Source organism: Pararhizobium sp. PWRC1-1 (genome assembly GCF_049897905.1).
GTDB lineage: Bacteria > Pseudomonadota > Alphaproteobacteria > Rhizobiales > Rhizobiaceae > Pararhizobium.
Genome location: NZ_JAFCXE010000018.1, coordinates 55,637 through 113,090 on the forward strand (window position 1 = coordinate 55,637; position 57,454 = coordinate 113,090).

Genomic DNA, 57,454 nt, shown 5'->3' on the forward strand with positions numbered 1-57,454 from the left:
GATGCTGATCGCCCGCCAGACCTTCTCCGGCGATGCGTCCAGTTCGTATCTCTGCTCAAAACCGCTTTCCTGCACTTTCGTCTGCACCGCGGCTTTCACGTCGTTCATTGATCCATATCCTTTAGCAAGAGCTTGAGAGCGTCGATGCGAGCCGGCCAGTAGGCGCGGTATTTCGCCAGCCATTGCGCGATAAGGGCCAGCCCGTCCGGATCGACTTCATAGTTCACGAAGCGGCCCTCCTTTTGTTCACGCACCAGCCTTGCCGCTCGCAATACGGCGAGATGCTGGGACATCGCCGGCTGGCTGATATCCATGCCCTGGCGCAGCGTGCTGGCATTCATGCTGCCGTTCGCCAGCTTTTCGAAAATCGTGCGGCGGGTCGAATCCGCCAGAGCGCGAAAAATATCATGTTCGATCATGATGACACATAAGCACAGACTTATGTGATTCGCAAGTCTGCTTGGACCGGACCGGAATTTTGTGATGGCCGGATTGCGATACTGCAGTTGTGGAGCGCGACGCACAGCTTATCACCGAGCGCTTCCTAGAGTTTACGAACGAGACGTATGAGAACGACGCTGGGTCTGCAGGCAAATTTAGCCTGACGCGGAATTGCTGGAGACCATAATGTCCGTAACACTGCTTCTCGCCTATGTTGGGACGGCGTTGTTTCTGCCACTTATGCCGGGACCAGGCCTTCTCTACATCGCAGGACGTACCCTTGCTGCCGGACCAAGTGATGGTGTGGCGTCCTGTATTGGAACGGCAGTGGGTGGGTTCCTACACGTTGTTGCAGGCGCCATTGGTGTTTCCGCCTTGCTGACGACAAGTGCGGAAGCTTTTCTCCTCTTGAAATTCTTGGGAGGAGCGTACCTCATTTTCCTCGGCACGCAGGCATGGCGTTCTGCAGGTCCACCCGCGGCTCCCAAGTTTTCGCCAGACCGCAGGACATTGTCAAAAGCTTTCAGGCAGGGCGTCTTTGTTGAGGCCACGAATCCTAAAACCGCAGCCTTTTTCCTCGCCCTAATTCCCCAGTTTCTGGACCCGTCTAAGCCGACACGGCCAGCAGTCTTGAGGAAATGATCAACGATACATTGCCGGTGCTCCCTGAGCCAATTCACGACTGAACGAGCGACAACTGGTTGGCCATGCGATTTGCATTGCCAACCAGTCTCAAAATAGCGCGCCTTGCTTCAAGCCCAATCGCCTTACGTCTAAGTCACGATTTTTTTGATTTTTAAAGCCAAGAAAGGACGCAGGACCGTATCTCATCAAGGAGACGGAAATACACAGCGTTGAGGTTAAGTTTTCGCTGAACGTGGTCGACGCTGTTAATTCCGCCGGGCGCGGATAGGATGACGTTTCCGCACATTCGTCCAATTTCACGGTGAGTCTTTCATGTGAGGGATTTCGCGCAGATCAGTCGCCTAAAACTTGGCAGACGTCAAATCCTCCCTACGATCAGGCGTTCTTACCGCTCCGGGCGAGGTGAGATCCTTCACGAGTTCAGCGAGCTTCCGATCCGGAAACGCTTCGTCATGACACACATGCCGTCTTCGATGGTCCCATGGTCAACGCCCTGACTTGCCGCCTATCCGGTGATGAAAATGACGGGAAGCCCCGGACGTATTTCCCGGACCGCATCGGCCAGCTAGCGCCCATTCATGCCACCGGGCAGACCGACATCGATCAGCAAGAGATCGATAGGCTGGTCACGAGTGACAAGCTTCAGGGCGCTGGCGGCATCTCCAGCTTCGATGACGATGTAACCGAGATCTCCAATTGTTCGCAGACCAACCTGATCAGGACCTCATCGTCCACCAGAAGGATCGTCAAACTGCGCTCTGGCCTCACGGACCAAGGCCGTCTCAGTAGCTTCGGGCTTTACCAAGAGAACGCATCGCATAACCTTGCTGTCAACGCACGCGGTGCCATGCCCGACGGCTGCAACTTGAAGTTCAAAACCGCCAACGAATGTTTAGATCAAAGCCAGGCCGAGAGCCATCTGGCCGCTGACTAACGGAATTGGTGAGGCTTGCTACAACACAAGGACGAGAAGTGGCGATCCTTCGGAACATTCACCCGCGAGGAAGGTTAGCTGTTCAACGGCCTCGACGGGAAGCATCGTGGCGTTTTCAAAGTCATCCGTTCAAAGCTTCTCCAGGACTCACACATGACCCTCATTCAACGCCTACTTCTCGCCTCCGTATCCTCAATCGCAATGGCAGAGGCTGCCGGTGCCGCAGATCTTGCAACACAGGATCTGACTGCTCCCGTCAACCCGATCGTGGTCGACACAAATGGAGGTTTTTACCTTGGTTCCCTGAACAGTTTGACGTTCCTCGATAATACCCATTTTGCAACCGCCGGCGCACGTGTCAGTACGGACTATGATGTCGGTTACTACAGCGCTTTGCGCGCCGGCTACAGCTTCGGCGAAATGGGCTACGTGTCACCCCGTGTCGAACTTGAGGTGGGCTATGGCAACTCATCGGTCGATTATCATCGCGTCGGCGGTGTCAATATCGGCTCAACGGATTCGTTCGGCGACGCGACGACGATACAGGGATATGTGAACGGTTACCTTGATATCCCCTTAGGCACGTCAGATCAGGGCGGGTTATTTGGCGCGGTGACACCTTATATCGGCGGCGGCGTCGGGTTCATGAACCTTGAACTCAGCCGCCAGGGCGTCTCGGCGACCGGCGTGGTTATCGATGACGACGACACGAAGTTCGCCTACCATCTCGACGCGGGTGTCGGCATTAACCTGCAGGAACTGGGTCTCTTTTCTAATGTCGCACTATTTGACAACACTACGCTCGACATCGCGTACCGTTATACCGCTGCCAACGACTTCAGTCTGCAGGCCCGGGACGGAACCAGCCGAAATACGGACTTCAGCAGCCACGCCGTCCTGTTCGGTTTCCGCAAACAGTTCTGACGAACGTCAAACACAAATCACCCAAGGCAGTGGGCAACGGGGCGATCGCCATTCCCGTCGGCAACAACTCTCACTGACCCCCAGCGACCCATGGGCCGATGACGTTTGGTTGGTGCCCTGGTCACCCAGCAACGCCGACCTGCCCGGGTACACCCCTTGAACGACTATGATCAAAAGTGGATCAACTCTCTTCGGGGCTGTCTGGCAGCCTCTTACTCTTGCTTCACAGCACGCAACGCGTGCGCAAGCGGCTCATACACTTGCCGCTCTTTTCCCTCTGACCGCATCGACAGTAACCCATTGTCGCAGGGCCGCTCGTCGTCCCATCCTACATGGTTGACAATGGGATAGAGGCAAATGCCTTCGACCGGCACCCCGGTCTTCATGGCTGCGCGGACCTCGGCGTAGACGTAAGCAATCCAGCTGGGCCGCCTTTCTCCCTCGATGCCTGTTTCTGCGATAAAGATCGGCTTTCCATAGCGGGCGTAGGTCTCGATCAAGATCGAGCGCAGCGGCTTATAACGTGGGTGGTCCATATCGATGGGAGGTCCACCGTGGATCCACTGGTTATTGTGATAATAGTTGACGCCAACGATATCGAGATATTTTTCAGCGCCGCCGATCTGAGGCCACATCCGGCCGGCGATCAGATCCCAGCCTTGAAACTGTGACTGACGGTGACCTTCGGCAACTCGTCGCTCCCATGGACGAGCCGGATCGGTGACGACGTGGATTACCGGGTCGCAGTGAACGAACCGCGCCCTCGGATCGACAGAAACAATGGCGTCCATGGCTGCAATCGAGGCGCGCGCCAGCTGAACTTTCAGCTCGAAACCGCGTCCATTGGCAAAGGGATTGAGATATCCCGCATCGCCGCCGCCCCAGGAGAAGAAGGAGATTTCGTTGACGGGAGAATAGAACGGCACAGAGCCGCTCTCCCTGGCCACAATCCGTGCCACTGCTCCGGCGAAGCGCGCGAAACGAACGACGAAATCCTGTGACCAAATATCGATGCCATCAGGCCAGCCATAATGCAGCAGATCCCAGATAACCTGGGTGCCAGTCTCGTTTGATGCCCTGAGCATTGGGAGGAAACTAGACCACTCGTATTGCCCGGGGACTGCCTCAATCAGATGCCAGCGCAGTCCATCGCGCACGGTATGCATCGAATGCTGGGCGAGCTGGGAATAGTCGTTTGCTGCATGAACATCATGCCCGGTTTGAGCGATCACATCCAGGCGCCTTCCAACCGTTTCGCCAGCCCGTGCACGGATTCGGTGCGTAGAGCACTCGAAGCCACCCTGAAGAAATGATTGAAACAGCCCTGTGGGGTTCGAACTGGCCCGTTCGGACACGAGCTCCTGAATGAGCCTTTCCCATTGGGGTACGACGGCGGTAGCACTATAATGGGTTTCCACTTTCCACCGCAAAGCGTGTCCGAGCCGCCTGCGCAAGTCGGTGGATGAAATCAGCATCCTCATAGCACTGGCAACGGCGGCCGGATCGCCATAGGGCACAAATAGTCCTGACACGCCATCATCGATTTGCTGCAGGGCGCCATTGTCGGGAGTAGCGATGACAGGCAATCGGGCGGCACCCGCCTCCGCGATCACATGCGGCATGCCCTCGCCTTTCGACAGCCAAGTGAAGATATCAAAGGCGGAGAGGAGAGCTGGAATATCCGCGCGATCGCCGAGAAATGTCAGCGAACCGGTCAATCCGCGGGCGGCGGCCAGCGAGCGCAACTGCATGGCATAGTCCGGTATAAAGGCATCCGGTCCACCGACGATGACGAAACGCGCCGAGATGTTGTCCGCATGTACGATCGCTGCGGCCTCAATGAAGTCCTCGACATTTTTCTTGGGGTCGAGACGGCCCACCCAGCCGATCAGAACATCGCTTTCCGCTACGCCGAGCGACGCGCGCATAGCGGACCTGTCAAAAGGATCGAATTCCGAAAGATTCACCATCGAAGGTATCTCGATCGCATCGTTCTCGCGCCCCACCATAACGGACGCGGCGGCATCCCGAATGGATCGGCACACACCCACGTAGCGATTGGTAAAATGCTTGGGTCCTGCAAGGGCTTCCGACACAAGGCCTCCATGCTCGATCAACGCAGGACGCAAATGAATGCGCTCCAGCGCGGGATAAATATCGGCAACGTTTTGACAGGAGACCACAACGTCATATCCCGATATCTTGCTTGCCAGATAGGAAACCGTATCCTCAAAGGAAAGTTCGTAAGGCGTCGTATCCACATCGACGCCGAGTGCCACCAGTTGCTCATGTGTTTGAGCCGGCATGTTCGGTTTGCGAAAGCATGCGACAACGTCGAGTTTGAAGCGAGCGCGATCGAGGTTGCTGGCCAGAAGCCGGACTTCCGTTTCCTCGCCCCCGACTACCAGCCACGCGAAAACAAAGAGGATGCGGATCGGCGGTTCCAGCGGGATCATTCGTTTACCTTAAAAACGATCTGCACAAATTCAGGCCGGTTTTCCACTAAATCGGTGAGGAATTTAGGACCGTCGTCAAACGGGATCACATGCGTAATCATATGCTCTCGAATGAGAGAACCGTGACTTTTCAACAGTTGTACCGTTTCGCCAGCCAATCGGCGTCTGTCCCAAACGGATTCCAGTCCGCGCGGCACGCGGTTGATCTGGGCGCAGCGGATGTTGAGGCCGTTATGATGAAACTCCTCGCCCAGTCGCAATGCATCGGCGCCACCCTGATAGAAGGCGAGATCGATCACCGTACCCTGCGGACGCAGCGTTTTGAGCGCCACATGCAGGCTGCGGGAATGTGCGCGCGTTTGGAAAACGACATCGGCGCCGCGATCATTACCACCGTTGTGCCAGCGCGCTTTCGCATGCTGCCAGACTTCTTCTTCACTCATGGCCATCAGGCCCATGGCCCGGGCTTTGTCACGTCGAAACTCCGAAGGGTCAGCGATGATGACACCTGAAGCGCCCAGTTTCTCGGCAAAAAGAGCCGTCATCAAACCGACGGTGCCGGCACCGAGCACCACCACGTGACGTCCCGCGATACCCGCGCCAAAATTGGAGACGTTGCTCCCGAACGCATCCGCGTCGGCATGCAATACGCCGTTGGCAGCAATTGGTCCCATCTGTGCGACAAATACGCCGAGAACTGGATCGACATCGGCGGGCAACGGCACTAGCACATCGTGGAAAGGATCGGCCGTGTGGCCGCTTTTGTGCGCATAGGTCGAGGCAACGACATCGCCGATTGCAAAGCCCGGCGCTCTCGATTCTGAGACACGTGCCACTTCCATGTAACCCAGGAACGGGACCGGATAGCGCAGGTCGGGCTCATTTTCGATGAATACGCCACGGCCGCCGTCGAAACGGGAATGGAAGTAGGGGTTGGTATTTTTCATGAATGTCAATTCGGTACCGGCGGAAAAACCGGTGTAAAGCGTTTCCAACCGGACATGCCCATCGGCGGGTGGCCCTTCTTCATACTCTAGGAAGAATGCCTTTCCCGGGCTTTCGATCCCAAGCGAGCGGACACGACGATGGCCCGGAGGCAGGCCCTGTGGAGGTTCCATGCGCGGTGGATGCTGGAGCGGCGCGGCCGCATTGCGGTCCAGCACGGGTACGTGAAGCTTGATCGGTTCACCGCTGCGCGCTGACGTTTCGACGGCGAGCGCCAGCCGGTGGGTTGCCAGCGCATCCTTATAGGTGCACCGTATATGATTTTCACCGCCGCGCACCGCGTCAATGAAATCCCGGTCTTCGCGCCAGACTGGATCACCTTCGGCATGCCGCACGGGCCTACCGGCGCCGACATCGACCATGATATCATGGTCGGTCAATTCGATCGCCAGCCGGTCGGCGAAGATGTTCAGGCCAACCTTGTGACTCCAGCCGAGAAGGCATGTCGACGAAATGTTGGCGATAACGCCTGACTGGAAGGTGAGGTTCGCTGTCGTGACCGCCGGCACGTCGAGGCCCGGGAACTCCGGCCGCTCTTTGAAGCCGATACGTCCATATACTTCAGTCACCTCTCCGATCAAGTAACGGGCAAGATCAATAATATGCGTCGTCTGCTCAACCATCTGGCCACCTGAGCGATCGGTCTTCCACCACCATTGCGGCGGTGGCGTCTGGTCAAGCCAATAGCCAGAGAGGAGCTGAGCAGGATTGTCGGCAAGAACCCGGCGGGCCTCTTCGACAGTATCGAGGTAGCGCCAGTGGTATCCCACGGCTGTGATCAGTTTTGCCCTTTCGACCGCGGTCGACAGTTCTTCCGCCAACCCGATATCGAGCGTAATTGGTTTTTCGACAAAGAAAGGGATGCCGCGGGCAATCAGATCGCGCTCAGCTTGCCCATGGGCAAAGGGAGGAATGCATATGTAAACCGCGTCAAGGACCTCATCTTCCAGCATCCTACTATGGTTGTCGAAGGCCCGCGCGCCAAATCGAGATGCGGCCTGTATGGCACGATCGAAGTCGGGGTCGGCAAAGGCCACCAGTGTCACATCTTCGAAACCGGCCAGAATATCGAGGTGGCGTTGTGCTATGCCGCCAACGCCAATAAAGCCGATGCGTATCTTGTTCATGAAACGATGTCCTTGTGTCTCGTCTGTCTTTTCGGAAAGGAAACGCCGGTATACGGTGGCGGTTTCATCTGCCATGCGCTGTGCCGTAAATTCGGCACGAAACCGGTCTTGGCCGGCCTGTGCTACCGATTTGGCTCGTGCAGGCGATGCAAGAGCATCGAGTATCGCAAAGGCGAGAGCGGAGGGGTCTCCGCACTCCGCCAGGAAGGGATAATCCGTTCCGAGTGCCTCGACCGTGCCACCGATCCGGGTTGCTACAATGGGCAGTCGAAGTGACATCGCTTCGAGAACGGCCAGAGGAAGCCCCTCAAACAGCGAAGGCAGAACGAAAAGATCCGCGCTTGCCATAAGATCTGCGATATCGCTGCGACGGCCCAGGAGCCGGACATACGGACCAAGCGCCAAGTCTTCGACCAGCGCGCCGACAGCTTCTACTTCCTCGCCATTCCCGACAAGAAGGAGAATGGCTGATGGGTAAGCGGCAAGCACCGCCGGCATCGCCCTGATCAGGGTAGCGTGATCCTTCTGTTTGGAAAAACGCGCTACGGTAAGGAGAACGATTTTGCCGTCCAGCCCCAGGGCAGCATCGGCAGACCGGCCGTGTATGGCCTGTGCGACGAGCCCGTTCCGTACGACGGTAATGCGGTCGGAGCCGACACCGTTGCTTTCGAAACTCGACCGTGATGCCTCTGAAACAACAATATGATGCGAAAGAGCCGCGCTTTCCCGCGCATAGTGCTCTTTCTGCCCACTATCGGTCAGCAAATAGGGAAGATGTTCAGTTCGTATGACGGGGATGCCACAGGCTGCTCCGGCCCGTGCAATCTCGTGTCCCTCCCAACCGATGCCAGCATGCACATGAAGAATCGAGGCACCGTAAGAATGTAGCCATTGCTCGAACGCGTTAGGCTCATCAACGGCTTTGACCGCGAGTCCGCCGGCAGCGGCCCTTGCCAGCAGGTTTGCGTCAAGCCCATTAAGGGCGGCTATTGTCACGTCAAACTGAGCCTGAAGCGCTTGCCCCAGTGTCAACATATGCTCGCCCATGCCAGATGGGTCGAGACTGTCGGTCGCCAGTACTACGCGCAGCCGATTCTGGTTCACCATTATGCGCTGGCTTTTAAAGCATCTGGATTGGTTTTCACCATTCGCCGGTAAGTTGCCAGGGCCTGGCCCACGACCTGGTCCATATTGTAATATTTATATGTTCCAAGCCGACCGACGAAGGTTACGTCAGTGCGCTCTCTCGCCAAAGCTTCATACTGCTTGTAAAGCGCCTGATTTTCCGGCCGCGGAATTGGATAGTAGGGGTCTCCCTCGGCGCACGCGAATTCGTAGGAAATACTGGTTTTCGGGTGAATTTGGCCGGTTAGATGCTTGTACTCGGTGACCCGGGTGTGAGGCACGGACTCGGACGGATAGTTGACCACTCCAACTGGAAGTAGCCGTCTGGCATCATGCGTTTCATGCCGGAACTTCAAGCTGCGATAGGGTAATCGGCCGAAACGAAAATCAAAATATTCGTCGATAGGACCTGTGAAGATCGTATGTGCTGCTACTCTATTGCTTCGGATGGCCTCGTACTCTGTCCCAGTCATCACCGTGATGTTCTCATGGTCGAGCATTTTTTCGAACATGTGAGTATAACCGTGAAGGGGCATTGCCTGATAGGCATCAAGAAAATACCGGTCATCCGTATCTACCCGCGTCGGAACCCGCGCGGTCACCGATTTGTCGAGTTGCGAGGGATCAAGTCCCCACTGCTTTCGGGTGTAACCTTCAAAGAACGTCCGGTATAACTCGCTGCCTATCTGTGACAGCACCACGTCTTTCGATGTCACTATCGGATTGCACGGCTCGGCGCGGCTGGCTAGAAACTCTGCCGCTTGCTCATCATTGGCGAGATCAAGCCCGTACAGCCCGTTCAGCGTCGTTCTGTTGATCGGAACAGGAAGTTGCCGACCGCCAACATCAGCGAGCACCCGGTGCTCATAAGGCCTCCAGTCGGTAAACCGCGATAGGTAATTGAAAACCTCGTGGCTGTTGGTATGGAAGATGTGGGGCCCATATTGATGGACCAGAATGCCGTCGTCATTTTGGAAGTCATAGGCATTGCCGGCTATGTGCGGCCGCCGGTCGCAGAGCAGCACCCGCTTCCTGCCATCGGACGCTAGCCTCTCAGCCAAAACTGAGCCCGCAAATCCTGCACCGACAATCAGATAATCATATTCGGCCGATGTTTTAGCGCTTGAACGGTTATGGTTTCTTTCCGTAGGTTGGTCCGGCACGAGGCGCCGCGTTACCGCTTCATCTATCAAGGCGCTCATCGCCAAGAACGTCGCGTCCCAAGATGAGCTCCGGAGCATAGTATCGACCGATGCCAGCCATCCAGTGCCCGACTTTTTCAACGCGAGTGCCTCATCGCATGCTTCGGCAAAACCATCGGCATCGCGCGCTATAAAGACACCTTTTGAATCGCCGTAATGACGAATCACATCTTTAATCGGTGTACTTACGACCGGACGCGCAGCTGCCAAATACTCAGGTGTCTTGGTCGGGCTAATGTATTTTGTCGCGTCATTCAGCGCAAAAGGCATCAGGGCCGCCTCCCATCCAGACAAATAAGCAGGCAATTCCTTGTAGCTTTTTTGGCCGAGGTAAAAAATGTTGGACGCCTTGGGCAAATCTTCTGGAGCGATCTTGGCGACGGGTCCGATGAAGATGAAGGACACGTTTGGTCTGGCCTTGGCCACAGCGTCTATCAGGGCGAGATCGAGCCGCTCGTCGATCACACCGTAGTAACCAAGCTTCGGGCCGACGATGGCCTTCTGGTCGAACGGTTCTTCGGGGTTAACCCGCGCCGCTTGAAAATGAACGATGTCGACACTTGACGGGAAAGGATGCATGTTGTCGTGCAGGTGGCGTTTTGCGTCGTAGAGGCTATGTCCTCCCGTGAAAACCACATCGGCCCTGGCAATCAGCGCCATTTCCGCTTCCTTCAACCGGGCCGGCGCGAATTTGAAATTCGCCAATTCGTCCATACAGTCGTAAACAACTGCCGACGCCTCTATATGGCGGGCGAAACTGTACATGATCGGTGTGTAAAACCACAAAATCGGGCGCGTCGCGCTGTTAAGCCACAGAAGCTCCTCCAGGAGTTTACCCAACGCTTCTTCACGATCCCCCTCACTCCATCCTCGCGGAATGCGAGGTCGAACAGATTTGACGGCTGTGCCTTCGAAAGGATGTATTTCGAGGTAGGCAAGATGATGGTCTGTCGGAATAAACTCTTCAAAGAAGAAAACCTGCCGATCGCCTGCAAACCGCTGCATCAGATGTTGCGGTCGCTGCAGTACAAAATCCCAACGTAGATGAGAAAAACAAATCAGCGGCCCATTGCGATCAGGTGCTGCATGTGACGCTTGAAGAAACGAGCTGGAGAGATTCATTGCACATCCGCTATTAAGAGACGAATGCAAACTATGATTTCAAGGCTTTGTTCCGGGCCTTTCTTAAAACATTTCTAATGTGCTTCGAAAGCCATCGCCGCCTGTAACTTGCGCACTGAATGGTGCCAAGTCCAGTTGTCGATGACTGCCTGTCTTGGCGAAAACAAGGGAAGTGTGGCGAGCATATCTAAAATGGCTTCGTGAAAAGCGTCGGACGCTGCGACGCGCCCGGTCTGCGGCGTTATATATTGAAGCCCACACCTAAGCGCACTGTTTGCAAGAACTGGTAAACCGGCAAGCATATATTCTGTCAGGATTGCCGGAGCCCCGTCGTCGATACCACAAACCACGCCGATCTTGGCTGAATTCATCAACCGGTTGACATCAACAAACGAAACGCCTGGTGGGCCGACGAAGTCGACGTTTATCTCAAGGTCTTTGGCAAGGCCCCGCAAATCCTCGGCCATTTCCCCATATCCGAAGACGCACAGCGCTCGAATGAAACGCGGGAGTTTTGCCAAGGCTTGAAACAGGATGTCATGGCGCTTGTAGTCCTGCGCTGCCGCCACATAAATGATATCGTACGGCTTTGGCCCTGCAACAGGAAAAAACATGCTTTCCGACGCAAATTCTGGCCCAATCGGCAGAATAGCGGTTCTCATAAACGGATGTCGACTATTCACCTCGTCCGACTGCCACGCGGCGCCGGTGAGCACGAGATCGAAATGGCGGCTAACCTCAGGCGGAATTCGCAATGCCGGCGCATCGATAGAGTTATAGATTTTATAGCTGTCTTTGCACGCAATGACGAGGTCTTCAGCTATACCAAGTCCCCAGACGCAGAGGATGTCGGGAGCACCGAATGTCAGTATATGTGCCATCATGTCGTTAGACGAAAACGGTACCTCGGGACCGTTCATCTGGAACGAGCGCCTGACCAAACCCGGTGCGGCACGCAGATTCGCGAGTGGGGCCCCATCTCCGCTCCAGTGCGTCCATATCTCGACTGTATTGACAATTCCTGTTTTCAAGCAAGCCAGAGGCAAGCGCTCGATGTAGCTTCCTTCTACTATAAAATCGCGATCTCCATTTTCGGCGACAATGGGCTCGCCGCGTGCACCACTTTTCCATTGCTCGCAGAATTCGCCGATCGTAGGCACACTCGAATTGAATGTTCCGCCATCCTGAAAATCGCTGATGACGACAAGCCGCCTAAGTTTTGGATTTTGAATCACCATCTTGACCAGACCATTTTTCGTGCAGCTTTTTGAATTGATGAACATGCAAAGGCCTGGTCTGGCCGAGAGTTTGGCGCCTGTGCAACGTCAGATTCCCCTAGCCGCGAGCCGCGAGCCGCGAGCCGCTTGGCCTTAAGCCTTTTGCGACGATCGGCGGGGTGATGCTCACAGGCTGCTCGAATACACATGGTGAGTACCAGCCTTCTTGCCTGCGCTTTATCTTGTTCGTCGTCATATGCTTCCTAAGCCAGGCTGCGCTTAGGGATCGGCAAAACAATGTGATCGCACAATACTATTATGACATGTTACCAAGCCCAATTGGCCGAACACCTGAACCGGCGAGACTTCACCTTTCATAAAGTTGGAAACGGAGGACCTGGAGGGCGAGGTCGTGAAGCCAAGCAATCCTCGGCTTTTTAAGTCTCGCTCGTCAAGAAGCACATAAGACCTCTTTCCCACCTTACAACTTCGTGGCCTGTGTAGATAAGCTCTACACAAGAGTTTTGTCCTCTTCCATTCAAGGATCCACTGCGTGAGCAGTGGATCCTTGGAATTTATCGTTCAGCCTTCGGCTTTCTGGTTGACGACGGAAGTCGCAATGGACGTAAGCGCGAGATCTGTGGCCTGCTCTTCATCCAGCGTCGTCTGCAGCAGTCCGGCGGCATCGTTGAGGCCAAGCTCCAGTGCCCAGGTTCGCAACGTACCGTAGCGCGACATCTCATAATGCTCCACTGCCTGTGCCGCAGCGAGAAGCCCAGCATCTAGGGCAGGGGAGCCTTCGTATTCTTCCATAATTTCGGCACCTTCGTCGGTGATGCCAAGGATCGCGTCGCACGTCTTGGCCTCGGGCTCCTCGCCGATGATCTCAAACACCTGCTCGAGGCGCTCGACATGAACCTTCGTTTCAGCGAGATGCTTTGAAAAAGCGTCCTTGAGCTGCACGCTCATGGCAGCCTCTTCCATTTTGGGAAGCGTCTCGACGATCTTCTGTTCGGCGAAATAGACGTCTTTGAGGGTGTCCAGGAAAAGATCTTGGAGTTTTTTAGTTTCGGCCATGTGAATTTCCATTCTTTCGCTAAGAGGCTGCTGGCACCATGCCAGCGGTTGGTGATTTACGAGATGCGACGACCGGAAACATCGAATACAATCGCACGCTTGGTGCCATAGACACCGCCGAACCAGGCAGCGACTGCTCCAAGAACCAGAGCCAGGAAACCAAGGATCGCCCCGCCAGACACTGCGGCGGTTGCTGCCTGTGCCGCATCGATTGCTTTTTGCTTGGCAGCCTCCATGGTGTCGCGATAGGTTTTCTCATACTGATCGACCTGAGCACGCGCCTGATCGACAGGGATGCCTTGAGCCTTTGCGATGGCATCCGCGGCACGGTTGCGCGCCTCGTCAGCAGTCGCTTCGTCGCCCATTACTACAGCTTGCATTGCCGAGACTGCCGCATTCTGGAGACCTTGAGGATCGTTACCCGTTGTCGAGCGGATCTGCTGTTCTATGCCACCCATCGGGTTCGTGGAGTTGGCGATCGCCGGGGCGGCTGCAGTCACCGCAGTAGCGGCTGTGGAGCCAACGCCACTGACGATGGAGGAAAGACCACTGAACGCGCCGCCGACCAGTGCGCCCACGGACGTGGTCAGCAGGTAGAGAACAATGAGGGTCGTGACGGCCCATGAGGTTAAGCCCTGGTAACCTCCGGTCGAATTGCTGGGTCGGCCGGAAAGTCGGCTGGCGACGTACCCGCCTACGAAAGATGCAATGATACCTGCAACGACAAACCAGATGCCCCCTGCGATAGAAAAGGTGCTGGCTTCAGGATTATCGTACGTCGCCGGGTCAAGGACAGCCGCGCCGATGCCGACACCGAGAAGATTCAAAACAAACTGCGTGCTCAAGGCGATCGCGACACCTGCAAAGATCGCTCCCCATGAGAGCTTATTCAGGGCTGCAGCTGGGTCGATACCGTATGCTTTGTCCGTAGAGAGGTTGGTCGAGATGGGGGCGGTCATGTCCAGTTCCTTTTGTGGTCACACGTTTGTGATGTCTGCTGAACTCGAATTCACCACTTTAGTTCCGTCTGCGATAACCGCGCAGGTGGCGTCCATCGACCTTGGGCGAGCGAAGACGGTGAGATAGCTCCACCGGTTACTCCGTACTCGATCGAAAGTGCCCTTTCACCCACTCGCTGGCTTGTGGACCCAAGATGCTGCTCGGAAGTCCTCGGGAAGGTCGCTGGCGCTTGCGCCCGAGCAAAAGATGATGGGCACGCCTCGGGCCTGCAAAATCAACGCAATCTCACAGCCGTCGCCATCTTTCAAATACATATCCAGAATGGCGAGAGATGGTGTGTATGTAGAGAGCCAGTTCATGGCAACGGCCCGCGACGAGCGCGCCTCCTCGTCCTCCACCATGTGTGTAACGTCGGTCACGGACACAACAGTGCGAGACGGATCGAAAAGAGACATAGCTCTGCTCCATTGAAGTTGGGCAAGAGCAGATAGTCTCTCAAACAGTCGCAGCCGAGGAGAAGGGTGGGCGCAGTGGGACTGGTGGCCCTACTGTACGCCGACTTCACGGGCTGGCTATTAACTTTATTAATAACTTAATAATAATTCGGTTGCACGGCGGTACGGGGTGAATGGTTTCGTCCAGCTTCAAATGCGGTACAGTATCAGTAAGAATTTCTGCAAGCGCTTGTCTCACGCACCTAAAGCGCTGTCCGCGGATTTGACCGTTTTTTACTTGACGTGCGCAGTCGGAATTTCGAAAGTTGGTCATGGCCCTTTCGGTAACGGGAGGACACGTCTCGTACCAGTCCTTTGAACGGTTCCAGGTCCAGACGATCGACAGCATCATCGGACCTCGATGAGGACCCCGACGACGGTGGCAAGCGCCGCACTAGGCTGGAGGCCGACCCTGGATGAGGAAGGTTAGCAAAGCGATGATCTGCTCACCTTGTTATGGTTGGAGGGCTATTCGACGGAAGCACATGGGAGCCGGCCGGAGGGTGCAAAGCCTACAGGGGTTACGGTAGGCATACCCTGCTTTCACGCTCCACTTCCGGCTTGGATGGATGCCAGTGTTTCTTGGGCACGAGGTCGGTGCGCTCGTCACTGCTGCAGGAGCGCGCGAATCTCGACCATCCTTTCAGATGTGTTTTTGGCGGGGCGATGGGACCGTGGAGGTACACAGCTCCAACCGCCGCTGAACGCCAAGACCCGCACCACGTCGGATCGCGAACCAAATGCCCCTAATTTCTACCCCAGTGATGTACGCTCCAGGCACCTGGGGAACAAAAGCCGCCCCGGTAGGTTTAGACCAGCCTTGCACCGACGCAACGGTTTAATAGCCATTTGTTCACTGTTGAAGTTCAGGGATTGAAATGACCAACTATACCGCCGACGCCTCCGTTGTTTCCGAAATCGAAACGTTGCGAATTGCGCTCCCGACATGGATCGTCAGCACTGTTGAACTGGTTGAGCTCGCAGAAAACGCCGAACGCGCCGCAAAGGGAGTCAATCCGGAAACTGCGGACCGGTCCCGCAAGCTCATCGTCGAAGTTGCCGAGTGGCAACAGAAACTCAGCGGATGGCAAGAGTTAAAGTTGAGTCCCCGCCTTCTCGCAGAGCTTCGTATCCTCAAAGCTACGCTCGACGCCTCTATGGACGAGGCGAATGGGGCTGCGGCCCGGCTCAAACTGTTCGATTGACAAGAAAGAGTGCCTTTGGGGTAACGACGCTAAGCAAAGTCATGCCCAAGATGGTTCAGCATGGAAAAGATGATGAAGGCAGTTGGCATTGATGCCAGAGTACATTTTAGCACGTCGCCCATCACGGCGGATTGAAGGATTAATGGGTGCAGATCAAGCGCTGCCCAAACTGGGACCGTAGGCGTTAACGTGAATGTACGGGTCTGATGCTCTAGGCCCGCTGGGCAGTATAGACGTCAAGTGGCCTCAGCCGCAGTCCCTCAGCGTCAAAGAAGCGGAGGTCGTTTGCCTTCCAGCGAAAATGGCAAATCTCGCCTGCCTGAACGGGCACGGGCGAACGATGCTCGGCCGTCACAGTCTGGCCGTCCTCAAGCTGACAATACAGAAATTGCGTGCCTCCCAAGTACTCGTAGAAATCTACCTTGGCGCGCAGCGTTCCTTCCGCGTCTGCAACACTCATGTGCTCGGGGCGGATGCCAAGGGTGAGTCTGTCACCGGGCGTCATCTGCTTGCCATCTATCTGCGTCGCTATCCGGCTTTTGCCGATCCGGATCGATCCGTTGCCCTCCCATTCTGCACTCAACATATTCATCCGTGGCGATCCAATGAAGCCGGCAACGAATGTGTTGGCCGGGTTTTCGTAAATTTCGCGCGGACTGCCGGTCTGCTCGACCCGGCCGTCGCGAAGCACGACGATCATGTCGGCGAGCGTCATCGCCTCGGTTTGATCGTGGGTAACATAGATCATCGTATTGCCGAGTTCGCGGTGGAGCCTGGCGATCTCGATACGCATCGACACCCGTAGCTCGGCATCCAGATTGGAGAGCGGCTCGTCAAACAGGAATACGTCCGGTTTGCGCACAATCGCCCTGCCGATCGCGACGCGCTGCCGCTGGCCGCCGGAAAGCTGGCCTGGGCGGCGTTCGAGTAGCGGGTCGATCTTCAAGATTGCCGAGGCAGCCCTGACGCGGGCGTCGATCTCCGCCTCCGGCGTTCTCGCCATTTTCAGCCCGAATGCCAGGTTTTCCCGTACGCTCATATGCGGATAAAGGGCATAGGACTGGAAGACCATAGCAATGCCGCGATCGGAAGGATCGAGATCTGTGACATCGCGCCCCTTTATCTCGACCTCACCGTCGGTGACCTCTTCCAGACCGGCGATCATCCGCAGCAATGTCGATTTCCCACAGCCGGACGGGCCGACAAAGACCACGAACGAACCCTCCGTGATCGTCAGGTCGATGCCGTGGATCACTTCGAGATTGCCGAAGCTTTTGCGAATGTTGGTCAGCACCACGCCGCTATCGGTCATATTATTCACCGTTCCGTTTCGCCCGCTCTGACCCAGACCAGCATTTCGCCCGGCGCCCGGTTGTCCCAGAAAGGATAGGGCACGAAGCGCGCTGTGGTCTTTTCGGTTTTTGGCGGAGATGTCCGGTAAAGCGCATCACCCCAGTCGGCCTGGTCGCGTGTCACCGGCATGTCGAGCGCAACTGCGCCCCGCAGTTCCGGGATTTCAATCGTCGTGAAATCGGACAGATCATCCGACAACTGAATGCCGTTGAGGCCATCGCCATTATCCGTTGCCTCGACGCAATAGACCATCGGCCCACGCATGAGAGCCGTGCGCCCGGCGTCTTGCCGGACCTGCGGGTTGGCAAACAATGCGCGCGGCGCCAGAGGAATGTCGAGATCGATATGATCGCCACTCTTCCAGTCGCGCTCGATACGGGCGTAGCCGTCGACCATGGTTGCGTCGAGATCGGCCGTTTCGCTATTGACCTTCAGCGTCGAGCCGTCAGCCCATTCGGGGATACGCAGCGAGATTGCAAACCGTGCTGGCTTGTCCGTCTTGACATCAAGACGGATAGCACCATTCCACGGATAGCGGGTATTCTGGGCCAGTTCGATCCTGGACCCGCCAATGTCGAAACGGGCAGTGCTTTCGCCATAGAGATGCACGGCGATCTCATCTTCCGATACGGCATACATGTAGGAGCCGATGGAGGCGAGAAGGCGGGCGATGTTGGGCGGGCAACAGGGGCAATGGTGCCAGACCCAGCGATGATGCCTGCCGGCGCTTTCTAGCGGATTTTCATAAAAGAACGTCTTGCCGTCGAGTGACAGGCCAGACATGGCGCCGTTGTAGAGCGCCTGCTCCATGATGTCGGCATAGCGTCGGTTGGGGCCACGTCCGAGCATGCGATTGGCCCAGAAGACGAGGCCGACCGAAGCGCACGTCTCGGCATAGGCGCTTTCGTTGGGTAGGTCGTAATAGTCGGTAAAGCCCTCGTTAGAGGCGGCCGGGCCGATGCCGCCGGTCAGATACATCTGCTTGGTCGTCAGGTCGTCCCAAAGGGTTTCGAGTGCCGCAGTTAGGCTGTCGTCGTTATACTCGGTGGCGATGTCGGCCATGCCCGCATAGAGATACATGGCGCGGACCGCATGACCGACCACCTTTTTCTGGTCACGGACCGGTTGATGCGACTGGCTGTACTCATAGGTCTTCTGGATGAAGTTGGCAGGGTCGCGGCCGTCGCGGATCGCTTCCTCGGTAAAATAATGCGGTTCCGCGCCGCGCTCATCGACAAAGAATTTGGACAGATCCAGATATTTCTTCTGGCCCGCCACACGCGCCAGCTTCACCAACGCCAGTTCGATCTCTTCATGTCCGCAATAGCCGCGCAGCTGGCCCTCGCCACTGCCGAAAGTCTGGATCAGATAGTCAGAATAGCGGCACATGATATCCAGCAGCTTGCGCTTGCCGGTTGCCTGGAAATAGGCAACGGCACCTTCGATCAAATGGCCGGCGCAATAGAGTTCGTGATGGTCGCGCAGGTTGGTCCAGCGGCGATCCGACTGGACGCGCTGGAACCAGGCGTTGAGGTAGCCGTCCTCGTCCTGCATCTTTCCGTACAGGTCAATGATGTCATCGACACGGGCCTCTAGCTTCGGGTTTTTCCGCCGGTAGAGCGAGTAAGCCACCGTCTCGATCGACTTGCCGAGATCGCTATCCCAGAACATTTGCGTCGTACCGCCCCAGGGCTGGATGGGAATAACGATGCCGGGGCTTGGTTTGCTGGTGTCGATGGCGCTGATCATGCCGGCCTCGACACAGCGATCGAGCAGCGTCTCGGCTGTGGTGTCGCAGATCGCGTCTTGGCGGTCGCCGAACAGGCCATGGATATCCACGCTGGGCACGGGCAGGGGGCGGAATTGGCGGTCTCTTTTCATCGTGTTCATAGCTTCATCCGTTTCTTGAGATCATTTCACCGCACCGGCCATCAACCCGCGCATGTAGTAGCGTTGCAAAAGCAGGAAGACGATCAGGCAGGGGATCGTCATGACGGCGACGCCGGCTTGCACTGCGCCCCAGTTGACCGCGCCGAGACGCCCGGCACGTACCGCCATCATCAGGACGGGCAGCGTGTATTTCTCATTGCTGGACAACAGGATCAGTGCAGCCAGAAACTCGTTCCAGGCATTGAGGAAGGCGAAGATCGCGACGGTCGCAACGCCGGGCAGGACCAGCGGCAGAAGCACGCGGACAAGCAGCTTCAGATCGCGGGCGCCATCGATGCGGGCGGCTTCCTCGATCTCTTTCGGTACGGCATCGAAAGCGTTGCGCATCATGAAGACCGAGAAGGGCAGCTGCAGCGTTACATAGACCAGCATCAGCCCGAGCAGCGAATTGTTCAAGCCCAGCTTGGCGAGGATGATGAACAGCGGCGTGAGGATCGACTGAAACGGGATCATAAGCGTGGCAATGATCAGCACGAACAGCACATTTTTCAGCGGGAACCGGTAGCGCGAGAAGCCATAGCCGGCCAGCAGGCTGACGGCGACGGTCAGCACCACGGTTGCGACCGAGACGAGCAGCGAGTTGACCGCATGCTGCCAGATGCCTGCGCCGAACGTGTCGAGCGAAAGGTAGGAATCGATGCTGATCCCGTTTGTCGGCCACGGCGGTAGCGGCGGCAGGCGCGCCTCCGTTCCGTGGCGGAACGAGGCTAGAAAGGTGATGATGAAGGGCGCCAGGAAGAACAGGCAGATGGCGATGCCGGTCGCATGATAGGCGCTGTTGGCCCTGAAGGCTTTGCGGGTGCGGCGTTGCTTTGAAAGGCTCGTGCTTAAGGTGTTCATGGCCGTTCCTCCCCGACGCGCAGCAGCCAGAGCTGCACGATGCTGATCGCAACCAGAATTGCGAGAAGGGCGATTGACAGTGCGGCGCCATAGCCGAGATTGAAGGACACGAAGGACTGGTTGAAGATATAGTAGACCACCGAGATCATCCTGTTCTGCGGCCCGCCCGACGTCATGATGTAGAATTGATCGAAGGCGAGGATCGAGCCAGTGACGGAGATGATCAGCGCCAGTGCCATCGTCTTGCGCATCAGGGGAAGCGTCAGGTGCCGGAAACGCTGCCAGCGGCCGGCGCCATCGATACGGGCTGCCTCCTTCAGTTCGGCGGGTATGGCCTGGAGGCCGGTGAGCAGAATGATCATGGTGAAACCGGCGATCTTCCAGACGACCATGATGATGATGGTGAGAAAGGCGCTGTCGAAAGTACCAAGCAGGTTCGGGCTCTTATCCATCAGCCCAAGTGCCTTGAGCGCCGGACCAATGAAGCCGCTGTCGACATTGGCCAGCCACACCCAAAGCAATGAGGCCGTGGCGAGGCCAACGACGACAGGCAAGAAGATGATGGTGCGATAAGTGCTGACGAAGCGCCGTTGCTTCTCGACGAACATCGCCAGCGGAAAGGCAACGGCGAAGATCGCGATGGTGACAATCACGGTGTAATAGGCGGTAAATTGCAGCGCCGACAGGAAGCGCGCGTCGTGGAACATACGGACATAGTTCTTGACGCCGATCCAGCGCGTGCCGCCCATCAGCGGCCAGTTGTGGAGGCTCATCCAGCCGGTAAAGATCACTGGCATGACGAAGAACAGCATGACGAGCGCCATCGCCGGCGCGATATAGACAAGGCCGCGCCAACCCGATCTGCGCCGTCTCTTGCGCTGAGGCGACAGGGCCTTCGAACCGATACCGCTCATCTAGAATGCTCCGCATGGATTTTGGGAAATTGGCGGGCAGGCGGCTTTGCCTCCCCGCCACAGCAGCCGGGGAGATTATTGGCCGCTGTCGATGATGGATTGCATTTCGCTCTGGGCGTTGGAAAACGCGCCATCGACGTCATCGCCAAAGATGGCGGCGCTGGTAAAGGTTGCCCATGGGCCATTGGCGCTGTTGATCAGATCGTTGAACTGCAGTGTATATGGCGTCTTGGCCACAGAGATTGCCTGCATGCCGACCTGTAGCCGGGGATCGAGACCTTGCAGCACCTTGTCGGCGAGATCGCCGCGTGTCGGCAGGCTGCCATACTTCGCCATGATCTTCTGGCCGTCCTCGGAATAGATATATTCGAGGAACTCCTTGACGGCAGCCATTTTCGGCGTGCCCTTGGTGATGACGAAATTGTCGCCGCCGGCAAAGGATGACGTTCCGCCCGTAGCGCCAGGGATCAACGTTACGCCGAAATGGATATCCGGATGTTCGGTCACCAGTGATCCGATGGCAAAGGCGCCGAGGCTCTGTTGCCCAATCTTGCCATTGGTGAAGCTCAGGAAGTTCGCGCCGTTGTCGCTGGCGGCACCCGCCGGAACCAGATCCTTCTTGACCATGTTGCGGTAGATATCGACGGCCTTGCGCATTTCCGGCGTATCGAGCGTTGCCGTCTTGCTATCTGCAGACAGGATGTCGGTTCCTGAACCCCAAACGAGCGGAGTGAAGGTGAAGATCATGCAGCCGCCGCAACCGCCGCCCGAAAAGTAGAACCCATAGGTGTCGTCGCCCAATACCCGGATCTTCTCCGCATTGGCGGTGATTTCGTCCCAGCTCGCCGGCGCCTTTTCCGGGTCGAGACCGGCCTTCTTGTAGAGGTCCTTGTTCCACGCGAATACCGAGGTCTCGACCGACAATGGCAGGCCGTAGATGCGATCCTGGTAGGTGCCGAGCTTGACGTGGGACGGCGACAGTGAGTTGAAATAGGGCAGAGACTTTGCCCAGTCCGTCAGGTCCTCGAGTTGTCCGGCCGCCGCAAAGGCGGGGTTGTAGATGAGGTCCATCGAAAGGGCGTCGGGCGCCTGTCCACCGGCAATCGCAGTTGCATATTTCTGCACCAGTTCCGAGAACGGAACTTCGGTCATCGAGACCTGATTCTCGTGGCTCGAATTGTAGGTTTCGACGGTCTTCTTGAAGGCTTCGCCGATACCGGACCGGACCCACATTTCTACCTGCTCCGCAGCGGATGCACTGGCTGCCAGGCACAGGGTAGCGATGCTGGTTGCTGCCAATAGACGCTTGATCATGACACTCCTCCCAATATGGCGCCTCTCCTCGGCGCCCTTGTTCATTCCCTCGGGCTATCACCCCCGCATGATTGCCGGACCACCAGCCGGCATGGCAGTTTCCTCACTCCCGGCTCCACGGGCCGTCCTTCTGCGAGCGCTAGAACGGTCAATCCCGCCTGCCGCCCGAGTTCCTTCAGTTCCATGTCCACCGTCGTCAGCGGTGGCCGCGTCTGGGCTGCGACAATCTCCCAATTGTCAAAGCCGATGACCGACACATCGTCCGGCACTTTGATCCCGCGCTCGCGCAGGGCATCGACCGCACCACGGGCAATCTGGTCATTGCCGCAAAACAGGGCGTCCGGTTTGCCTCCGGGCTGGTTCCAAATTTCGCCAATCGCCTCATGGCCCCAGCTTTCCGACCAGACGCCATACATCACCGGCTCGACGCCACCCGCCGCCTGGCGGTAGGCGTCGGCGCGTTCATGGACCGAAAAGAAATCCTTCGGTCCGGTGATATGCACGATGCGGCGCCGTCCGATCTTTTGCAGCCATTCTACTGCAAGCTGCGCACCGTGTGCGTCGTCGGAGCGGAAGGTGACGCTGTCTGCCGTCCCCTCAGTAAAAGCGTAGACCACCGGGACCGGCAGGTTCGAGAGGTCGACCGGCAGGCGTCTATCCAGCCGCTTACCGGTGGCGATTATGCCGTCGACCTGCTTGTCCAGCATGGCTTCGACATGGATCTGCCCCAGCGCCGGATCATCCTCGATCGCGCAGAGGAAGACCGAGACGCCATGATCCACCAGCGCCTCGGATACCCCGGCCATGACAGGCAGGGTAAAGCGCCCATAGGTGTCGTTGGTCAGAAGGCCGATGGTGAAGCTGCGCTTGCTGAGCAGGCCGCGAGCAAGGGCGTTCGGACGAAAGCCGATATCGCTTGCCACGCGTTTCACCCGTTCGCGCGTCTCGTCGCCCATGCGGCCGTTGTTGTTCAGTGCTTTCGACGCGGTCGAGATGCTGACGCCCGCTGCAGCGGCAACGTCATGGATCGTAATCCGCTTTTTTGCTCCCCCAGTCTCCAGAATGTCCTCCCTCAGTTGCCATGAGAAAACCTTTTACCAAAGTTGTTGTCAAGTGAGAAAACGTTTTCTCAGGTGTCGATTAATTCGACAACCATTGCGAAATTCAAATGTTGCCTCAACTCTCCTCCGCATCGGAAATGCCCATTACACGGTTGAGACGGACAACAAGTTCACCTTGGCAAGAGGTCGCTGACTTCAAAATGACATTGCGTCAGTGGGTGCGTGCGGTCTCATATGATATCCGATGTTGCGTCGCGTGATATGCCGAGAACCGCCCGAGACGCGCGACGGTGCATGTCGATAGGCCCTTGAGTGGCGCGCTTATTACCTCGAGAGCGGGCGGCGCATTGCAGATGGAAACGGTGCAACGGGAATCGGTGATTGCCAATTCGAGACCCTGCGAACCGGTGCAGGTCGTCTATTCACGCGCATTCTGAAGCGCCCTCGATGAGGCGGGAGCGGAGGGGCTGAGAGGAAGAGGGGGGAGGGGGATTCCGGGACGGATTTGGAGGTTCGGAGAGAGGCTCCGGCCGGCCCGTCATGGAGAAACGACATGGCCCAGGCCATCCAGAAAATCATGCTCAGTGCCACGCGTGACATTCCCTTCAACAAACTCATTCTCAGCCAACAGAACGTCCGCAAAACCAAGGGAGGCGTTTCGATCGAGGAGCTCGCCGAGGACATCGTCCGACGTGGCCTGCTTTCGAGCTTGAACGTCAGGCCCCAACTCAACGATGACGGCAAAGAGACCGGCATTTATCGCATTCCGGCAGGCGGGCGCCGGTATCGTGCCCTCGAACTGCTCGTCAGCCGGAAGCGGCTGGCCAAGACAGCTGGCGTCCCCTGCATCGTCAGCGCCAGCGATACGCTGGAGGTCGAGGATTCGCTTGCCGAGAATGTCCATCGTGTTCCGCTCCATCCGCTCGATCAGTTCCGTGCCTTTGAGACCCTGCGCGAACAGGGTCTGGACGATGAGGAGATCGCAGCGCGGTTCTTTGTTTCCGCGGCGACGGTGAAGCAGCGGCTTCGGCTTGCCTCGGTCTCGCCGCGCCTCCTCGACCTCTATGCGAGCGACGAGATGAACCTCGAACAGATCATGGCGTTTTCGATCACCAATGATCATGTCCGGCAGGAGCAGGTCTGGGATACAGTCTCGCGATCGCATGTGAAGGAGGCGTATTACGTCCGCCGGATGCTCACCGAGACGACGGTCCGCGCCAGCGATCGCCGTGCCGTCTATGTCGGTATCGACATCTACGAGGCGGCCGGCGGCGTGGTCATGCGCGATCTGTTCGAGCAGGATCAAGGTGGCTGGCTTCAGGACCCGGCAACGCTGGAACAGTTGGTGTTTGAGAAGCTGAAGACAGACGCCGAGGTTTTGAAGACTGAGGAAGGCTGGAAATGGGTCGAGGCAGCTCTCGATCTGCCCTATGGTCATACGTCGGGTCTTCGCCGTTTCTACGGCGAACAGGCTGCGATGTCGGTGGAAGAGATCAGCCGCTGCGACGAGCTGAAGACGGAGCACGACACAGTTGATGCCGCATATGCGAACACTGAGGATTATTCCGAAGAGACCGAGAAGAGGCTCGATCAACTCCGAACCGCACTCGATGGGCTGAACAAACGGCCGTATGTCTTCAATCCGGACGACGTCGCGCGCGGCGGTGTCTTCATCTCGCTCAGTGCGAACGGCGAACTCAAGATCGAACGCGGTTTTGTCCGGCCCGAAGACGAACCGATGACTGAACCTGATGAACATTGTGCCGGCGGTGATGAAGGCGACACACATGAACAGGCGGAAGGTGCAGCTTCGTCCACGGGTGGCTTTTCCGTAAACAGCAAGACGGTCCCCTCCTACCGGTCCGAGGAGGAGGATGACGCCATCCGGCCGCTTCCCGATCGCCTGATCCTCGACCTGACGGCGGCGCGCACGGTTGCGCTTCGCAATGCGCTTGCCAACGATCCGGTCATGACATTCATCGCCGTGCTCCACAGCTTCGTGCTGAAGACTTTCTATTTCTACGGTTCGGACTCGTGCCTGGAACTAACGCTTCAGAGCGCCAAATTCAGTCAGACGCCGGGACTTGCCGACACGCCCTGGGCAAAAGAGATCGATCAACGCCAAGAAGCCTGGGGGCAGGATCTGCCGAAGGATCCGGGCGCACTTTGGGCCTACCTGCAAGCGCAGCCGCGCACTTGCCCACGCAGATCAAGTCGCCCGCTCGATCGGCTTCGGTATGGTCGAGGCGGGGTGGACACCGACCGTCGACAACTATCTCGGAAGGGTAACCAAAGTACGGATCCTGCAGGCCGTTCGCGAGGCGAAGAATGAGCAATCCGCACAGTCGATTGACCATCTAAAGACGCCTGACATGGCCCGTGAGGCTGAACGGCTTCTCGAAGGAAGCGGATGGCTGCCGGAGCCGCTCCGCAGCGGCGCGACATCGTCCGATGCGCCTGGCGAGGCGATCGATCAGAGCGGCGCGGATGCCGAACTCGACGTCGAAGCAGCTGATCTTCCGGCCTTCCTGGTTGAGGACGCCGGTGTCGGTGACGCCGTCGCCGATGCGCAAGACGCTGTTCAGGAAACCCACCTCGACGCGGCCGAGTAGTGCGTTACGCCCGCAACCGATCCGAGGCGCGGCGGCTGCGCCGCGTCTCGGAGCCGAAACCATATTCCTTTTTCCATTCCACCCGCCCGGCCCCGCTTGAAGCGGATCAGCCGGGCTCTTTCGTTTCAGGAGACTGCAACATGAACAATCTTGTCCAGCATTCCCGCCCGGTATCTACGGGCTTCAAGGTCGACATCTCGCGCGGGGAACGCATCGGCAGCGTCTCGTCCGAATGGTTCTTGCGCCCGGATGACGAGCGTTACCTGTCGCTCAGTGAACTCTATGATGCCGTCAAATTACGCGCCCACCGCGCTCATGCCCGGACGGTCGAAACCAGCGCTGTCAGGGTTGAAGCCACCCGCGACAATGCCCAGCGCCTGGCGCTGATCGTTCCTGGTCAATCGCAGCCCATGGCGCCGACCCATTGGAGCTTTGGCCAGCTCTGCAGTCTGGTCGGCGCTCCGTCCACCTATATGCGCCAGCTGCCGGCGCCGCTTGCCGGCATTAATCTCCAACATGGATTGCTGAACCATCGCGCCGAATTGGTGAAGACACTCGAAACCGGCGACGGTCGCGTCGAGCTTCGCGCGGTGACCGGTCCAGATTACGGCCGCATCTGGGATCACGAGCTGGTTTCGGCGGTGATGAACATCGCCGGAAACGGAACCGGCGACACGATCTGGAAGGTCCCGGGCGTCCTCGACTGGGCGACGATGACCCACAATCCCTTTGTTGATATCACCAAGGACACGACAACGCTCTACGCCAGCGATCGGGACGTTTTCCTGTTCCTCGTGGATGACACGCATCCTATCGAAGCCGGCCGCCTGCCAAATGGAGATCCAGATCTCTACTTTCGCGGCTTCTATGCCTGGAACAGCGAGGTGGGATCAAAGACGCTCGGCATAGCGTCGTTCTACCTCCGTGCCGTTTGTGCCAACCGCATCCTGTGGGGCACGGAGAATTTCGAGGAAATCAACATCCGCCATTCGAAGTTCGCCGCGCACCGATTCGCGCATGAGGCAGCACCTGCGTTGACGCGTTTTGCCAACTCCTCGCCTGCTCCATTTGTTGCTGGCATCAGGGCTGCCCGTGAACGGATCGTCGCCCGCAACGATGAGGATCGAGAGGCATTCCTGCGCCGCCGTGGATTCTCCAAGGGCGAAACCGGCAAGATCATCGAGACCGTTCTCTCGGAGGAGGGCCGTGCGCCCGAAAGCATCTTTGACTTCGTGCAGGGGATTACTGCGCTCGCCCGCGACAAGCCTCATCAGGACACGCGTCTCGATCTCGAAGCCAAGGCGAAGAAGCTTCTCGAACAGGCAGCCTGATTCCAAGGAGATCCCTTTTTTCTGTTCAACCGCGATGCCGACCGACCCTGTTTGGCGGCCGCATCGCCGTGTCCGAAAGGATGTCGCAATGCCCAACCTAGCTCTGCTGGCGCAGCCATCTTTTCGCCGATCGCGGGATTGCGACCCTCGCGTCCGGGCGATGTCTTCGCTTCGAATCTTCCAATGCCGGGGATAGACGTTGCAGCGTCGGATCCCGCAGCAACTGAGGGGTCGCCTGGAAATGGCCTCGACGATGCCTGTTGCCTGAACCTCGCGCTGGCTAACGCGGAACTGGGCGCATCCTCTCTTCGCATCGCGCTATCCGAAACGAGGAGCACCTCAACGATCGCTTTGGCTGGAGCTCGTATGGCCACTGCAACGCCTCGGCTGACCCTGCGACAGATTGAACCGGTGCTGCAGGCTGCGGTCGCTGTCTTCGCGGCAGCGCCGGCGGGAGGGAGAGAAGGGCCGGAAAGGGTTGGCCTGGCCGGGGTGAGAGAGCGTCCTGGCAGGCCGATCCGCTTCTCCGCTCTCGATAGGACTTCCGATGAATGTGTTCTCTTCTCCGGCCGCCGGCGTTGTGGCCAATTCCCTCCTGTCGACGACTGCATCGGAAGATGCCATTCGCGCCGGCCGAATTCACCTTGCAGCAGGCCAGTTGCTACCCTTCCTCGAGCGTGGCCAGATCGTCGATGCAGACGATCTACGCGCTATCATGACGCACGCGTTCGACAACTACGAGGTTTGCGAGGCGGCGCAGGGCTCGGCGATCCAGTCGCGGACAGGCTCACCATCGTCGCGATGGTGAGCCTGTCCGCGCGGCTCCTGCCGACCCACGCACGCCGATCCAACGAAAGCCAGGCGCTGCAGCAGCTCTCGACGCCGATGCCGCTTGCCTATGTCGCGGCCCGTGCCGCCGGCATCATGCCTGATGATCTCGTGCTTGAACCCTCGGCCGGAACCGGTCTGCTGGCGATCTTCGCCGAAATCGCCCGCGCCCGTCTGGCGCTGAACGAATATGCTTGCGTCCGCGGATTGCTGCTGGAGCGCCTTTTTCCCGATGGCAGCGTGACACGGCATGATGCAGCGCATATCGACGACTACCTCGACCGGTCGGTCAATCCCACGGTGGTTCTGATGAAACCGCCGTTTTCGGCGAGCGTGCCCGACGCTGACTGGCGTCAACTTGCCTCACCTTTCGCACGCCTTGCACCGGGTGGACGCCTGGTGGCAATCACCGGCGCCAATCTCTTTCCGGACAATCCGAACTGGCGCAAGGCCTTCATGCGCGAATGGCTGAAGGCGATCGGACTGTTTTCCGAGAACATCGCTTGGAAAACCCGGTTCTTCGTGCCGATGACGGGGGAAGGACCAGCGATCCTGTCGCGCCTGATGGAGCGGCTCGCCTGCTCTCTATTGCCAGTCGCCATTGAGGGGGACTGATCATGCTGTCCGCTTCAGAGCTGGCGGGCCGTCTTGCGCAAGATGCCGAGTTGGTTTGCCGCCAATATCTGTCTGCCGGCGTGCGCGCCGGTAACTACTGGATCGTCGGCGATGTCGCCAACAGCAAGGGTCGCTCACTCTATGTTCATCTGACTGGGCCGCGCAAGGGGAAGTGGACGGATGCAGCCACCGGCGAGTACGGCGACCTCCTCGACCTTGTTCGTGAGACCTGCGGGCTTGTGGATTTCCGCGACGTTGCCGAAGAAGCCCGGCGTTTCCTCAGCCTGCCGCAGCCGAAATCGAGACCGGCCAGGCCATATGAGCTAACCGACAGCCCGCAAGTCAGCCGATCAACCTCTGAGCGAGCGCGCGGGCTGTTCGCAATGGGCAAGCCGCTGCATGGAACACTGGCGGACGCCTATCTGCGTCAGCGCGGTATCCTGCGGGCGGCCGCGCATGCGGCACTCCGCTTCCATCCATCCTGCTACTATCGGGATCTCGTCAGTGGCACAACAACGAGCTACCCCGCCCTGATCGCAGCCGTCACCGATGGAGCGGCTATGGTCACCGGCGTACACCGCACATATCTGGCTGCCTCCGGGCTTGGCGGCGGAAAAGCGCCGGTCGAAGATCCCCGCCGCGCCCTTGGCCGCCTTCTCGGTAACGCAGTGCGCTTTCGCATGCCGGTCAATGCGCCAGTCCCGGTCATGGTCGCGGGCGAGGGGCTCGAAACCATGCTCTCGCTTTCACACGTGATGCCTGACATGCCGCTGGCGGCGGCGCTCACCGCCAACCACCTCGTCGCTTTCCGGTTTCCTCCCGGCGGCGTGCGCCTCTACATCGCCGCCGACGCTGATGCTGCCGGCCGCCATGGTATCGAGGGCTTGAGCCGCCGCGCGCAGGCCGCCGGCATCCTGCCGCTGGTTCTCGAGCCCGAACTCGGCGACTTCAACGACGACCTGCGGCGGCTGGGACCGGACCGGCTGACGGAGCGTTTGCGCGAGCAACTCGTCCCGGAAGACGCCATGGCGTTTCTCCCGGCCTGATGGGGCGGGTAGAGGGAGGTGGTTGCGGCCGGGCACCTCCCAGGCGGCAGAGTCCTTGTCTGTCGTCCGCCGGGGAGGGCCCGCGCCCGCAGCCTGCCGAGAGGCGACCCCTACCACGCGCCATCCGGTCCTTCTGCGGGTCAGTCAGGTTTCTTCCCCGCGCCGGCGTCCTTTTGCGTATCGCCTATTCCCCAAACCGGTTCCCGGTTTCGGGCCGCTACGCCAGGCCGGCGCTCCTCGCGGTATCCAAGAAACCCTCCTGTCCCCGCCCGGCGCTTCGCTGGGCCGCTTCGCTTGCGGTTCCGGACCGTCCGTCGCTTGGGAGGGGATCGCCGTCAGGCCGCGAAGGCGCGGCCTCTATCCGAAGGAGACAAGACATGATCCTGGCTGCGCCCCTTGACGATGGCTTTGAGCCTCATCACGCATCCTCGCCCACTGACCGCTTCATCTACGAAATGCAGCTCTACGGTCATCGTCCCCTCCAGGACGAGCCCGACCCGCGCGGCCTGCCGGAGGAACCGGTCGTTCAATCTGCCATCACCGCGATCTTCGGCGCATTCGCCGAAATGCTCGGCGATACAAGGCTCGAGCCCGATCTCGAGGACTTGCTATGGTCGAGCGTCAATCTCTTCCACCGCGCCGGTGACCGCATCCAGCGCGAACTGCAGCGCAATGAGGACGCGCAGCGTAGCGGACAGCAGGAGCAGGACGGTTCCGAAGTGAAAAGCGTCGAGCTCGAACGCCTCGTCGCCGAAGGCATTTCGCTGCTGGAACGCCGCAACGCCTTCGAGTTCATGCGCGATTATGCCGCTGACCTGTTCGAGGCTGAGACCGGTTCGACCTGGCGGCCGCGCACCGGCTCGAAGGTCAGTCATGCCAACATGACGGCGGCGATGATCGACAGCAGGGACTTTCTCTCCGCCCGTCGCCACGCCGAGACCGAGGTTCTGATCCCCGCGGGCACCAAGATCGCCTTTTCCGGCGGCATGGACTACAATGATCACGAACGCATCTGGGACGCACTCGATCGCGCCCGCGCCAAGTTCCCGGAGATGGTTCTGCTGCACGGCGGTTCGCCGAAGGGCGCCGAACGCATTGCCGCCTGCTGGGCGGAAAACCGCAAAGTGACCCAGATCAGCTTCAAGCCGAACTGGACGAAGCACGCCAAGGCCGCTCCCTTCCGCCGCAACGACGATATGCTCTCGATCATGCCCGCCGGCGTGATTATCTTCCCGGGATCCGGGATCACCGGTAATCTCGCCGACAAAAGCCGCCGCCTCGGCATCCCGGTCTGGCGTTTTGGAGGAGATGGCGCGTGAGCGCCGTTTTCCTGCAAACATGGAAAACATGGGATCGAAGGAGCACCATTCCATGCGACAGTTCAGGACAGGCGATCTCAACAAACAGGTCGGCGATGTCACCGACGCCGCCAGCCGGGAACCCGTCGTTCTTACCCGGCACAATAAACCCGGTTTCGTTCTCATGAGCTATGGCCACTATGAGCGGATGCGAACCGGAGCCGATGCCCGTCGCGCCCACAGCGTCTCGGACATGCCAAAGGAACATGAGGAACTGTTCTGCGAGGCTATCGAGCGGCCGGCGCGGGGTGAGGGCTATGACGATGAGCCGTGAGTTTCGTCCCGGCGAGGTGATCGCCGATCCTTATCTCTGGGCATGGCAACAACAGCGCGGTGAGACCGAGGGACGAAAGCAACGTCCCGTCTGTGTCGTCATCACGATCCGCAGCGCGCGTGACGGGCAGACGCACCTTGCCCTTCATGCGATCACCACGCAGCCGCCGAGGCCGGACGGCGGGCGCTTGAGATTCCTCAGATCGAGCGCCAAAGAGCCGGAGTGGGAGATCTTAAGTAGAGCTGGATTGTCATTGACGAATAAAACTACGATATCGCCGAGCGCTCCTGGTACATCGAACCGGGGCAGGGGATGCTTGGCCGTTTCAGCAAGCCTTTCATGATGAAGGTCGCTGTTCTTTTCGCCGATGCGAGAGGCAAGCCAGGCCGCCAGGTCAATCGCACCGACTAGATGTCCGTATTTAGTTTTGTTACGCTTCCGCCGCTGGACTATTCCCGACGCCCTGCCGTCCCCGTTCTGCCAGACAGGCATGTGCGGATGTCCGTCGGGCACGTCTGCCCGCTGGCTCGGTGGACTGGCGGCAGCCAGGTCATACGTGTCGATCGCAATTGCTGATCCGCCGTGGACGGAGGCACGTCGGCAATGATCACCGCCCGCTGTGACCGAACGGCCAGCTGTGACAGCCTGGCGTCCTTGCGATGTGTGCCCGGGCGACGCAGCAGCCGAGGCCAAGTTGGTCAGTGAGACTGGTGGAGGGGCCCGCGGGATCTCTGTGCTGCACTCGTCGATGAGTACCCGGCGCGCGGTGCCGCTGACCTTGATCGTGACATGCCCTCGGGCAAGCCGGTGTGCTGGACACGGGCCGCATGCCGGTGGCTGATCGATGTGCGCCTCGGTTCTGCGGTTACATCAAAAGCCATTCCCTTTTCATGTCGCCTTTGTAGGCAACCCCCGGCCTAGTGCGGTCAACCCCGAAGGGGTTCGCCCTCGCCTAAGCTCGGTGACCGCGGCCGAGGGCCGCCTTCTTTGGCGCCATCGGGAATGGTTCCCGATGCAACCGAAGGAGACAACACAATGGCCACCACGATCGCAACCCTGACCGAAAAGACCGACGGATCGCTCGAAGGCATCTTCGCCACGATCAAGGTCAACGCCCCAATCGCCCTGATCCCGAACGCTCACAAGGCAAGCGAAGGTTCCCCCGACTACCGGATCATCCACCGGCGCACCGGCTTTGAAATCGGCGCTGGCTGGTACCGCAACTCGCAGCGCACCGGCGAGGAATACCTCTCGGTCAAGCTGGAAGCGCCAGAGATCGGGGTGATCTTCGGCAACGTCGCTCCCGCCCCCGGCGGCGAGGCGAACCGCAAGGTCATTCTCTGGAACGACCCGGCCTGAGTAACGCATTCGCCGGCCCCGCAGTGAGCGGGGCCGCTCACGTCAGATCCCTCTTTATCCTGGAGAATTCCAATGCAACTTATCACCGATGAAATCCGCGCTGCCCTTGCCGCCAATGGCCAGCGCTTCCAAAGCAATCCAGACTTTGATCCGCATCCAGTCGTCAAGCTGTTCACGCCCGACGCGGCCGCAACCTGGCTTATCGCCTCGGCCGAACCCGAAGATCCCGATCTGCTCTTCGGACTCTGCGACCTGGGGGTCGGGTTTCCGGAGCTCGGCTCCGTTCTCCTCTCGGAGATCGCGTCTGTTCGCGGACGCCTCGGGCTGCGCGTAGAGCGCGACCTCGCCTTTAAGGCGGACCGGCCGATCTCCGCCTATGCCAGGGCGTCGACGGCGGTGAGAGCGATCGTCGCCTGACACTCGTGAACGAAAAAGGGCCGCAGCCATCGGGTTGTGGCCCTTTTTCTTCGGATCGTACTGTCGAAGACCGCCACAGCGGGCAGTTGCAACCTGGTCCTCATCAACTGGCACCGTTCGTTGCTAGCTGACTTTGATGCCAGACGCACCCCACGCAGACCTTCGCCCTACCGTGGATCACTTATTGAGCGCATCCTTTAGCGCCTTGGCCGGCGCGAAGGTCAGCTTCTTGGCGGCCGCGACCTTGATTGTAGCACCCGTTGCAGGATTGCGCGCATCGCGCGCCGGTGTGTCCTTTATTTTGAATTTACCAAAACCGGGCAGTGAAGTCTCATTGCCGGCAATAGAGGCTTCCGAGATTGCAGCGATTACCGCCTCGACAACAGCCTTGCCCTGAACCTTGGTCAGGCCATGCTCATTTGCAATCTTATCTGCGATTTCATTGGTGGTGGTCATGGTAACTCCCTTTTGGAAAGAAGAAGATCCTCTCACCAAGACCTGACACTGTCACGGTGCGGATAAACCGCAGGCTTGCCAGCAGGAGCATTTCCACAGCTTGTGGCGGGTCTGGGCTTTTCTGGCGCTTCCTGCGCCAGTTCCAGGGCATGCGAAGCGGCCTCCCGCTCTGTTGGGACCACCTCGCTCTTCCCGCGGCAGCGGTATCTGATTCGTCCCCCAGGCGCGGCCCGGAACGGGTTCGCCAAACAACATCGCCTGGATCGACAGGGCGTCATAGTACGCCAATCTCGCGCCGGCGCGCTGGCATAAAGCTGAAACGGATCGTCAACCCCCCGAAGTTTCGTCGATCCACTGGCATGCGTACAACGAGAGGTATGAACCGATTCGGCACCACCGATCTGCTTTCATGATGATTGAATGCCTATCCCGGAGGCAAGCGAGGCATCTCTCCGTCTTTGATCCGCCAGATCCAGGAAACAAGGTCGCAGCGTGCCACGATCATGTCGTTCAAGGCGGATTCAAACTGGTCGCCAGCTTCCGGTGGCACGAGATAGAGGGCCACTGGAACGGGCTTCGCCTCCGGGAGCATGGCAATCGCCACCGGCTGGGAAGACGGTAGATTGAACCGCAACCCTTTGACACTCTTGCGCCGCAGCTTGGTCAACTTCTCGAGTACCCGCTCCTCATACACGCTTTCCACCGGCAGCCACTCGGCCGTCACCGTCATCAAGGCGATTTCGTTGATCGTCATCATCCCGGATCCCGCAGCACCGATCGTCAGGATCGCCATAAGATGAGAAGCCTCGTTGGCCTGCCACAGCTCCAGTTGAGAGCTGAAGTGGCGCTGCAACGACGTCCAGGCACGATCCTCCAGGAAGAGCTGAAAACCCGGCATATGTTTGATAACGACCTTGCGGCCGCTGCGAGCCTCGCCGAATTCCTTGATTTCCCCGACCAGCAGCATCAGCCGTTTTGCCCCCGGCGCCGATTGGTGAAGCGCCGCCAGCGCCTTTGCCCGGCGTTGCTCGATGGCCGTCTTGTCGTCCGCGCGGAACGGTTCTGGGATGAAAAGCCGATCGACCAATGATTCTCCCCGTATGGTCATCGTCCGTGCCGCCTCGACAAGATGGCTACGTACATGCCACCAGTGCCGCTTCCCATTCCAGAGCGATGTCCACTCAGTCAATCCGCCCTCGTGCCAGAGGTAGTGCAGCAGCGCCCTCAACGAGAGCTTGCGGGTCTTGTTTTTCACCGTCTCCGGGCTCTCCGTATCAGCTGTTGCGGCCGCCGACCGCGTTCCCAGTTTCGTCATGGAAAAATCAAGCTTCAAGGCCGCCGCGCCAGTTGCGGGATCGATCTGGATGGCGCTTCCGATCAAAGGTCCAAGCCCCGTCAGTTCGTATGGTGGTTCATAGGATGCACATTGTGGACCATGCGTTGCGCCGCTGAGGGGCATGCGCTTGATGATATGCTGGTCGCCAATCTGGGCAACGTACATGGGAACACCGGGGCTCCGGCAAAGGCAAAAGGGGCGCAACGTCTTCTCATATGCGGTTGCCAAGCGGTCCGGAAAGACCGCGGTCTGTTCTTCGACGATCAGGTCTCCAATCTGAAATCTGCGCACCATGTCTTGCCTTCCCTATTTGAACGTCGGCGACGTTCATGGGTGGCACACGAGACCAAAACCTGTCTGCTCAGTGCCGGTCATTATCTGCGAGGGGAAAAGCCGCCTCAAGGTCGCGCGGCCCCTCCAATTTTGCCTCCGCTGCGCTTCGACAAAATCGGTTCCTCCGCGCGCCGGCTCCACCAGTCGCTGACGCGAACCTTGACCCGTCTTCTCCCCTCGCAGCACCGATCACCATCGTTCACAAACGTCAAGGAGACGAAGAGATGACCATCGAACAGCACATCGCGGAACTGCGCGCCGAACTTCGCAACGCCAAGACCATCAAAGAGCGCCAGCAGATCGAGACGGAACTCCAGGCGGCTACCGAGGAACTCACCGAAAAGGAGCTGCCCGACTGAGGGATGTGCCCCACTCATCGCGGAAGCCACACCAGCGGCGGTATTTTCGCCGACCGTCAATAGCCGTTTTCCATCAGGTAATAGTCTAGCGCCGCTTTCACCACCGCCGTCATCTTCAGATCGTTTTCCAGGGCTGCTTTTTGCAAGCGCGCCTTCAAGTCATAGTCCAGGGCAATGTTGATGAAGAATTTCACGTTGCGCTGTTTCGTGCGCTTCAGGTTTTTCAAACTGTAGCGCACATCCTCCTGTGCGATAGCGCGCGCCTCAACCATCTCCCGCCGTTGTTTTTCGCTGGGCTTCGGTAGCAGCGGCGCCACCGTCTTGTGCGTCGGCGCAGAAGCGGCAACCGCCTTGGTGTCACAAGTCACGTCCGGCTTCGCCTCCGCCCTGCGCGATGCAATCGAGAAACCCTTCAGATCAAGTCCTGCCTTGCTCATGCCGCACCCTCAAAGCTGATGGACGCGCGGCTCTGCTCGACCTCCTCGACCAGGGCATGGACCTCGAGGCGCGCTTTTCGGACCGGATCGGTCAGGTACTGCATCTGCAGCGTTCCAAGCCCGTTTTGAATTTCTCGATAGATGTTGCGCTCGAACAGCTCAGTGTCGAGGAGTCGCGTGCGGTACTGGGCAGCCGCCAGGCCGGCAACAAATGGTCTTATATAACGGTATGCTTCGAGGTTACGCCCTGGAATGGAGATGCGTGTCCGGACATTGAGATGCGCGATGTTCAAGCCGAGCCGGTCATTCATCTCGTTGACTGCGGCGACGGCTTGTCCCGCCGCCTCAAGTTCCTTGATTGCCGGTTGGATGGGGGAAATCACCAATTCGGCGGAACGGATGATCGTCGCCTGCAAGGAACTGTCCACGCCGGGCGCATCGATAATGACGAGATCAAACGCACGGCCGAGATTGTCGATCGCCTGCTCAATCGACCGTTGCGTCGACGCGACGGCGACCTCGATACGCTCCGGCACGTTGCTTTTCTGCGCGCACAGTTTCCACCAGCCGGACAAATTTTGCCGATTGTCCGCATCGATAAGGAGAACGCGCTCACCGCGCAGCGCATATTCACCGGCCAGCAACGTCACGAGCGTCGTCTTTCCCGCTCCACCTTTGTTGCTCACCGCCGCATAGGTTCTTGTCATCTGTCGCTTCCGGATCGTGGTGACGATCGGCGCATCATGCCTCGAGCCGTGGAACAGCGCAAGCCAGGACTGAATATATTTTGTTCATAGTCTTAAAGCGTAGTTTTCGTCAGGCAGGGATCAATCTGCACCATGGAATATAATCCACACGTCACAGACACACGCCCCAAACACACTGATGTAAGCAAGCGAGTGAATATACATTCACGCGCTACATTGCTGTAATCGATATGTTTAGGGCAAATATGACCAGTGTCCATGGGGAGTTTCCCAGAAGGGGCCTTGCGGAATCGGCTGTGCCCGTGATTGGGGTTGAGGCTCTCAACCCCTCCAGAGATCAAGTGCAACTGCCGTGCCTTCGACTGGAAAAATGTTACCGAAACGGTACTTTCTTTTTGGCAGGATACGCAAAATTGTGATACAAATTTGCTGACGATCGACGGACGAGCCGTCGATGCGGCCTGCGGCCGGCTCGAAGGGAAGGTCTGATGAGTGCGTCTGCAGACAATGGCCCGTCAAGGGAGCGCAGGAACAAAGTCGTCCATGCGCGTTTCAGCAAGACTGAGATCGATCGGATCAGTCGTGCTGCAGAAGATGCCGGGATAACGGTCTCGGGATTTGTGCGGTCTCTCACCCTGGAAGGCGCCGGCGTGCATCCGTTCTTCACAGACGCGGATCGGGCGGTGCTTTCCCTGCTTCTCTCTGACATCAAGGCGGTCGGCGTCAATCTCAACCAGTTGGCGCGATCGCGAAACAGAGGGGATGGAGGAAGGAAGCAAGAGGAAAAAGACGTGATTAATGATGTTCAACGCGTCCTCGCCATTGTGTTGTTCGAACTGCAGTCCTTTGCCGAACGCGGCGCTCGCAGGCACGTTGGGAGCGCGTGATGGAGATTTTCCTCGGCGCGTTCACGGCTGAATGGGAGCAACGCAAGGCAACGTTTCTCCATGATCTGATGCTGGGGCGACGTTCCTTACCTGAGGAGGATGAGCGCCGTCGCCGCGGAGGGGGTGTCCCGCCGGTGGGCCAAGCCGGAATGGCTATGACTCCGGGTGTTCATTTTCGAGCGAGAGGGGGAAGGGAGGCTGATGTGGTCCACCGGCGCGCCGACCGGCCGATGCGCGCTCGCTTTGCTAGCCTAGCTTCGGGAAGCCAGCCGGCCGTTGTCAAGATGGCGTCGTTTGGCAGCGGCTCGCGACTGGGCGCGATGATCAACTATGTCTCCCGCAATGGCGCCGTCGTGGTTGAGAACGAGCGCGGCGATCAGCTCATTGGCCGTGATCAACTTGCCGCTGTCGGCGACGAGTGGGATCACCTGATGAAAAATAGGGCCGAGAGCCGGGACATCGGCCTGTTCAAGATCTCGCTCGCCGACCACGATCACGTTGACGACAAGATCGTTGACCGAGCCCGGCAAATTGTAAAGCACGGATTGGGGAACCGCGCCTTTGCCTTTGCGGTGACCGAGCGCCCGGAGGCAGGCGGGTTCGATATTGAAGGTGTGGCGGTGCTGAGAAGCACAGGGGGTGAGCGATTGACGGCCGACGACAGGGCGGCGGCGATCGTGCAGGCGCGGATGGATCGGGCGGAGAGCGGCGAGGCGAGCGCGGCGTTTCGGTTTACGGGCTATGGTAACGGCACGGACTACGGTACCAGCCAGGTCCGGTCGCTGGTGGCGGCGCGCAAGGGCAGTGTCCAGGACGAGCAGGGGCGAGCGATTGCCGATGCCAAGCAGGCGGGCGATCTCGTTCAGCGCGAATGGCGAGACCAGCTTCACAGCCGCAAGCCCCGTGACGTCATGCATCTGATCCTCTCGGCCCGAGCAGGCACCGACACGACCGCATTTCAACGTGCCGCGCGGGACTTCTTAGGTCAGCAATTCGCGGGCCACCGCTACGTGTTCTCGCTCCACGATAAACAAAGCGATCCGAAGGCGCAGGCAGCGGGGGGCAAGCGTCCGCATAGCCATGTCCATGCCATCGTCGCGATGCGATCCGATGCGGGCGACCGGGTGGAGACAACCATTGCCGCTTTTCGCCACTGGCGGCTGACGATGGCCGAGAAGGCGCGCGCCAATGGCATCGATATGGAAATGACCGATCGCCGCGATCGGGCAAGCGCCCCCGCTTATTTGAAGAACCAGGTTCGGCCGGTGAACACCATCGGTCGTACCCAGCACGAGGGGACCGGTGCTGCAGGCGAGCGGCGTTACGGCGCCAAAAGAGGCGATCTACCCAGTCATTCGGCGACGGTGCGCAGCCATGCCTATATGCAGAAAGCACTCGCAGAGTGGCAGGAAACCCATGATTTTCGCGAGTCGAAAGTGCAACAGGATTTCATTCGATCACAGCGGATCCGGTTGGAGGATTCCAGAACTACAGTCGACGAACGGCATGGGGTCGGCGGGCAAGCAACAAATTCTGGCTCGCAATATCGAACATATTTGGTAAAGTTGGCGGAGCTTGTTTCGGAGGGTGACGATATGCGCCATATGACGCGACCGGAATTCGAGGCTTATGAAAAGCGGGTCGAGACCGCGCTGTTACAGGCCGAGAAATCCATGCCGGCTGAGGAGCGGAAGGATTTCGAGGAGATCGCCCAGGCAGCACGAGAGCACGTCAATGTTCGCCGTGAGATTGTCGAGTTGCTGGAGGAACGAGCGGCGAGCAAGACTTCTGACCAACGGTCTCTGGAACCGGGCAGGGACGCCCCGCATGACGACAAGCTAAGGTGGGACGACGCCGTGACGCGACACGGCCTCGCGGCGACAGACGTCGCAAACAAGGTGCTTGTCGATATCGAGCGTACACGAGAGGCGATCGAGTGGATCAAAGAGGACGGTCCGGACGCAGTGGAGGCGTTGAAGAAGGAGTTGGAAACACATATCGCTATGGCAGCGGAGCTTGCGGTGCCTGGAAACTGGATTGTTCGTGACGTCGCGGAAATCGACGACGAGTTGAAAACGGCGCTGCAGGCACTTGAACGCGATCGTCAGAGGATTGAAGGCGCGAAAATGACCACGAGGGCGGACCTTGATGAGGCGGTCCGTGCCAGTCGCCACACGTCCAACGGCGAGCAGTTGCAGACCCCGGCTGTCGATTGTGACATCCGAGCTCAAGAAAGTACAAGGGATAGCGCGTCACGACGAGAGGCCAGCGATACGATCGGGAGTGGTCCCGCAAAACAGCATGTCCCTCGATTGGCCGAAATCCAACGCGAGGCGAACGAGCAGAATGAACGCGACCAAGATGATCGCGAACGATAGGAGGGGCTGTGATGCGTGACGAGAGACGGATTATTGTGATTTAGGAGCAGAGCAGCAGCGCGGATGGGCTAAGGTTGTTGATCTCCGCTAGGAACTGATCCGGCGTGGGAGTCAGTTCATAGCGCAAATCAACAAGTTACAAGATCTCGGCGTACCACCGCTCGGACGTTGCAAAGCGGAGCGGAAGTGCGGCTGCTTCTAAATCCGCTCAATGACCTCGGGTCGCATGCGGGGGCAGCACGTGACGATCTCATAAGGTGGCGTTCCACGTCGATGGCAGAAGGCAAGTCTCGGATTCTCGCCCGCTTCAAAGATTACCCGAACTGGCCGCTGCGCGGACTTTTCTGGCTTCCGAAGGAGTTGTTCGACGATCAACTGAAGTATAAGACTGGACCCGGTCCGCGAGAAACGCACGACATCCGTAATGCTCTCGAATACATTTCCCCCGGTCTATGAAGGCTAGGCGCGGCCGTTTATGTGGGCTGGACCAACCAGCGATGGCCGGGGCTATCCATTGACAGCGATCTTCTCGAAACGAAGGCTCTTCGTGTGATGAAGATTGCGCGATCCGCGCTGATCCAGCTGGCCTTGCAGCAAGGCGAGGCATTCGGTATCGGGCTATAGCGTTGAATCGACGCTCGCAATTCTCCATCCTCCCCCGGCCGCCCGATGCGCCTCTTTGGCCACGAGAGTTGGTTAGTAGCAGTACCTCTGTTGCAGGATACCCTCGTCGAATCTGCCAATTAATCATATGTGACGTAATAGATGATTTGATCGTGCAATGGGATCGCGAAATCAAAGACCACCCTCGAAAGGCTTGGACATGACGTCCGCGGCGCGCGTTTGCGGCGCGGTATCGTCGCTGCCGATCTGGCGATACGAGCGGGTACATCGCCAAGCACCGTCGCGCGTCTCGAACAGGGGGATCTCGGTCTCGGGATCGGCAATCTCGCGGATATCCTGGTTGTGCTTGGTCTGGTCGACCGGCTCGCCGACCTGATCGACATCCTCAAGGGCGATCTGGGTCTGGCGTTGACCGCCGAACGCCAGCCGCGTCGCGGACGGTCTTTTGCGACCACAATGCGCAGACAGAAGGCGAAGGGTAAGACGGTACAGGATGATCCTGATGGCGAGTCATTCTGATGCCCGACTTCAACGCCCATGTTGTTCTCGGCGAGAGCCTTACACCTGCTGGTTAACTGCGTTTCACGCAAGCCGGGCCGCGCCAGTTCTCGACTTTCGCCTATTACCCCGCCTGGACCGAGAACCCCTGCGACGAGTTGCCTGACCACTTTGCAATGGGAGAAGCCAAATGAACGTGTCCCGGAAACTGAAAATCGCGTTGCTGGCGGTCGTCGTCGGCCTGTTCGGTCTTGAAGCGGGCGAACAGGTTTCGTTCCCAAGGGTATCCGGCTTCTTCTCGATCGCCGAGGCCAGCGTGGGCCGCCCCGCTCACTCCTGTCAGCGTTGCCGGCGTGGCGGGGCGGACGAGGCGACGGACTGTCCGCCGCACCGTGGTCAGATGTGCGAATGGCGTCTACAATTGCTGATCAATACCCGCTAATGATGTCGTTAATGTAAGGGGGGCAATCGTGAATAAAGGAATACAGGGTCTTTTCGAATGGTCTTCAATTAAACGACTGCTCCTCTGCGGAGCGCTTGCCGTGCTGTCCAGCTGTGGCGGGCATCCGAAGAACGTGCTCACTCCCGTGGCGGACACGGCTCAGCAATCCCACAGGGTGGACATGCTGATCGCGACGACCCGGAGCCAGTCGACTGTCCCCGGTGAGATGTTCACGGGCGAGCGGGCGCGCGGGCCGAACTTCGCTGACATCACGGTCTCGGTGCCTCCGGACAATGCGCGCAAGGTCGGCGAAGTATCCTGGCCAAAGAAGCTTCCCCCAAATCCAGCCACTGATTTTGCAACCCTCAAGGCCGACATGATCGACCTCGATGCGGCCAAGGCTTGGCTGAGCGCCTCCGTCAAGAAGACACCGGATGGAAGCGCGCTGGTGTTCATCCACGGCTTCAACACGAAGTTCGAGGACAGCGTCTACCGTTTCGCGCAGATCGTCCGGGATTCCGGTGTCCAGAGCGCACCGATCCTGGTGACATGGCCATCCCGCGGCAGCCTGCTGGCCTATGGCTATGATCGCGAGAGCACCAACTACACCCGCAATGCGCTCGAGAACCTGTTTCAGTATTTAGCCAAGGACCGCGAGGTGAAGGAAGTTTCCATCCTCGCGCATTCCATGGGCAACTGGCTGACGCTCGAGGCGCTTCGGCAGATGGCGATTCGCAATGGCAGCCTACCGGTAAAATTCAAGAACGTGATGCTCGCAGCCCCCGATGTCGACGTCGACGTCTTCCGCTCTCAGATCGTCGACATGGGCGACCCTCATCCGCAGTTCACTTTGTTCGTCTCACGCGATGACAAGGCGCTCGCTGTCTCGCGCCGCGTCTGGGGCGATGTGGCGCGTCTCGGTTCCATTGATCCCGAAACGGAGCCTTACAAGCAGGAACTCGCCGATAACAAGATCACTGTCATTGACCTGACCAAAGTGAAGGCGGGCGACAGGCTCAATCACGGAAAGTTCGCGGAATCTCCAGAGATCGTCCGCCTCATCGGCGCGCGCATCTCCGACGGGCAGACACTGACGGACAGCCGCGTTGGTATCGGAGACAAGATCCTGGCCGCAACAACGGGAACGGCCGCGGCGGCCGGAAACGCTGTTGGGCTGATCGTCGCAGCACCCGTCGCCGTGGTCGATGCGGATACCCGTGACAACTACGGACACCAGCTCGACGCACTGGGACCTTCAAAGGTGTCCCGGTCGAAACCGCTCCCGAAATGCCGGGCCTCCGATACTGTGAATTGCAGAAAGTAATACAAATGTTGGCCACCCATCAGATCTGCGTCTTCGTCCGCATGACCCTCTTCGCGCTGTTTTTCGCTTTCGGTGTCCATGCATCCCATCCGGCGTTCGCGCAGAATGCCGCTCCCGATGCTGCCCAGGCGGAGAAGGTCCAGCGCTTCCTCGAGCTGGTCGACGACCCACAAGTCCGAGCATGGCTCCTGAGTGCAAAGCCGGCAGCTGCGGCAGTTCCCGCAATCGATGAACCGGTCTCATACGCCGGGTTCGCCACGACATTCCGCGCGCAAGCGGCGAGACTGCTCGAAGGGCTCCAAGCGTTCCCGGCGGAAGCGGGCAAGGCGGCAGCGGTGCTGCAGGCCGAGCTCGACACCAGTGGCAGCGCGCGCCCCATCTTCTTCGTGCTCGCTTTCGTCGCGGCCGGGCTGGCGGCGCAATGGTTCTTCTGGTGGATCAGCCGTGGATGGCGCGCCTGGATTGCGTCTCTCCAGGTCATGACCCCGCGAGACAAGCTCGTTGCTATCTCAGTCAGGCTACTCTGGTCTACCTGCTACGTGCTGGCCTTCGCCTTGGGAAGCATTGGCTTCTTCCTTGCCTTCGCATGGCCGCCGCTCGTCCGTGAAATCGTCGTCGGCTTCCTGTTCGCCGTGGTCATCTTCCGGCTTGCGCGCGTCACTTTCGACTTCCTTCTTGCGCCATCCGGATCGGCTGGCCTCGCTAACGCAGAGCGTTTCCGTATGGTCCCGGTCACCGACCAGGCCGCCGCCCATTGGACGAAGCGGCTCGGCTACATCGTCGGCTGGTATGCCTTCGGCTCCGTGACTGTTCACCTGCTGACCACACTCGGCTTTGCGGATAACTCCCGGCAAGTTGCGGCCTATGCGCTCGGGATCGTTCTTCTCGTGCTCGGCGTCGAAGCCGTCTGGAACCGTCCGGCGACACCTCATTCGATGGAGCAGGCAGGACGCTTCAGCCGCATCGGCGTCCGTGCGCGCAACTGGCTTTGGACGGTTTACTTCGTCTCACTATGGCTGCTTTGGGTGGCGGGAATGATGAAGCCGTTCTGGATCGCCGTCGTCGCGGCTGCCCTGCCGGGTGCGATCGCTCTGACGCGCGCCTCCGTCGATAACCTGCTCAAGACCAACATACCTGTCAGCGATGCCTCAAACGAGGACGTACCTGCCGATGGTATTGTCGAGGTTGACACCGTCTCTGTCGATGGCACTGCCTCTTCGGGACCTGTCAGCGTGATCAAGACCCAGCCGGGCGTCGTCTCCGTCATGGTCGAGCGGGGAATACGGGCTGCGCTTATCGTCGGTGCCATCGTCCTGCTGGCCAACGTCCTCGACATAAACCTGACGGGCATCACCGCCCAGGATTCCGTACCGCTCCGGCTGATGCGCGGAGCATTGAGCGCAGGCATCATCCTGCTGGTGATCGATTTGATCTGGAATGTCGTCAAGGTGCTGATCGACCGCAAGCTTGGGGAGACGGAACTGGCCCACGAAGCCGGGAGCGACCGGGAACGGAAGCGCGCCCGCATCCGTACGCTCCTGCCGATCCTGAAGAACGTGCTGATGATCCTGTTCGTCGCCGTCGCGATCATGATGGCGCTCTCGGCGATGGGCGTCGAGATCGCGCCTCTAATCGCTGGGGCAGGTGTTGTCGGCGTCGCCATCGGCTTCGGCGCCCAGACCGTCGTCAAGGACATCATCAGTGGCATGTTCTACCTACTCGATGACGCCTTCCGGGTTGGCGAGTACATATCGAGCGGCAGCTACAAGGGCACGGTCGAGTCGTTCAGCTTGCGGTCGGTGAAACTGCGCCACCATCGGGGCGCGATCTACATCGTGCCGTTCAGCGAGCTTGGAGCGGTCCAGAACCTCAGCCGCGACTGGGTCGTCGAGAAGCTCACCGTCACGGTCGGCTACGACACCGACGTCGACAAGGCCCGCAAGATCATCAAGAAGATCGGACAGGAGCTGCTGGTCGATCCGGAGCTCGCGCCTATCACCATCGAGCCACTCAAAATGCAGGGCATCGACAGCATGGGGGATTCGGGCCTGATCCTGCGGATGAAGTTCACCACGGTCCCCGGTGAGCAGTTCACCCTGAAGCGACGCGCCTTGATGATGATCAACAAGGCGTTCCACGACGCCGATATTAAGCCCGCGTTCCCGACCGTGCAGGTCGCAGGGGGCGACCGGAGCGCGGACGTCGCGGCGGCCGCGCAACAGGCTCTGGCGAAACACAACGAGGCAATCGCTGCAGCAAACCCATAAGGGCGCAGGGGAGGATTCCATGAAAACCGGATTGATGGCAGCTGTCGGCTGGCTGGTCCTTTGTCCAGCGGTATGCAACTCGGCGGAACTCGCTGAATGGCAGGCCAAGGCGCTGGAACAGATAAAGTTGAAGCACGGCGTTGTCAGCGCCCGCTGGCGGTCAGTCGAGAAAAACGACTTCTGGGTCAGCATGGATGCCGACACCTACCATGCCGATGGCTTCAAGCGTTTCGTCTGCGACATACTGAGGGAGGCCGGCGCGCCGCCCGGAACGACCACGTCCGTCTCCGTGTTCGACCCGCCCTCCTACAGCAACAGCGGCTGGCCAATGGGAACGGCGGAGTGCGATTGAGCGAGCTGGCACTCCCTCCGCCGAGCCAGATCAATGCGCGGCAACCGCCGAGATGATCCCGAGCTGACCAAGCCCGCTCACGAAAAGTTGCACCGCCACTGCAGTGAGCAGCAGACCGAACACCACCTCCGAGATGACAAGACTGGCGGGCTTCATGCGCTTTGCCAGCACATCGACGTTAGTGAAGAGCACGTAGTCGAATGTCGCGACCAACAGGATGAGGGCGAGGACGATCGCGGCGCTGGCCACGGAGACAACCTCGCCGGAGGCAATGATCAGCACCGTAATGCCGACCGGATTGAGCAGGTAGGGGACGGCGAGCGGAAAAACAGCGATCTTCTCCGGATCCACAGCCAATCCCAGTTCGTCATGTTTCTCCGCCGGCCCCGCAGCCATTTTCAGGGCTAGCAATCCAAGAACGATGCCACCCGCAACGGCGACCGCTCCGCCCGTGATGTGCAGCAGGCGCATAAGCAGCGCTCCGGTCGCGAAGATGATTACCGCCGTGACCGTTGCCGTCAGGACCATTTGGCGACCAATCTTGGCCTTGGTGGGGGCGTCAAAACTCTTGGTCATTTCAAGGAAGGGCACGAGCGCGATCTTCGGCCCCATGCCAACGAGAAGGAGAAGGAGAAGCTTGGCAACAAGGCCAGCGTCGATGACTGTGAAATCCATCCGAATATTCCTGTGTTGCATCCGTTCTGCGCCGGAGACGTTTCCCGATTATGCGCCCGTGCCAAATGGTTCGTGCGGCGCCAGTATGCGGAAAAACCTCGACAATGGGAGTATACTACAGTTGGTTACATAGTATTTTCTGCGATAGTGCCGTGAAGGCCCGTCACATGGTCTTAGGCACTCGCCGTACAGCAACCGGCGAGAATGGACGGGGCTCGTTAACCGTTGCGATCACTGCGCGCGGAAACAGTCACTCCCCTGAGCACCCCGAAGATGGCTCCGATCATTCCGCCAATGACGACGCCGGCGGAACCTCCCGCTAAAGCACCGACGATGCAGCAGGCAAGCCACGCCGCAGCACCGGAAGCCTCGGCAATGAACAATGTCGCAATGACACCGACCAATGCGCCAACCATGCCGAGGACAATCCCGACCCCCGTTACGGACTCTGAGGGATCGAGGGTACGTTTCTGCGAGGACGGGCTGGCGTCATATTCTTCCATCGGAGACTGTCGCTCACTGTCTTCCATTCGGTTCTCCTTCAGTGCGTGTCAGCCGCCCAAGCGGCTTGTCGTCGTTTTCGTAGAGTATGCGTTCCGCCGCACCGTCCAGGTCGTCGTACTGGCCGTTGCGAAGCGACCAGAGGAACGCACCCAGTCCGGCTATCCCCATCAATACGGCTATGGGTATCAGAAACGACAAAGTGCTCATTGGGCCGCTCTCGCCAGCCGCTCAGTCGGGGCTCTCCGCCAGGATCGCACATCGGCGTCCATATCGAGCCTGACCGCATTGGCGACAACCAATAAGGACGAACTGGACATCGCCACTGCTGCGACGAGCGGACTGGCGTAGCCCGACAATGCGAACGGTATGCTGGCCACATTGTAGACAATGGCGAGAGCGAAGTTCTGGCGGATCAGCGAGGCAGCACGCCCCGCCGTTGTCATTGCTATCTTTATGCCGTCCATGTCGCCATTGAGCAGAATGAAATCGGCCGCGCTGCGACCGATGTCGCTTCCCGAGGCCGGAGCCATGGAGACATGCGCGGCCTTCAGTGCGACGGCATCGTTTATTCCGTCGCCGATCATCATCACCTTGCGTCCGCGATCTCGCAGCGCTTCAATGGCCTCGGCCTTCTCCTTTGGAAGCGCAGCTGCGCTCACCTCGTCGATCCCAACCTCACGTGCCACGGCAAGGGCCGCCTGCGGAACATCGCCTGTCAGCATCTGGACGACAATGCCACGATCCTTCAGGAACTGCACCGCCTCTGCCGACCCCGCCCGGACCCGTTCTCCGAAGACGAAAGTGGCAAGGACTTCTCCCCCTCGGGTCAGCACGACCCTGGAGGGTGCGTTAGAATCAAGTCCGTCTTTGCCCGTCGCCCACGCGGTCCGGCCAAGGCGGTATCGTTCACCGCGGAAGGATGCCTCAAGACCATTGCCGGGCATCTCTCTGACGTCTTCGAGCAACAGGACCTCCGCGTTGCCGCGCGCTGCGTAGTCGGCGACTGCCTTTGACATCGGATGGCTTGAGAACCTTGCCAGCGATACCGCCAGGGAAAACTCCAGTGGTCCGTTCCATGTCCCCGTCGCCAACACTGGATCGTACTGCGTCAGCGTCCCGGTTTTGTCGAACACGACGGTGTCGATTTGCGCCAGACGTTCCAATGCCGATCCGTCCCGTGCGACGAGGCCGTGTTTAAACAACCTGCGGGCGGCGACGACCTGCACCATGGGAACCGCAAGTCCAAGCGCACATGGACAGGCGATGATCAATACCGAGATCGCAATCGTCAGGGAGAGGTGAACGTCTCCTGTGACCAGGAACCATGCGAGGAACGCGAACACCGACAGTCCGTGGACGACGGGCGCGTAGAGACGCGCAGCCCTGTCGATCAGCATACGGTACTGGGACCGGCCGTCCTCGACGGCCTCCAGCATCCTGTGCAGCTCGGCGAGCGTGGAATCCCCCGGTGTGGACGTGGCTTCGACCGTCAGCGGATGGCCGACGTTCAAATCCCCCGCGCGGACCCGTGAGCCTGGCGCGACCCTCTCCCAGCGGCTCTCTCCGGTGAGCATGGAGCGGTCCAGTTCGGAGATGCCCGAAAGGATGGTCCCGTCGGCCGGAATTCGATCGCCGGCCGCAATCAGAGTGCGCGTGCCGAGGACGATCTCGTTCAGCGAGACGAAGTCGGTCCGCCCATCCTCGCGGACTATATTCGCGCCCTTTGGCATCATGTCGGCCAGGGCCGCCGCCGCCGATCGCGCCCGCCTGCGCATCATATGATCGAGCGTGCGGCCGACAAGCAGAACGAACAGGAGCGACGTGCTGGCCTCGAAGTAGGCCTGCCGCCCCTCGACGAACGTATCGTACAGGCTCAAACCGAACGAGAGCAGGACGCCGATGCTGATCGGAACATCCATGTTCACCCCGCCGTGCGCGAGCGCCCGCCACGCCGAGCGGTAGAACGTCGCACCTGAGTAGATCACGGCAGGCAGGGCGAGCGCGGCCGACATCAGGTGGAGCGCCTGACGTGTCGACGGGTCGGCGCCCGACCAGACGGAGACGGAAAGGATCATGATGTTCATGGAGCAGAAACCCGCGACCGCCAGGCAACGCAACAGCCCGGACATCTCGTCGTCGAGATGCTCATGGCCTTCGGTGGGCAGGACTGCCGTGTAGCCTATCGATCCGATCGATGCGGCGAAGTCCGGTCGCGTGCCGTTGTCCGCCTGCCAGTTGATAATCACCCGCTTGGTCGTTAGGTTGGCGCGCACCGAGCGAACGTCGGGCAATCTGGCGAGGGTCGTCTCCAGCCGGACCATACACGCGCCGCACCGCATGTCGGGAACCGCCAGTGCGACCTGCCGGAGACCTTCGCCCAGATCGCGGCTGGCCAGCATGACCTCGCCGATCCCCGGCCTCCCCTGTCCGGGTGCGTGGCCATGCGTTAGGTCTGTTGGGGCGCAGCAGGTCATCGTCGGCTACCTGACCGCCTTGTAGGCATGCCACGTGGCGTGGCCGAGCAGCGGAAAGACGACGATCAGCCCAAGAAATCCCGTCAGCACGCTGGCGGCGAAGAAGACAAGGACGATCGAACCCCAGACCAGCATCGGCCGGATGTTGTTCCAGACCATCGCGGTGCTGACACCCATCGCAGTGAAGGCATCCACCCGTTGATCGAGGAGCATCGGTATCGAGAAGACACCGATCGCGAACGCGAATCCTGCAAACAGTGCGCCCACGGCAAAGCCCACGACGAGCATAGCCCAGCCCTCCGGGGTCGTCAGCAGTAGCATGGCGACGCCGTCGAGACCGGGGAATGGGTTTACGCCGAAGAACAGCGCGTAGATGATCACGGCTGCCCGCATCCAGAGAAGCATCAGCATGCAGAGCACCATTCCCGTAAAGAAAACCTGTTTTCCTGCGAGCGGACGCACACCAAGCATGGCACCGAGCGTCACGTGCCCACCGTCCGCCAAGGTCCGGCTCTTGGCATATAGCCCGGCGGCAAAGAGTGGTGCGACGATCAGCAATCCCGCCAGTGCGGGAAAGAGAAGATAGTCGAGTCCCGATCGGAACAGGATTAGGACGGTAGAAGATGCGATGAGGAAGACCACAAATCCGTAGGTCAGGCTCGTAAGCGGCTGCGTGATCAGGTCACGCCAGCCTTGCCGGAGCCAGTCGAACGGAGCGCCAAGAGGCAGATGCCGCTGCCACTTCGGGTTCATCGTCTCCTCTATCCCGGATACCTCGCTCAGATATCGGGCGGAGTTGTCGTCCTGCGGCATCTGATCCTTCTCCTTCGTTCAGCAAGAGGCCGTGGCGGCCCTAAATTCCATTGGCTGCTGGCCCTTTTCCTTGATATGTTCGACGCAGGCGGGCTGGCTTGCGATCGCGACGTAGACGAGATGCGCGTTGGCACCGACGAAGATCGCGCCGACCAAACCAATCAACAGCCATATGACAGTTCTCGCCGACGGCCCGATCGCGGAGGTCATGGCTGCTTTCCGCCCAGCCCGCTGACATAAAGAGCTAGAATTTTGATCTCTGCGGGCGTCAGGCGTTCGTCCCATGTCGGCATATGTCCCTGTCGTCCACCATGCACCGTTTCAATGATCCGGCTCAGAGTTCCACCGTAAATCCAGCGGTCATTAGTCAGGTTGGGTGCACCGAGGTCGGGCTTGCCCTTGGCATCTTCCCCGTGGCAGGAAACGCAGCTTGCCACGAACACCTGATGACCAGTCTCTATATCACCGAGGCTTTCAGCGCCCGAAGCCTCTTTGCTACTCAAGGAGTAGACATAGGCGGCAACGTCGGTCACCTGCTTGCGGTCGAGCATCTCGTCCGCTCCAAATGCAGGCATCTGCGACACACGGCTGTTCGAGTGCCGCGAATTGACCCCGACCGTCATCGTCTCGACGATCCGTTCCGGTTCTCCGCCCCAGAGCCAGTCGTCGTCGGTCAGATCAGGATAGTTTTGTCCGCCTTTTCCGTCCCGGCCGTGACAGGCGGCACAGTTGTCTCCGAACAACTGGTGGCCGCTCGAGGTCACCTTGGACATCAATTGCCCGTCGGCTCTGATCTGATCAAAGGAGTTCTTCTCGATCCTTTCGGTCCACGGAAAACGCGACGCCGCAGCATCGACGATCTTGCGTTCTACCGTTTGCTTCTGGTCGCCGCCGATCAAGCCTTTGGTATAGGTCGTTCCGAGCGGCCAGGCGGGATGAAGCACCCACCAGAGCGCTGCGAAAAGATGGGTGACAATGAGGAATATGAGGACACCGCGCGGGATCGGCGTATCCAGTTCCTTGATGCCGTTCCAGATGTGTCCCGTGGTTCTTCTGCCCGTGACCTGGTCGGTTTCCTTTATCGCCATGGGGTGTCATCCTTGTCGAATATCTCCGTTTCCGCCCTTTTGAAGCGCGTCCGGTTGGAAGGCCAGAACGTATAGACGACCACCCCGATCGAAAACAGGATGAGATACAGCAGCCCCCACACCTTGGAGAGTTCCAACATGGTCTCGTGGGTAATGTCCATTGCAATCCCCTTCGTACTCAGTTGTTGGGGTCCGGCATCTGCTCGGGTGCCGCGGTGTTCTCGTATGCCGCCTTCGTCAGACGGCCCACGACCTGGAGGTAAGCGACCAAGGCGTCCATTTCGGTGACGGTATTCTTGACGCCGTCGAACGCCGACACTTGCGTCTCGTCGCCATAGCGTTCCGTGACGCCGGAGGACTGGTCGCTGTCCGGATTGGATTGGCCGTAGGCGTCCGCGGCGGCACTGGCGATCATCTCGTCCGTGTACGGAACCCCGACGGCTCTCAAGGCTGCGAGATGACCGCCCAGATCGGACAGCTCAAGCTGGTTCGTCGCCAGCCAGCGGTAGGACGGCATGTTGGATTCGGGAACGACGTCACGTGGATTGATCAGATGGGCGACGTGCCAGAGATCGGAATACTTGCCGCCGATGCGCGCCAAATCGGGTCCCGTGCGCTTCGACCCCCACAACATCGGATGGTCGTACTTGGATTCGACCGCAAGCGAATATGGTCCGTACCGCTCGACTTCGTCGCGCAGCGTCCTGATCATCTGACTGTGGCACGCATAACAGCCTTCCCGGACGTAGATGTCGCGGCCAGCCGTTTCGAGGGGGGAATAGAGCCTCATGTCAGGCGCATCTTCAACTGTCTCGTGGATGGTGAAAAGCGGGGCGATCTCGACGATACCACCGACGCTCCCGGCCGCGACAATGGCCAGCATGAAGCCGACAGCCGTTCGTTCCAGTTTTCCGTGCAGACGCTCGCTCATGTCTCACTCCGCCGCAGAAGGTGCCGCACCGTAGACGCCCAAGGGCAGCGGTGCGTCGGAAGATGCGTGTGCTGTGGCCGGAGCCGTTCGGACGGTCATCCAGATGTTGAAGCTCGCCACGATCGCGCCGAGTAGAAACAGCAGCCCTCCGAAGGCGCGGGCGATGTAGTAGGGATACATCGCCAGCAGGCTGTCGACGAACGAATAGACCAGGGTGTTGTCGGGCGAATACGTGCGCCACATCAGGCCCTGGATAATCCCTGAGTTCCACATGGCGAAGACGTAGATCAGCGTGCCGATCAGCGCCAACCAGAAGTGAACCTCCACCAGGGTGGAAGAATACATCCGTTCGCGTTTCCAGATCGACGGAACGAGCGTGTAGAACGATCCGAAGATAATCATTGCGACCCAGCCCAGGGCACCGGCGTGAACGTGTCCCACTGTCCAGTCGGTATAATGGGACAGCGAGTTCACCGCTCTGATGGCCATGAAGGAGCCTTCGAATGTCGACAATCCGTAGAAGAACGCTGCCATCATGATGAAGCGGAGCGTGGCGTCATCGCGGACCCGGTGCCATGCCCCGTTCAAAGTCAGCAATGCGTTTCCGGCCGACGCCCAGGACGGAACAAGCAGCATCACCGAGAAGGTCATCCCGAGGTTCTGCACCCAGAGAGGCAGCGCTGTATAATGAAGATGGTGGGAACCTGCCCACATATAGAAGAATGTAATGCCCCAGAAGCTGATGATGGACAGCCGATAGGAAAAGATCGGCCGCTGGGCGCGGATCGGCAGGTAGTAGTAGAGCATCCCGAGGAAGCCTGCGGTCAGGAAGAACGCCACCGCGTTGTGCCCGTACCACCACTGCACCATCGCATCCTGGACGCCTGACCATACCGTGTAGCTCTTCGCCTGGCCGAACGAGACGGGCACCGCAAGGTTATTGACGATATGGAGGATGGCCACGACGATGATGAAGGCGAGATAGTACCAGTTGGCGACGTAGATGTGCGGTTCCTTGCGTCGTGCCAGCGTGCGCACGAAAAGCACGAAATAGGCGACCCACACGATCACCAGCCAGATGTCGGCATACCATTCCGCTTCGGCATATTCCTTTGACTGGGTGACGCCCATGAAATAGCCGCTGACCGCGATCAGACAGAATAGGTTGTATCCGAAGATGACGAACCAAGGCGACAACTGATCGGCCAGGCGGGCACGCGACGTCCGTTGCACCACATGGAAGGATGTCGCGATCAACGCGTTTCCGCCGAAACCGAAGATCACCCCCGTCGTGTGGGCCGGGCGTATCCGCCCGAAGCTTGACCACGCCGTATCGAAGTTGAGGCTGGGCCATGCAAGCTGCGCGGCGGCCCAGACACCGACAAACATCCCGAAGACAGCCCAGAACATTGTGAGGACAACCCCCACCTTGATGGGATCGTCGTAGTAGGTGGAGAAGCGGGCGGCATCCGGTTCCTTCCCGAAGAACGATGTGAGAATCCACCAGAACAGGGCTCCGGAATAAAGGAAAACCATGCCCCCGTGGACGCCCATCGGATCAAAGCGGCCGGCCGCGGCCATCGCGATGCCAAGGATCATCAGAACCAGTAGTATGGCCGATGCGAACTCGCGTTCGCCCGTCGTAAGCTGTCCCATCTATCCCACCTCAGACAATGCCACGGGCATCGTGCAGGACTCGATTCGAAAAAGCAACCGTTTATAAGGGCTTGCGCTTTCGTCTCAACCTTAAATTGGCTACTGGTTGCGCCCGCTTTTAAGTTGGGGCCTGATCAAATCCAGACGGTTGAAAGCCGAAGTCGCCAATCAGGCCTGAACAGGGCGAGGCCGCTCTTGAATGGGCATGTGTTGTCGTCGCGTTCCCGGACGCGGCTGATTTCTTTCTGTGAGGAGATGCCTATCCCGTGATTGATGAATCGTGATGCAGCATACCGTATGCTCTGTGTAGTTTCGTCCATCCTGCGGTCGGAAAATCCGCCGCCATTTATGTATGTTACCGTAATATACTTCCCTTCTTTTGGCTTTAGGTACACCTTACGCAAGCCTTATGGCTGCCTTGCAGGTGGCACCCGAAATCGGCAGGACAAGGAACGCTTCAGATGAACCGACGGTATCAAATGCTACATGTAACGGGCCTTTGCCTGTCGCTTTCCTGGCTTCCGCAGTCACTTTACGGACCACCGCATGCGTTTGCCCAGGACACGGCCGCAGCCACTGCGACCGTCCCTGACGATGACGCGCCGGCCCCGCTCACCGAAGACGAGCTTGAGATCCTTGTCGCACGGATTGCGCTTTATCCCGACGAGCTCGTCGCACTCATCTCGTCCGCTTCCCTTTATCCCTTGCAGGTCGTCGAGGCGGCCCGTTTCCTCGGCCAGCTGAGGAAGAATGCCACACTGAAACCGAAGTCGACATGGGACGGAAGCATCGTCTCACTTCTCAACTATCCGCAGATCGTCACGATGATGAGCGATGACCTTGACTGGACACAGTCGCTTGGAGCAGCGCTTACGTACCAGCAGAAGGACGTGCTGATCGCGATCCAGCAGTTGCGCGACAAGGCTGTGGCCGACGGCATCATCAAGACCGACGACAAGATCAAGGTCAGCCAGGAGAATGACAACGTCGTCATCGTGGCGGCGAACCCGGAGAAGATCTACATCCCGCAATACGTTCCGGAGATGCTCTATCAACCTGGATACGTTGCAGCGTCGATTGCTTACTATCCGGAGCCGTACCCGAGCTATTATTATCCCACCGCTACCTTCTTTGCCGGCGTGGTGACCGGAGCCGTCTGGGCCGCGGCCGTCGACTGGAACCGCTGGGGTGTCGCCGGCGGCCGTTGGAACGGCAACGTCGACATCGACTGCAACAACTGCTTCAATAATATCAACGGCAAGGTGAACATCAACGATCTTGACTGGAAGAACGTCGACCGCAGCAAGATCAAGTTCGACCGGGCCCAGTTCAACAACATTGATCGCACCGCATTTCGCAACAATATTCAGGCGAACGGCGACCGAAACAAGGCCAGCATCATCGGCAACGACCGCGCGACGAACATCCGCAACAAGCCGGGGAACATCAGCGTCAACGACGTTCGCAAGAGTAAGATTGACGCCGACAAGATCAACCGCAACAGGCCGGAGCGGAAAGCGGCCCAGGCGGCACAGAACCGCAAGCCGGAGGCAAGACCGACCAAGGCCGCCGGAAACATAAAGCAGCGGCCGAACGCCAAGCGCCCCGTCGTCAAGCCAAGGCCAGCGGCGCGCGTGGATAACCGGGCGAGGCGGCCATCGGCGCTGGGGAATGTGGACAGTGGGAGACGCACCCAGATGCAGTCGCATCGCGGTCGGCAGGCCATGAGTGGCGGCAACCGGGGCGGCGGCAATCGCCAGATCAACCGTGGTGGCGGACGTCGTCGTTGACCGAGGAATAAGGAAACAAGCAATGATCCATCAAATAAGCAAAATGGTCCTCGGCTCGGTAATCACTGCCGGTCTTTTGAGTTCTACGGGAACTGCCAGCGCCGCCGAACCATCGGACGCCACCGCCATCTCATCCTTCGCCTCTCCCACCGACCCGCCCGTGTTCGACACGCCGGAACAGGCCATCGACGCCTTCAAGGCGGCACTATCAGCCGACGACTTCGACAAGTTCGCGACCGTACTCGGGCTCGACCCAGCCAAGACGAAGACGGGCGAGGGCGTGATGGATACCTTTTCAGAGATCCGCGATGGCGCAAAGGCAAAGGTGATCACGCAGGATGTCGAAGGCCGGAAGATCGTTGAAATCGGTGACAAACTATGGCCGCTGCCATTCCCGGTTGTGAAGGGCGAAGACGGCAAATGGTCGTTCGACACGTATGCCGGGTTTGAGGAGATCATTAACCGCCGCGTCGGCGAGAACGAACTGCATACGATCGAGACGATGCGCGCCTATGTCGACGCCCAGCGGGAATATGCCGCCGCCGACCGCGACGAGGACGGCGTGCTGGAATACGCCCGCAAGCTGATCAGCAGCGATGGCAAAACCGACGGGCTTTACTGGTCGCCTGATTCAAACGAGGAGGAAAGCCCTGCGGGCAACGCTCTTGAAGACAATGCCGCACTTGACAAGGCAAAGGCCGGGGAGGGTTACTACGGCTATCGCTACCGGATCATCGAAGGCCAGGGACCCAACATTGCGGGCGGCAAGTTCGACTACGTCATCAACGGCAACATGATCGCCGGGTTCGCGCTGATTGCCTGGCCGATCCGCTATGGCGAAACAGGCGTTCACACGTTCACAGTGAATGCGAACGGCGCGGTCTACCAGGCCGATCTTGGTGAGAGAACGGCGGCAATGGCGGCGGGGATCAAGACGTTCAATCCGGACGATCATTGGGAGGTCAGTGCGGACTAAGGCTTAGCGCTTCGATGCGCCTTATGTGGGTTGCGGTCACGCCGATGCGCGGTCGGAATTCAACGAGAAGAGATTTTAGCTCGATTTCGCGGACACGCCTTCACCTCGTCGGGTGTCTACCATGCCAGGATTCGTCCGCCGCGCTCCTTGAACTCGTCGTTTGCTTTTGAAACTTTGATCTCAAAAATATCGACAATGCATGGCGCAACATCTCCGTTGTCTATCATTTTGGGATAAGTGTATTTCCCTACTGCGGACTTGGATCCCATCCGCGCACCCCAGCTTCCTCCCACGCCTCAACCGCCGCAGCTTCGTGCGGCTTTCTAACCTTTTATCGGCCAGCCTTCGGGTATGATCCATCGCCCGCTATCACGCGATGTGACCAGGGGTATTTCGACCTCCGGTCCACCGTCCCTGTAACGAAAGCCTCATCGCCCCGTATTGCTGGCGAAATGCTCCTGTGAAAAGCTTTTCGGGGGGGGCTGCGAGCTGCTTGAGGAGCGAACGTGAATTGTCATCGTGTCGCGGAGGAGACCATGGAACCAGACACATCGGGATCAAAGGATTGATCCGTGATGGAACAGTGTGCGATTGCGATTGTCCCGCCCACGCCCCGGAAATGTGTCGGGCGGCTAGGCGTCGTGGTGTGCCTGTGTTGTCGACGAGCCTTCACACAAGAGTTTACCACTATGGCATCTGCCCGGATTAGCTTGGATGCTCCCCACGCGCACTGGTCTCGGACGTCGCTAATCGCAGCTATTGACGTCTAATAACGCCTAACGTGCGGTTTCTGTCTCGGTGACGTACCTCTTGGAGCAGCACAAACGTGCAGTCGCTCAATCATCAAAACCTAGGACAGGAATACGTTATGACCCACAAGATTCTCTTTACTGGCAAGACACACAACACCAATGGCCGCGACGGTGGAACCCGCAGCAGCG

Annotated in this window: 51 protein-coding genes and 6 pseudogenes (2 of these 57 cut by a window edge); 26 read left to right on the forward strand and 31 right to left on the reverse strand. The window is 59.0% G+C overall.

What is annotated here, in order from left to right; genetic code table 11:
- On the reverse strand, positions 1-108 hold the 5' end (the start) of the coding sequence (locus ACP7E0_RS24300; RefSeq protein ID WP_426128549.1) for an SRPBCC family protein. It extends 264 nt beyond the left edge of the window; only the first 108 of its 372 coding nucleotides appear in the window; it begins with the start codon at positions 106-108; its stop codon lies off the left edge, out of view.
- Positions 105-419 (reverse strand): ArsR/SmtB family transcription factor, encoded by a 315-nt coding sequence (locus ACP7E0_RS24305; protein ID WP_426128551.1) that lies wholly within the window; start codon positions 417-419, stop codon positions 105-107. Before ACP7E0_RS24305 ends, ACP7E0_RS24300 begins: the two co-directional genes overlap by 4 nt.
- Before the next feature lie 208 nt (positions 420-627).
- Here ACP7E0_RS24305 and ACP7E0_RS24310 point away from each other — a divergent pair, with 208 nt between their 5' ends.
- The 3 genes from ACP7E0_RS24310 (at position 628) to ACP7E0_RS24320 (ending at position 2,944) form a co-directional block, all read left to right on the forward strand.
- A complete protein-coding gene (locus ACP7E0_RS24310; RefSeq protein ID WP_426128553.1) occupies positions 628-1,083 on the forward strand; it encodes a LysE family translocator in 456 nt (151 codons plus the stop codon).
- Between the two features lie 484 nt (positions 1,084-1,567).
- The gene (locus tag ACP7E0_RS24315; RefSeq protein ID WP_426128555.1) at positions 1,568-2,020 is read left to right on the forward strand and encodes a hypothetical protein; all 453 of its coding nucleotides are present in this window, start codon (positions 1,568-1,570) and stop codon (positions 2,018-2,020) included.
- A gap of 153 nt (positions 2,021-2,173) precedes the next feature.
- The gene (locus tag ACP7E0_RS24320; protein WP_426128557.1) at positions 2,174-2,944 is read left to right on the forward strand and encodes an outer membrane protein; all 771 of its coding nucleotides are present in this window, start codon (positions 2,174-2,176) and stop codon (positions 2,942-2,944) included.
- A gap of 212 nt (positions 2,945-3,156) precedes the next feature.
- Here the strand turns inward: ACP7E0_RS24320 and ACP7E0_RS24325 are convergent, their stop codons facing one another.
- The 8 genes and pseudogenes from ACP7E0_RS24325 to ACP7E0_RS24360 form a co-directional block, all read right to left on the reverse strand.
- Complete coding sequence (locus ACP7E0_RS24325) at positions 3,157-5,400, reverse strand: glycosyltransferase (protein WP_426128559.1); 2,244 nt, start codon at positions 5,398-5,400, stop codon at positions 3,157-3,159.
- Positions 5,397-8,639 (reverse strand): glycosyltransferase, encoded by a 3,243-nt coding sequence (locus tag ACP7E0_RS24330; RefSeq protein ID WP_426128561.1) that lies wholly within the window; start codon positions 8,637-8,639, stop codon positions 5,397-5,399. Before ACP7E0_RS24330 ends, ACP7E0_RS24325 begins: the two co-directional genes overlap by 4 nt.
- Positions 8,639-10,981: a UDP-galactopyranose mutase gene (gene glf, locus ACP7E0_RS24335; RefSeq protein ID WP_426128563.1), complete on the reverse strand. Its 2,343-nt coding sequence runs from the start codon at positions 10,979-10,981 to the stop codon at positions 8,639-8,641. The genes ACP7E0_RS24330 and glf overlap by 1 nt, the downstream gene beginning before the upstream one ends.
- Positions 10,982-11,055: 74 nt before the next feature.
- Entirely contained in the window at positions 11,056-12,264 is a 1,209-nt protein-coding gene (locus tag ACP7E0_RS24340; RefSeq protein WP_426128565.1) for a glycosyltransferase, read from the reverse strand.
- A 516-nt stretch (positions 12,265-12,780) separates the two neighbouring features.
- A complete protein-coding gene (locus tag ACP7E0_RS24345; protein WP_426128566.1) occupies positions 12,781-13,275 on the reverse strand; it encodes a ferritin-like domain-containing protein in 495 nt (164 codons plus the stop codon).
- A gap of 56 nt (positions 13,276-13,331) precedes the next feature.
- Entirely contained in the window at positions 13,332-14,234 is a 903-nt protein-coding gene (locus ACP7E0_RS24350) for a PhnA-like protein (RefSeq protein WP_426128568.1), read from the reverse strand.
- A gap of 165 nt (positions 14,235-14,399) precedes the next feature.
- The gene (locus tag ACP7E0_RS24355) at positions 14,400-14,690 is read right to left on the reverse strand and encodes a hypothetical protein (protein ID WP_426128569.1); all 291 of its coding nucleotides are present in this window, start codon (positions 14,688-14,690) and stop codon (positions 14,400-14,402) included.
- A gap of 307 nt (positions 14,691-14,997) precedes the next feature.
- Positions 14,998-15,146, reverse strand: a pseudogene (locus tag ACP7E0_RS24360) (arsenical-resistance protein); the annotation flags it as partial.
- Positions 15,147-15,607: 461 nt separating this feature from the next.
- On the opposite strand from ACP7E0_RS24360, the gene ACP7E0_RS24365 reads away from it, so the two are divergent.
- On the forward strand, positions 15,608-15,934 hold the full coding sequence (locus ACP7E0_RS24365; RefSeq protein WP_426128570.1) for a hypothetical protein: 327 nt from the start codon (positions 15,608-15,610) through the stop codon (positions 15,932-15,934).
- 211 nt (positions 15,935-16,145) lie between these two features.
- On the opposite strand, the gene ACP7E0_RS24370 is transcribed toward ACP7E0_RS24365, so the two are convergent.
- From ACP7E0_RS24370 to ACP7E0_RS24395, 6 genes are all read right to left on the reverse strand, one after another.
- On the reverse strand, positions 16,146-17,246 hold the full coding sequence (locus tag ACP7E0_RS24370) for an ABC transporter ATP-binding protein (protein ID WP_426128572.1): 1,101 nt from the start codon (positions 17,244-17,246) through the stop codon (positions 16,146-16,148).
- Positions 17,247-17,251: 5 nt separating this feature from the next.
- Entirely contained in the window at positions 17,252-19,177 is a 1,926-nt protein-coding gene (locus ACP7E0_RS24375; RefSeq protein ID WP_426128574.1) for a glycoside hydrolase family 127 protein, read from the reverse strand.
- Positions 19,178-19,198: 21 nt separating this feature from the next.
- Entirely contained in the window at positions 19,199-20,077 is an 879-nt protein-coding gene (locus ACP7E0_RS24380; protein WP_426128576.1) for a carbohydrate ABC transporter permease, read from the reverse strand.
- The gene (locus ACP7E0_RS24385) at positions 20,074-20,991 is read right to left on the reverse strand and encodes a carbohydrate ABC transporter permease (RefSeq protein WP_426128578.1); all 918 of its coding nucleotides are present in this window, start codon (positions 20,989-20,991) and stop codon (positions 20,074-20,076) included. The genes ACP7E0_RS24380 and ACP7E0_RS24385 overlap by 4 nt, the downstream gene beginning before the upstream one ends.
- 75 nt (positions 20,992-21,066) lie before the next feature.
- Positions 21,067-22,305: an ABC transporter substrate-binding protein gene (locus ACP7E0_RS24390; protein WP_426128580.1), complete on the reverse strand. Its 1,239-nt coding sequence runs from the start codon at positions 22,303-22,305 to the stop codon at positions 21,067-21,069.
- A 41-nt stretch (positions 22,306-22,346) separates the two neighbouring features.
- Complete coding sequence (locus ACP7E0_RS24395; protein ID WP_426128678.1) at positions 22,347-23,381, reverse strand: LacI family DNA-binding transcriptional regulator; 1,035 nt, start codon at positions 23,379-23,381, stop codon at positions 22,347-22,349.
- A gap of 538 nt (positions 23,382-23,919) precedes the next feature.
- Between ACP7E0_RS24395 and ACP7E0_RS24400 the strand changes: the two are divergent.
- The 10 genes and pseudogenes from ACP7E0_RS24400 to ACP7E0_RS24445 all read left to right on the forward strand — a co-directional run bounded on the left by ACP7E0_RS24400 (position 23,920) and on the right by ACP7E0_RS24445 (position 33,206).
- Positions 23,920-25,978, forward strand: a pseudogene (locus ACP7E0_RS24400) (ParB/RepB/Spo0J family partition protein).
- Between the two features lie 140 nt (positions 25,979-26,118).
- Positions 26,119-27,309 carry a DUF932 domain-containing protein gene (locus ACP7E0_RS24405; protein ID WP_426128582.1) on the forward strand — a complete coding sequence of 397 codons (1,191 nt, stop codon included), beginning with the start codon at positions 26,119-26,121 and terminating at the stop codon, positions 27,307-27,309.
- Positions 27,310-27,856: 547 nt separating this feature from the next.
- Positions 27,857-28,117, forward strand: coding sequence for a hypothetical protein (locus tag ACP7E0_RS24410; RefSeq protein ID WP_426128584.1), 261 nt, complete (start codon positions 27,857-27,859; stop codon positions 28,115-28,117).
- Positions 28,111-28,752: a hypothetical protein gene (locus ACP7E0_RS24415; protein WP_426128585.1), complete on the forward strand. Its 642-nt coding sequence runs from the start codon at positions 28,111-28,113 to the stop codon at positions 28,750-28,752. The genes ACP7E0_RS24410 and ACP7E0_RS24415 overlap by 7 nt, the downstream gene beginning before the upstream one ends.
- A gap of 2 nt (positions 28,753-28,754) precedes the next feature.
- Complete coding sequence (locus ACP7E0_RS24420) at positions 28,755-29,798, forward strand: DUF7146 domain-containing protein (RefSeq protein WP_426128586.1); 1,044 nt, start codon at positions 28,755-28,757, stop codon at positions 29,796-29,798.
- A gap of 377 nt (positions 29,799-30,175) precedes the next feature.
- Positions 30,176-31,117 (forward strand): DUF2493 domain-containing protein, encoded by a 942-nt coding sequence (locus ACP7E0_RS24425; RefSeq protein WP_426128588.1) that lies wholly within the window; start codon positions 30,176-30,178, stop codon positions 31,115-31,117.
- A gap of 52 nt (positions 31,118-31,169) precedes the next feature.
- Entirely contained in the window at positions 31,170-31,430 is a 261-nt protein-coding gene (locus ACP7E0_RS24430) for a type II toxin-antitoxin system Phd/YefM family antitoxin (protein WP_426128590.1), read from the forward strand.
- A pseudogene (locus ACP7E0_RS24435) lies at positions 31,420-31,841 on the forward strand (hypothetical protein). The gene ACP7E0_RS24430 and the pseudogene ACP7E0_RS24435 overlap by 11 nt, the downstream one beginning before the upstream one ends.
- Before the next feature lie 624 nt (positions 31,842-32,465).
- Positions 32,466-32,789, forward strand: a complete 324-nt coding sequence (locus tag ACP7E0_RS24440) for a DUF736 domain-containing protein (RefSeq protein ID WP_426128592.1) — start codon at positions 32,466-32,468, stop codon at positions 32,787-32,789.
- A 72-nt stretch (positions 32,790-32,861) separates the two neighbouring features.
- Entirely contained in the window at positions 32,862-33,206 is a 345-nt protein-coding gene (locus ACP7E0_RS24445) for a DUF2958 domain-containing protein (protein ID WP_426128594.1), read from the forward strand.
- 177 nt (positions 33,207-33,383) lie between these two features.
- Here the strand turns inward: ACP7E0_RS24445 and ACP7E0_RS24450 are convergent, their stop codons facing one another.
- Together ACP7E0_RS24450 and ACP7E0_RS24455 are read right to left on the reverse strand one after the other, a co-directional pair.
- On the reverse strand, positions 33,384-33,662 hold the full coding sequence (locus tag ACP7E0_RS24450; RefSeq protein WP_426128596.1) for an HU family DNA-binding protein: 279 nt from the start codon (positions 33,660-33,662) through the stop codon (positions 33,384-33,386).
- Positions 33,663-34,086: 424 nt separating this feature from the next.
- Positions 34,087-35,289, reverse strand: coding sequence for a DUF1173 domain-containing protein (locus ACP7E0_RS24455; protein WP_426128680.1), 1,203 nt, complete (start codon positions 35,287-35,289; stop codon positions 34,087-34,089).
- A gap of 266 nt (positions 35,290-35,555) precedes the next feature.
- Here ACP7E0_RS24455 and ACP7E0_RS24460 point away from each other — a divergent pair, with 266 nt between their 5' ends.
- A complete protein-coding gene (locus ACP7E0_RS24460; RefSeq protein WP_426128598.1) occupies positions 35,556-35,690 on the forward strand; it encodes a hypothetical protein in 135 nt (44 codons plus the stop codon).
- A 56-nt stretch (positions 35,691-35,746) separates the two neighbouring features.
- On the opposite strand, the gene ACP7E0_RS24465 is transcribed toward ACP7E0_RS24460, so the two are convergent.
- The gene (locus tag ACP7E0_RS24465) at positions 35,747-36,127 is read right to left on the reverse strand and encodes a hypothetical protein (RefSeq protein ID WP_426128600.1); all 381 of its coding nucleotides are present in this window, start codon (positions 36,125-36,127) and stop codon (positions 35,747-35,749) included.
- Complete coding sequence (locus ACP7E0_RS24470) at positions 36,124-36,834, reverse strand: ParA family protein (protein WP_426128602.1); 711 nt, start codon at positions 36,832-36,834, stop codon at positions 36,124-36,126. The genes ACP7E0_RS24465 and ACP7E0_RS24470 overlap by 4 nt, the downstream gene beginning before the upstream one ends.
- Before the next feature lie 488 nt (positions 36,835-37,322).
- On the opposite strand from ACP7E0_RS24470, the gene ACP7E0_RS24475 reads away from it, so the two are divergent.
- From ACP7E0_RS24475 to ACP7E0_RS24510, 8 genes and pseudogenes are all read left to right on the forward strand, one after another.
- Complete coding sequence (locus ACP7E0_RS24475) at positions 37,323-37,721, forward strand: plasmid mobilization protein (RefSeq protein WP_426128604.1); 399 nt, start codon at positions 37,323-37,325, stop codon at positions 37,719-37,721.
- Complete coding sequence (locus ACP7E0_RS24480) at positions 37,721-40,099, forward strand: hypothetical protein (protein WP_426128606.1); 2,379 nt, start codon at positions 37,721-37,723, stop codon at positions 40,097-40,099. Before ACP7E0_RS24475 ends, ACP7E0_RS24480 begins: the two co-directional genes overlap by 1 nt.
- Positions 40,100-40,372: 273 nt before the next feature.
- Positions 40,373-40,555: an LA2681 family HEPN domain-containing protein gene (locus tag ACP7E0_RS24485; protein WP_426128608.1), complete on the forward strand. Its 183-nt coding sequence runs from the start codon at positions 40,373-40,375 to the stop codon at positions 40,553-40,555.
- Between the two features lie 330 nt (positions 40,556-40,885).
- Positions 40,886-41,242 (forward strand): helix-turn-helix domain-containing protein, encoded by a 357-nt coding sequence (locus ACP7E0_RS24490; RefSeq protein WP_426128681.1) that lies wholly within the window; start codon positions 40,886-40,888, stop codon positions 41,240-41,242.
- 169 nt (positions 41,243-41,411) lie between these two features.
- Positions 41,412-41,649, forward strand: a pseudogene (locus tag ACP7E0_RS24495) (hypothetical protein).
- 81 nt (positions 41,650-41,730) lie between these two features.
- Entirely contained in the window at positions 41,731-42,987 is a 1,257-nt protein-coding gene (locus ACP7E0_RS24500) for an alpha/beta hydrolase (RefSeq protein ID WP_426128683.1), read from the forward strand.
- A gap of 41 nt (positions 42,988-43,028) precedes the next feature.
- A complete protein-coding gene (locus ACP7E0_RS24505) occupies positions 43,029-45,254 on the forward strand; it encodes a mechanosensitive ion channel family protein (RefSeq protein ID WP_426128685.1) in 2,226 nt (741 codons plus the stop codon).
- A 19-nt stretch (positions 45,255-45,273) separates the two neighbouring features.
- The gene (locus ACP7E0_RS24510; protein WP_426128610.1) at positions 45,274-45,606 is read left to right on the forward strand and encodes a hypothetical protein; all 333 of its coding nucleotides are present in this window, start codon (positions 45,274-45,276) and stop codon (positions 45,604-45,606) included.
- A 30-nt stretch (positions 45,607-45,636) separates the two neighbouring features.
- On the opposite strand, the gene ACP7E0_RS24515 is transcribed toward ACP7E0_RS24510, so the two are convergent.
- From ACP7E0_RS24515 to ccoN, 10 genes and pseudogenes are all read right to left on the reverse strand, one after another.
- Positions 45,637-46,281, reverse strand: a complete 645-nt coding sequence (locus ACP7E0_RS24515; RefSeq protein WP_426128612.1) for a MarC family protein — start codon at positions 46,279-46,281, stop codon at positions 45,637-45,639.
- A 218-nt stretch (positions 46,282-46,499) separates the two neighbouring features.
- Positions 46,500-46,811, reverse strand: coding sequence for a hypothetical protein (locus tag ACP7E0_RS24520; RefSeq protein WP_426128614.1), 312 nt, complete (start codon positions 46,809-46,811; stop codon positions 46,500-46,502).
- 25 nt (positions 46,812-46,836) lie between these two features.
- Positions 46,837-46,992 (reverse strand): annotated as a pseudogene (gene ccoS / locus ACP7E0_RS24525) (cbb3-type cytochrome oxidase assembly protein CcoS); the annotation flags it as partial.
- On the reverse strand, positions 46,989-49,259 hold the full coding sequence (locus ACP7E0_RS24530; RefSeq protein WP_426128616.1) for a heavy metal translocating P-type ATPase: 2,271 nt from the start codon (positions 49,257-49,259) through the stop codon (positions 46,989-46,991). The gene ACP7E0_RS24530 and the pseudogene ccoS, both read right to left, overlap by 4 nt.
- 6 nt (positions 49,260-49,265) lie before the next feature.
- A complete protein-coding gene (locus ACP7E0_RS24535; protein ID WP_426128618.1) occupies positions 49,266-50,072 on the reverse strand; it encodes a DUF2189 domain-containing protein in 807 nt (268 codons plus the stop codon).
- A gap of 18 nt (positions 50,073-50,090) precedes the next feature.
- Positions 50,091-50,282, reverse strand: coding sequence for a hypothetical protein (locus ACP7E0_RS24540; protein ID WP_426128620.1), 192 nt, complete (start codon positions 50,280-50,282; stop codon positions 50,091-50,093).
- Positions 50,279-51,160 carry a cytochrome-c oxidase, cbb3-type subunit III gene (gene ccoP, locus ACP7E0_RS24545; RefSeq protein WP_426128622.1) on the reverse strand — a complete coding sequence of 294 codons (882 nt, stop codon included), beginning with the start codon at positions 51,158-51,160 and terminating at the stop codon, positions 50,279-50,281. Before ccoP ends, ACP7E0_RS24540 begins: the two co-directional genes overlap by 4 nt.
- Complete coding sequence (locus ACP7E0_RS24550) at positions 51,151-51,321, reverse strand: cbb3-type cytochrome c oxidase subunit 3 (RefSeq protein ID WP_426128624.1); 171 nt, start codon at positions 51,319-51,321, stop codon at positions 51,151-51,153. Before ACP7E0_RS24550 ends, ccoP begins: the two co-directional genes overlap by 10 nt.
- 17 nt (positions 51,322-51,338) lie before the next feature.
- Positions 51,339-52,091, reverse strand: coding sequence for a cytochrome-c oxidase, cbb3-type subunit II (ccoO, locus tag ACP7E0_RS24555; protein ID WP_426128626.1), 753 nt, complete (start codon positions 52,089-52,091; stop codon positions 51,339-51,341).
- A 3-nt stretch (positions 52,092-52,094) separates the two neighbouring features.
- On the reverse strand, positions 52,095-53,747 hold the full coding sequence (ccoN, locus tag ACP7E0_RS24560; protein ID WP_426128628.1) for a cytochrome-c oxidase, cbb3-type subunit I: 1,653 nt from the start codon (positions 53,745-53,747) through the stop codon (positions 52,095-52,097).
- 461 nt (positions 53,748-54,208) lie between these two features.
- Between ccoN and ACP7E0_RS24565 the strand changes: the two genes are divergently transcribed.
- Both ACP7E0_RS24565 and ACP7E0_RS24570 read left to right on the forward strand, forming a co-directional pair.
- On the forward strand, positions 54,209-55,537 hold the full coding sequence (locus tag ACP7E0_RS24565) for a DUF3300 domain-containing protein (protein ID WP_426128630.1): 1,329 nt from the start codon (positions 54,209-54,211) through the stop codon (positions 55,535-55,537).
- Between the two features lie 22 nt (positions 55,538-55,559).
- The gene (locus ACP7E0_RS24570) at positions 55,560-56,513 is read left to right on the forward strand and encodes a DUF2950 domain-containing protein (protein ID WP_426128632.1); all 954 of its coding nucleotides are present in this window, start codon (positions 55,560-55,562) and stop codon (positions 56,511-56,513) included.
- Here ACP7E0_RS24570 and ACP7E0_RS24575 read toward each other — a convergent pair.
- Positions 56,500-57,065, reverse strand: a pseudogene (locus ACP7E0_RS24575) (NUDIX hydrolase). The gene ACP7E0_RS24570 and the pseudogene ACP7E0_RS24575 sit on opposite strands and share 14 nt — an antisense overlap.
- A gap of 316 nt (positions 57,066-57,381) precedes the next feature.
- Between ACP7E0_RS24575 and ACP7E0_RS24580 the strand changes: the two are divergent.
- Positions 57,382-57,454, forward strand: the 5' portion of a protein-coding gene (locus ACP7E0_RS24580; protein ID WP_426128634.1) for an Ohr family peroxiredoxin. 323 nt of this gene lie beyond the right edge of the window; the window shows 73 of its 396 coding nt (coding positions 1-73); the start codon lies at positions 57,382-57,384; the stop codon falls past the right edge of the window.

Bases quoted from the DNA above. Each gene is read 5' to 3' on its own strand.
- ACP7E0_RS24305 (WP_426128551.1), bottom strand. From the start codon at position 419: ATGATCGAACATGATATTTTTCGCGCTCTGGCGGATTCGACCCGCCGC.
- ACP7E0_RS24310 (WP_426128553.1), top strand. From the start codon at position 628: ATGTCCGTAACACTGCTTCTCGCCTATGTTGGGACGGCGTTGTTTCTG.
- ACP7E0_RS24315 (WP_426128555.1), top strand. From the start codon at position 1,568: ATGGTCAACGCCCTGACTTGCCGCCTATCCGGTGATGAAAATGACGGG.
- ACP7E0_RS24320 (WP_426128557.1), top strand. From the start codon at position 2,174: ATGACCCTCATTCAACGCCTACTTCTCGCCTCCGTATCCTCAATCGCA.
- ACP7E0_RS24325 (WP_426128559.1), bottom strand. From the start codon at position 5,400: ATGATCCCGCTGGAACCGCCGATCCGCATCCTCTTTGTTTTCGCGTGG.
- ACP7E0_RS24330 (WP_426128561.1), bottom strand. From the start codon at position 8,639: ATGGTGAACCAGAATCGGCTGCGCGTAGTACTGGCGACCGACAGTCTC.
- glf (WP_426128563.1), bottom strand. From the start codon at position 10,981: ATGAATCTCTCCAGCTCGTTTCTTCAAGCGTCACATGCAGCACCTGAT.
- ACP7E0_RS24340 (WP_426128565.1), bottom strand. From the start codon at position 12,264: ATGTTCATCAATTCAAAAAGCTGCACGAAAAATGGTCTGGTCAAGATG.
- ACP7E0_RS24345 (WP_426128566.1), bottom strand. From the start codon at position 13,275: ATGGCCGAAACTAAAAAACTCCAAGATCTTTTCCTGGACACCCTCAAA.
- ACP7E0_RS24350 (WP_426128568.1), bottom strand. From the start codon at position 14,234: ATGACCGCCCCCATCTCGACCAACCTCTCTACGGACAAAGCATACGGT.
- ACP7E0_RS24355 (WP_426128569.1), bottom strand. From the start codon at position 14,690: ATGTCTCTTTTCGATCCGTCTCGCACTGTTGTGTCCGTGACCGACGTT.
- ACP7E0_RS24365 (WP_426128570.1), top strand. From the start codon at position 15,608: ATGACCAACTATACCGCCGACGCCTCCGTTGTTTCCGAAATCGAAACG.
- ACP7E0_RS24370 (WP_426128572.1), bottom strand. From the start codon at position 17,246: ATGACCGATAGCGGCGTGGTGCTGACCAACATTCGCAAAAGCTTCGGC.
- ACP7E0_RS24375 (WP_426128574.1), bottom strand. From the start codon at position 19,177: ATGAACACGATGAAAAGAGACCGCCAATTCCGCCCCCTGCCCGTGCCC.
- ACP7E0_RS24380 (WP_426128576.1), bottom strand. From the start codon at position 20,077: ATGAACACCTTAAGCACGAGCCTTTCAAAGCAACGCCGCACCCGCAAA.
- ACP7E0_RS24385 (WP_426128578.1), bottom strand. From the start codon at position 20,991: ATGAGCGGTATCGGTTCGAAGGCCCTGTCGCCTCAGCGCAAGAGACGG.
- ACP7E0_RS24390 (WP_426128580.1), bottom strand. From the start codon at position 22,305: ATGATCAAGCGTCTATTGGCAGCAACCAGCATCGCTACCCTGTGCCTG.
- ACP7E0_RS24405 (WP_426128582.1), top strand. From the start codon at position 26,119: ATGAACAATCTTGTCCAGCATTCCCGCCCGGTATCTACGGGCTTCAAG.
- ACP7E0_RS24410 (WP_426128584.1), top strand. From the start codon at position 27,857: ATGAATGTGTTCTCTTCTCCGGCCGCCGGCGTTGTGGCCAATTCCCTC.
- ACP7E0_RS24415 (WP_426128585.1), top strand. From the start codon at position 28,111: ATGGTGAGCCTGTCCGCGCGGCTCCTGCCGACCCACGCACGCCGATCC.
- ACP7E0_RS24420 (WP_426128586.1), top strand. From the start codon at position 28,755: ATGCTGTCCGCTTCAGAGCTGGCGGGCCGTCTTGCGCAAGATGCCGAG.
- ACP7E0_RS24425 (WP_426128588.1), top strand. From the start codon at position 30,176: ATGATCCTGGCTGCGCCCCTTGACGATGGCTTTGAGCCTCATCACGCA.
- ACP7E0_RS24430 (WP_426128590.1), top strand. From the start codon at position 31,170: ATGCGACAGTTCAGGACAGGCGATCTCAACAAACAGGTCGGCGATGTC.
- ACP7E0_RS24440 (WP_426128592.1), top strand. From the start codon at position 32,466: ATGGCCACCACGATCGCAACCCTGACCGAAAAGACCGACGGATCGCTC.
- ACP7E0_RS24445 (WP_426128594.1), top strand. From the start codon at position 32,862: ATGCAACTTATCACCGATGAAATCCGCGCTGCCCTTGCCGCCAATGGC.
- ACP7E0_RS24450 (WP_426128596.1), bottom strand. From the start codon at position 33,662: ATGACCACCACCAATGAAATCGCAGATAAGATTGCAAATGAGCATGGC.
- ACP7E0_RS24460 (WP_426128598.1), top strand. From the start codon at position 35,556: ATGACCATCGAACAGCACATCGCGGAACTGCGCGCCGAACTTCGCAAC.
- ACP7E0_RS24465 (WP_426128600.1), bottom strand. From the start codon at position 36,127: ATGAGCAAGGCAGGACTTGATCTGAAGGGTTTCTCGATTGCATCGCGC.
- ACP7E0_RS24470 (WP_426128602.1), bottom strand. From the start codon at position 36,834: ATGACAAGAACCTATGCGGCGGTGAGCAACAAAGGTGGAGCGGGAAAG.
- ACP7E0_RS24475 (WP_426128604.1), top strand. From the start codon at position 37,323: ATGAGTGCGTCTGCAGACAATGGCCCGTCAAGGGAGCGCAGGAACAAA.
- ACP7E0_RS24480 (WP_426128606.1), top strand. From the start codon at position 37,721: ATGGAGATTTTCCTCGGCGCGTTCACGGCTGAATGGGAGCAACGCAAG.
- ACP7E0_RS24485 (WP_426128608.1), top strand. From the start codon at position 40,373: ATGGCAGAAGGCAAGTCTCGGATTCTCGCCCGCTTCAAAGATTACCCG.
- ACP7E0_RS24505 (WP_426128685.1), top strand. From the start codon at position 43,029: ATGACCCTCTTCGCGCTGTTTTTCGCTTTCGGTGTCCATGCATCCCAT.
- ACP7E0_RS24510 (WP_426128610.1), top strand. From the start codon at position 45,274: ATGAAAACCGGATTGATGGCAGCTGTCGGCTGGCTGGTCCTTTGTCCA.
- ACP7E0_RS24515 (WP_426128612.1), bottom strand. From the start codon at position 46,281: ATGGATTTCACAGTCATCGACGCTGGCCTTGTTGCCAAGCTTCTCCTT.
- ACP7E0_RS24520 (WP_426128614.1), bottom strand. From the start codon at position 46,811: ATGGAAGACAGTGAGCGACAGTCTCCGATGGAAGAATATGACGCCAGC.
- ACP7E0_RS24530 (WP_426128616.1), bottom strand. From the start codon at position 49,259: ATGACCTGCTGCGCCCCAACAGACCTAACGCATGGCCACGCACCCGGA.
- ACP7E0_RS24535 (WP_426128618.1), bottom strand. From the start codon at position 50,072: ATGCCGCAGGACGACAACTCCGCCCGATATCTGAGCGAGGTATCCGGG.
- ACP7E0_RS24540 (WP_426128620.1), bottom strand. From the start codon at position 50,282: ATGACCTCCGCGATCGGGCCGTCGGCGAGAACTGTCATATGGCTGTTG.
- ccoP (WP_426128622.1), bottom strand. From the start codon at position 51,160: ATGGCGATAAAGGAAACCGACCAGGTCACGGGCAGAAGAACCACGGGA.
- ACP7E0_RS24550 (WP_426128624.1), bottom strand. From the start codon at position 51,321: ATGGACATTACCCACGAGACCATGTTGGAACTCTCCAAGGTGTGGGGG.
- ccoO (WP_426128626.1), bottom strand. From the start codon at position 52,091: ATGAGCGAGCGTCTGCACGGAAAACTGGAACGAACGGCTGTCGGCTTC.
- ccoN (WP_426128628.1), bottom strand. From the start codon at position 53,747: ATGGGACAGCTTACGACGGGCGAACGCGAGTTCGCATCGGCCATACTA.
- ACP7E0_RS24565 (WP_426128630.1), top strand. From the start codon at position 54,209: ATGAACCGACGGTATCAAATGCTACATGTAACGGGCCTTTGCCTGTCG.
- ACP7E0_RS24570 (WP_426128632.1), top strand. From the start codon at position 55,560: ATGATCCATCAAATAAGCAAAATGGTCCTCGGCTCGGTAATCACTGCC.